Annotated in this window: 54 protein-coding genes (2 of these 54 only partly in view); 20 read left to right on the top strand and 34 right to left on the bottom strand. The window is 63.6% G+C overall.

The genetic code is table 11. The features are described from left to right. A protein-coding gene (rsmA, locus tag BGRAMDRAFT_RS06755; protein ID WP_006047944.1) for a 16S rRNA (adenine(1518)-N(6)/adenine(1519)-N(6))-dimethyltransferase RsmA crosses the window boundary here: on the top strand, positions 1-355 show its end. It extends 476 nt beyond the left edge of the window; only the last 355 of its 831 coding nucleotides appear in the window; its start codon lies beyond the left edge, outside the window; the stop codon is at positions 353-355. Between the two features lie 89 nt (positions 356-444). On the opposite strand, the gene BGRAMDRAFT_RS06750 is transcribed toward rsmA, so the two are convergent. Next, the gene (locus tag BGRAMDRAFT_RS06750) at positions 445-1,380 is read right to left on the bottom strand and encodes a DMT family transporter (protein WP_006047943.1); all 936 of its coding nucleotides are present in this window, start codon (positions 1,378-1,380) and stop codon (positions 445-447) included. A 354-nt stretch (positions 1,381-1,734) separates the two neighbouring features. On the opposite strand from BGRAMDRAFT_RS06750, the gene BGRAMDRAFT_RS06745 reads away from it, so the two are divergent. Together BGRAMDRAFT_RS06745 and gloA are read left to right on the top strand one after the other, a co-directional pair. Continuing rightward, the gene (locus tag BGRAMDRAFT_RS06745; RefSeq protein ID WP_006047942.1) at positions 1,735-2,847 is read left to right on the top strand and encodes a porin; all 1,113 of its coding nucleotides are present in this window, start codon (positions 1,735-1,737) and stop codon (positions 2,845-2,847) included. Between the two features lie 111 nt (positions 2,848-2,958). Further along, positions 2,959-3,345, top strand: coding sequence for a lactoylglutathione lyase (gene gloA, locus BGRAMDRAFT_RS06740; protein WP_006047941.1), 387 nt, complete (start codon positions 2,959-2,961; stop codon positions 3,343-3,345). A 15-nt stretch (positions 3,346-3,360) separates the two neighbouring features. Here the strand turns inward: gloA and BGRAMDRAFT_RS06735 are convergent, their stop codons facing one another. The 8 genes from BGRAMDRAFT_RS06735 to BGRAMDRAFT_RS06700 form a co-directional block, all read right to left on the bottom strand. Further along, positions 3,361-4,248, bottom strand: coding sequence for a M48 family metallopeptidase (locus BGRAMDRAFT_RS06735; RefSeq protein ID WP_006047940.1), 888 nt, complete (start codon positions 4,246-4,248; stop codon positions 3,361-3,363). Positions 4,249-4,292: 44 nt separating this feature from the next. Then, positions 4,293-5,051 (bottom strand): lysophospholipid acyltransferase family protein, encoded by a 759-nt coding sequence (locus tag BGRAMDRAFT_RS06730; protein ID WP_006047939.1) that lies wholly within the window; start codon positions 5,049-5,051, stop codon positions 4,293-4,295. A gap of 40 nt (positions 5,052-5,091) precedes the next feature. Then, positions 5,092-5,646 (bottom strand): D-glycero-beta-D-manno-heptose 1,7-bisphosphate 7-phosphatase, encoded by a 555-nt coding sequence (gene gmhB, locus BGRAMDRAFT_RS06725; protein ID WP_006047938.1) that lies wholly within the window; start codon positions 5,644-5,646, stop codon positions 5,092-5,094. A gap of 10 nt (positions 5,647-5,656) precedes the next feature. Next, positions 5,657-7,759, bottom strand: coding sequence for a glycine--tRNA ligase subunit beta (glyS, locus tag BGRAMDRAFT_RS06720; RefSeq protein ID WP_006047937.1), 2,103 nt, complete (start codon positions 7,757-7,759; stop codon positions 5,657-5,659). A 15-nt stretch (positions 7,760-7,774) separates the two neighbouring features. After that, complete coding sequence (glyQ, locus tag BGRAMDRAFT_RS06715; RefSeq protein WP_006047936.1) at positions 7,775-8,782, bottom strand: glycine--tRNA ligase subunit alpha; 1,008 nt, start codon at positions 8,780-8,782, stop codon at positions 7,775-7,777. A 146-nt stretch (positions 8,783-8,928) separates the two neighbouring features. Then, the gene (locus BGRAMDRAFT_RS06710) at positions 8,929-10,539 is read right to left on the bottom strand and encodes an FMN-binding glutamate synthase family protein (protein ID WP_006047935.1); all 1,611 of its coding nucleotides are present in this window, start codon (positions 10,537-10,539) and stop codon (positions 8,929-8,931) included. A gap of 176 nt (positions 10,540-10,715) precedes the next feature. Beyond that, positions 10,716-11,861 (bottom strand): tRNA 2-thiouridine(34) synthase MnmA, encoded by a 1,146-nt coding sequence (gene mnmA, locus BGRAMDRAFT_RS06705; RefSeq protein ID WP_006047934.1) that lies wholly within the window; start codon positions 11,859-11,861, stop codon positions 10,716-10,718. 79 nt (positions 11,862-11,940) lie between these two features. Continuing rightward, the gene (locus BGRAMDRAFT_RS06700) at positions 11,941-12,420 is read right to left on the bottom strand and encodes an NUDIX hydrolase (RefSeq protein WP_006047933.1); all 480 of its coding nucleotides are present in this window, start codon (positions 12,418-12,420) and stop codon (positions 11,941-11,943) included. Between the two features lie 307 nt (positions 12,421-12,727). On the opposite strand from BGRAMDRAFT_RS06700, the gene BGRAMDRAFT_RS06695 reads away from it, so the two are divergent. Genes BGRAMDRAFT_RS06695 through BGRAMDRAFT_RS06685 form a run of 3 tightly spaced genes read left to right on the top strand, consistent with a single transcriptional unit; the run spans position 12,728 to position 15,679 of the window. Beyond that, positions 12,728-13,870 (top strand): Re/Si-specific NAD(P)(+) transhydrogenase subunit alpha, encoded by a 1,143-nt coding sequence (locus BGRAMDRAFT_RS06695; protein ID WP_006047932.1) that lies wholly within the window; start codon positions 12,728-12,730, stop codon positions 13,868-13,870. Between the two features lie 25 nt (positions 13,871-13,895). Continuing rightward, positions 13,896-14,225, top strand: coding sequence for an NAD(P) transhydrogenase subunit alpha part 2 (locus tag BGRAMDRAFT_RS06690; protein ID WP_006047931.1), 330 nt, complete (start codon positions 13,896-13,898; stop codon positions 14,223-14,225). Continuing rightward, on the top strand, positions 14,225-15,679 hold the full coding sequence (locus BGRAMDRAFT_RS06685) for an NAD(P)(+) transhydrogenase (Re/Si-specific) subunit beta (protein WP_006047930.1): 1,455 nt from the start codon (positions 14,225-14,227) through the stop codon (positions 15,677-15,679). Before BGRAMDRAFT_RS06690 ends, BGRAMDRAFT_RS06685 begins: the two co-directional genes overlap by 1 nt. A 46-nt stretch (positions 15,680-15,725) precedes the next feature. On the opposite strand, the gene BGRAMDRAFT_RS06680 is transcribed toward BGRAMDRAFT_RS06685, so the two are convergent. The 3 genes from BGRAMDRAFT_RS06680 to BGRAMDRAFT_RS06670 all read right to left on the bottom strand — a co-directional run bounded on the left by BGRAMDRAFT_RS06680 (position 15,726) and on the right by BGRAMDRAFT_RS06670 (position 18,583). After that, the gene (locus tag BGRAMDRAFT_RS06680; protein WP_006047929.1) at positions 15,726-16,472 is read right to left on the bottom strand and encodes a helix-turn-helix transcriptional regulator; all 747 of its coding nucleotides are present in this window, start codon (positions 16,470-16,472) and stop codon (positions 15,726-15,728) included. 175 nt (positions 16,473-16,647) lie between these two features. Continuing rightward, positions 16,648-17,031, bottom strand: a complete 384-nt coding sequence (locus tag BGRAMDRAFT_RS06675; RefSeq protein WP_006047928.1) for a VOC family protein — start codon at positions 17,029-17,031, stop codon at positions 16,648-16,650. Positions 17,032-17,284: 253 nt separating this feature from the next. Further along, a complete protein-coding gene (locus tag BGRAMDRAFT_RS06670) occupies positions 17,285-18,583 on the bottom strand; it encodes a THUMP domain-containing class I SAM-dependent RNA methyltransferase (protein WP_006047927.1) in 1,299 nt (432 codons plus the stop codon). Positions 18,584-19,208: 625 nt separating this feature from the next. Between BGRAMDRAFT_RS06670 and BGRAMDRAFT_RS06665 the strand changes: the two genes are divergently transcribed. Beyond that, positions 19,209-19,682 (top strand): DUF805 domain-containing protein, encoded by a 474-nt coding sequence (locus BGRAMDRAFT_RS06665; RefSeq protein WP_232292235.1) that lies wholly within the window; start codon positions 19,209-19,211, stop codon positions 19,680-19,682. A gap of 361 nt (positions 19,683-20,043) precedes the next feature. Here the strand turns inward: BGRAMDRAFT_RS06665 and BGRAMDRAFT_RS06660 are convergent, their stop codons facing one another. Genes BGRAMDRAFT_RS06660 through BGRAMDRAFT_RS34435 form a run of 5 tightly spaced genes read right to left on the bottom strand, consistent with a single transcriptional unit; the run spans position 20,044 to position 24,088 of the window. Then, the gene (locus tag BGRAMDRAFT_RS06660; RefSeq protein ID WP_006047925.1) at positions 20,044-20,775 is read right to left on the bottom strand and encodes a PqiC family protein; all 732 of its coding nucleotides are present in this window, start codon (positions 20,773-20,775) and stop codon (positions 20,044-20,046) included. After that, positions 20,772-22,430 (bottom strand): PqiB family protein, encoded by a 1,659-nt coding sequence (locus BGRAMDRAFT_RS06655; protein ID WP_006047924.1) that lies wholly within the window; start codon positions 22,428-22,430, stop codon positions 20,772-20,774. The genes BGRAMDRAFT_RS06660 and BGRAMDRAFT_RS06655 overlap by 4 nt, the downstream gene beginning before the upstream one ends. Next, complete coding sequence (locus tag BGRAMDRAFT_RS06650; protein ID WP_006047923.1) at positions 22,423-23,073, bottom strand: paraquat-inducible protein A; 651 nt, start codon at positions 23,071-23,073, stop codon at positions 22,423-22,425. Before BGRAMDRAFT_RS06650 ends, BGRAMDRAFT_RS06655 begins: the two co-directional genes overlap by 8 nt. A gap of 8 nt (positions 23,074-23,081) precedes the next feature. After that, positions 23,082-23,873, bottom strand: coding sequence for a paraquat-inducible protein A (locus BGRAMDRAFT_RS06645; protein WP_006047922.1), 792 nt, complete (start codon positions 23,871-23,873; stop codon positions 23,082-23,084). Beyond that, positions 23,855-24,088, bottom strand: a complete 234-nt coding sequence (locus tag BGRAMDRAFT_RS34435) for a hypothetical protein (protein ID WP_132384551.1) — start codon at positions 24,086-24,088, stop codon at positions 23,855-23,857. The genes BGRAMDRAFT_RS06645 and BGRAMDRAFT_RS34435 overlap by 19 nt, the downstream gene beginning before the upstream one ends. A 199-nt stretch (positions 24,089-24,287) precedes the next feature. Here BGRAMDRAFT_RS34435 and BGRAMDRAFT_RS06640 point away from each other — a divergent pair, with 199 nt between their 5' ends. The 3 genes from BGRAMDRAFT_RS06640 to BGRAMDRAFT_RS06630 are packed head-to-tail and all read left to right on the top strand — an operon-like array spanning position 24,288 to position 26,052. Then, a complete protein-coding gene (locus BGRAMDRAFT_RS06640) occupies positions 24,288-24,848 on the top strand; it encodes a cytochrome b (protein ID WP_006047921.1) in 561 nt (186 codons plus the stop codon). 8 nt (positions 24,849-24,856) lie between these two features. Further along, positions 24,857-25,420, top strand: a complete 564-nt coding sequence (locus BGRAMDRAFT_RS06635; RefSeq protein ID WP_006047920.1) for a YceI family protein — start codon at positions 24,857-24,859, stop codon at positions 25,418-25,420. A 50-nt stretch (positions 25,421-25,470) separates the two neighbouring features. Further along, complete coding sequence (locus BGRAMDRAFT_RS06630) at positions 25,471-26,052, top strand: YceI family protein (RefSeq protein ID WP_006047919.1); 582 nt, start codon at positions 25,471-25,473, stop codon at positions 26,050-26,052. Here the strand turns inward: BGRAMDRAFT_RS06630 and BGRAMDRAFT_RS34430 are convergent. Continuing rightward, entirely contained in the window at positions 26,042-26,407 is a 366-nt protein-coding gene (locus BGRAMDRAFT_RS34430) for a hypothetical protein (protein WP_157140591.1), read from the bottom strand. The two genes, BGRAMDRAFT_RS06630 and BGRAMDRAFT_RS34430, sit on opposite strands and share 11 nt — an antisense overlap. On the opposite strand from BGRAMDRAFT_RS34430, the gene BGRAMDRAFT_RS06620 reads away from it, so the two are divergent. Beyond that, positions 26,406-27,683, top strand: coding sequence for an MFS transporter (locus BGRAMDRAFT_RS06620; protein WP_006047918.1), 1,278 nt, complete (start codon positions 26,406-26,408; stop codon positions 27,681-27,683). The two genes, BGRAMDRAFT_RS34430 and BGRAMDRAFT_RS06620, sit on opposite strands and share 2 nt — an antisense overlap. A 99-nt stretch (positions 27,684-27,782) precedes the next feature. Here BGRAMDRAFT_RS06620 and secF read toward each other — a convergent pair whose 3' ends face one another. The 5 genes from secF to queA form a co-directional block, all read right to left on the bottom strand. Continuing rightward, positions 27,783-28,733 carry a protein translocase subunit SecF gene (gene secF / locus BGRAMDRAFT_RS06615; protein WP_006047917.1) on the bottom strand — a complete coding sequence of 317 codons (951 nt, stop codon included), beginning with the start codon at positions 28,731-28,733 and terminating at the stop codon, positions 27,783-27,785. Between the two features lie 18 nt (positions 28,734-28,751). Next, positions 28,752-30,827, bottom strand: coding sequence for a protein translocase subunit SecD (gene secD, locus BGRAMDRAFT_RS06610; protein WP_006047916.1), 2,076 nt, complete (start codon positions 30,825-30,827; stop codon positions 28,752-28,754). 116 nt (positions 30,828-30,943) lie between these two features. Beyond that, positions 30,944-31,276: a preprotein translocase subunit YajC gene (gene yajC, locus BGRAMDRAFT_RS06605; RefSeq protein WP_006047915.1), complete on the bottom strand. Its 333-nt coding sequence runs from the start codon at positions 31,274-31,276 to the stop codon at positions 30,944-30,946. Positions 31,277-31,474: 198 nt separating this feature from the next. Next, on the bottom strand, positions 31,475-32,650 hold the full coding sequence (gene tgt / locus BGRAMDRAFT_RS06600) for a tRNA guanosine(34) transglycosylase Tgt (RefSeq protein WP_006047914.1): 1,176 nt from the start codon (positions 32,648-32,650) through the stop codon (positions 31,475-31,477). 110 nt (positions 32,651-32,760) lie between these two features. Then, positions 32,761-33,819 (bottom strand): tRNA preQ1(34) S-adenosylmethionine ribosyltransferase-isomerase QueA, encoded by a 1,059-nt coding sequence (queA, locus tag BGRAMDRAFT_RS06595; protein WP_006047913.1) that lies wholly within the window; start codon positions 33,817-33,819, stop codon positions 32,761-32,763. 169 nt (positions 33,820-33,988) lie between these two features. Here queA and recG point away from each other — a divergent pair, with 169 nt between their 5' ends. The 7 genes from recG to ubiA all read left to right on the top strand — a co-directional run bounded on the left by recG (position 33,989) and on the right by ubiA (position 41,172). Next, a complete protein-coding gene (recG, locus tag BGRAMDRAFT_RS06590; RefSeq protein ID WP_006047912.1) occupies positions 33,989-36,229 on the top strand; it encodes an ATP-dependent DNA helicase RecG in 2,241 nt (746 codons plus the stop codon). A gap of 133 nt (positions 36,230-36,362) precedes the next feature. Next, positions 36,363-37,322: a LysR substrate-binding domain-containing protein gene (locus tag BGRAMDRAFT_RS06585; protein ID WP_006047911.1), complete on the top strand. Its 960-nt coding sequence runs from the start codon at positions 36,363-36,365 to the stop codon at positions 37,320-37,322. Between the two features lie 165 nt (positions 37,323-37,487). After that, positions 37,488-37,625 (top strand): hypothetical protein, encoded by a 138-nt coding sequence (locus BGRAMDRAFT_RS34925; protein WP_006047910.1) that lies wholly within the window; start codon positions 37,488-37,490, stop codon positions 37,623-37,625. A 90-nt stretch (positions 37,626-37,715) separates the two neighbouring features. Next, positions 37,716-39,167: a catalase gene (locus BGRAMDRAFT_RS06580; RefSeq protein WP_006047909.1), complete on the top strand. Its 1,452-nt coding sequence runs from the start codon at positions 37,716-37,718 to the stop codon at positions 39,165-39,167. A gap of 81 nt (positions 39,168-39,248) precedes the next feature. Further along, on the top strand, positions 39,249-39,410 hold the full coding sequence (locus BGRAMDRAFT_RS34920; RefSeq protein ID WP_006047908.1) for a hypothetical protein: 162 nt from the start codon (positions 39,249-39,251) through the stop codon (positions 39,408-39,410). Between the two features lie 150 nt (positions 39,411-39,560). Further along, on the top strand, positions 39,561-40,049 hold the full coding sequence (locus BGRAMDRAFT_RS06575) for a Dps family protein (protein ID WP_006047907.1): 489 nt from the start codon (positions 39,561-39,563) through the stop codon (positions 40,047-40,049). A gap of 259 nt (positions 40,050-40,308) precedes the next feature. Further along, complete coding sequence (gene ubiA, locus BGRAMDRAFT_RS06570) at positions 40,309-41,172, top strand: 4-hydroxybenzoate octaprenyltransferase (protein ID WP_006047906.1); 864 nt, start codon at positions 40,309-40,311, stop codon at positions 41,170-41,172. A 110-nt stretch (positions 41,173-41,282) separates the two neighbouring features. Here the strand turns inward: ubiA and proC are convergent, their stop codons facing one another. From proC to BGRAMDRAFT_RS06540, 6 genes are all read right to left on the bottom strand, one after another. Beyond that, complete coding sequence (gene proC, locus BGRAMDRAFT_RS06565) at positions 41,283-42,098, bottom strand: pyrroline-5-carboxylate reductase (protein WP_006047905.1); 816 nt, start codon at positions 42,096-42,098, stop codon at positions 41,283-41,285. Between the two features lie 72 nt (positions 42,099-42,170). Continuing rightward, entirely contained in the window at positions 42,171-42,869 is a 699-nt protein-coding gene (locus tag BGRAMDRAFT_RS06560) for a YggS family pyridoxal phosphate-dependent enzyme (RefSeq protein WP_006047904.1), read from the bottom strand. Positions 42,870-42,923: 54 nt separating this feature from the next. After that, positions 42,924-44,150: a glycolate oxidase subunit GlcF gene (gene glcF / locus BGRAMDRAFT_RS06555; RefSeq protein WP_006047903.1), complete on the bottom strand. Its 1,227-nt coding sequence runs from the start codon at positions 44,148-44,150 to the stop codon at positions 42,924-42,926. Between the two features lie 7 nt (positions 44,151-44,157). Continuing rightward, a complete protein-coding gene (gene glcE / locus BGRAMDRAFT_RS06550) occupies positions 44,158-45,246 on the bottom strand; it encodes a glycolate oxidase subunit GlcE (protein WP_006047901.1) in 1,089 nt (362 codons plus the stop codon). 137 nt (positions 45,247-45,383) lie between these two features. Beyond that, positions 45,384-46,877, bottom strand: coding sequence for an FAD-linked oxidase C-terminal domain-containing protein (locus BGRAMDRAFT_RS06545; RefSeq protein WP_006047900.1), 1,494 nt, complete (start codon positions 46,875-46,877; stop codon positions 45,384-45,386). A gap of 202 nt (positions 46,878-47,079) precedes the next feature. Beyond that, a complete protein-coding gene (locus BGRAMDRAFT_RS06540) occupies positions 47,080-48,495 on the bottom strand; it encodes an FAD-binding oxidoreductase (protein WP_006047899.1) in 1,416 nt (471 codons plus the stop codon). Positions 48,496-48,993: 498 nt separating this feature from the next. Here BGRAMDRAFT_RS06540 and BGRAMDRAFT_RS06535 point away from each other — a divergent pair, with 498 nt between their 5' ends. Both BGRAMDRAFT_RS06535 and hmpA read left to right on the top strand, forming a co-directional pair. After that, positions 48,994-49,548, top strand: a complete 555-nt coding sequence (locus BGRAMDRAFT_RS06535; RefSeq protein ID WP_006047898.1) for a cob(I)yrinic acid a,c-diamide adenosyltransferase — start codon at positions 48,994-48,996, stop codon at positions 49,546-49,548. A gap of 116 nt (positions 49,549-49,664) precedes the next feature. Then, on the top strand, positions 49,665-50,870 hold the full coding sequence (gene hmpA, locus BGRAMDRAFT_RS06530; RefSeq protein ID WP_006047897.1) for an NO-inducible flavohemoprotein: 1,206 nt from the start codon (positions 49,665-49,667) through the stop codon (positions 50,868-50,870). Positions 50,871-50,950: 80 nt separating this feature from the next. Here hmpA and BGRAMDRAFT_RS06525 read toward each other — a convergent pair whose 3' ends face one another. The 5 genes from BGRAMDRAFT_RS06525 to BGRAMDRAFT_RS06505 all read right to left on the bottom strand — a co-directional run. Next, on the bottom strand, positions 50,951-51,283 hold the full coding sequence (locus BGRAMDRAFT_RS06525; protein ID WP_006047896.1) for a helix-turn-helix domain-containing protein: 333 nt from the start codon (positions 51,281-51,283) through the stop codon (positions 50,951-50,953). A gap of 3 nt (positions 51,284-51,286) precedes the next feature. Then, positions 51,287-51,625 (bottom strand): type II toxin-antitoxin system RelE/ParE family toxin, encoded by a 339-nt coding sequence (locus BGRAMDRAFT_RS06520; protein WP_006047895.1) that lies wholly within the window; start codon positions 51,623-51,625, stop codon positions 51,287-51,289. 226 nt (positions 51,626-51,851) lie between these two features. Continuing rightward, the gene (gene aroG / locus BGRAMDRAFT_RS06515) at positions 51,852-52,925 is read right to left on the bottom strand and encodes a 3-deoxy-7-phosphoheptulonate synthase AroG (RefSeq protein WP_006047894.1); all 1,074 of its coding nucleotides are present in this window, start codon (positions 52,923-52,925) and stop codon (positions 51,852-51,854) included. A 361-nt stretch (positions 52,926-53,286) separates the two neighbouring features. After that, positions 53,287-54,753 (bottom strand): metalloprotease TldD, encoded by a 1,467-nt coding sequence (gene tldD / locus BGRAMDRAFT_RS06510; RefSeq protein WP_006047893.1) that lies wholly within the window; start codon positions 54,751-54,753, stop codon positions 53,287-53,289. Positions 54,754-54,843: 90 nt separating this feature from the next. Continuing rightward, positions 54,844-55,312 carry the 3' portion of a carbon-nitrogen hydrolase family protein gene (locus BGRAMDRAFT_RS06505; RefSeq protein ID WP_083803800.1) on the bottom strand. 428 nt of this gene lie beyond the right edge of the window, so the window shows 469 of its 897 coding nt (coding positions 429-897); its start codon lies beyond the right edge, outside the window; the stop codon is at positions 54,844-54,846.

Raw genomic sequence — 55,312 nt, 5'->3', positions numbered from 1 at the left:
GCCGGGCACGAAGGCGTTCAGCCGTCTTTCGGTGATGCTGCAATATCGCTATGTGATCGACAAGCAGCTCGACGTGCCGCCCGAGGCGTTCCAGCCGCCGCCGAAAGTCGATTCCGCGATCGTGCGAATGATTCCATATGCGCCGCACGAACTCACGCCCGTGGACGAGCGCGTGCTCGGCGAGGTGGTCACCGCTGCCTTCTCGCAGCGGCGCAAGATGCTGCGCAACACGCTGGCTGCGTTCCGCGATCGCGTCGACTTCGAGGCGATCGGCTTCGACCTGCAACGCCGCGCCGAAGATGTGCCGGTCGCCGAATATGTGCGCGTCGCGCAGATCGTGGCGGCCAGGGCCTGATACGCGGCTCAGTGGCGGCCTGGCTTTGCGACGGACGCCTCGCCGCTTTTATAGCCGGCATATAGCGAGCGTATAGCGGATAGTGCGCGCTACGCTCCCGCCCGTTTCCCCGGCGCATTGACGAGCGCGATACCGGTCAGCACGACCGCCGCGGCCATCAGAAAACGCAAGCTGAACGACTCGCCGAGCAGCAGCACGCCGAAGGTCACGCCAAAGAGCGGCGTCAGAAACGAGAACACCGACAGCCGCGACGCGACATAGCGCGTGAGCAGCCAGAACCACACCAGATAGCTGACGAACGCGACTACCACCGCCTGATACGCGAGGCTCGCGACCGCGAGCGGCGTGACCGTGTCGACATGCGCCTCGCCGAGCGCCAGCGCCATCACGAGCAGGACCACGGCCGACACAGTCAGTTGATAGAAGAGCGTCTTGCTCGCGCTCGACTGCGCGAGCCGCGTGGCGCGCACCACGACGGTCGTCGCGGCCCACGCGACGCCTGCCAGCACGCCGAGCGCGTCGCCGGCCACCGCGGCCAGTGACGAGCCGCTCGCCGTGGCGCCATGCAGGAAGCCATCCGCGAAAGCCAGCGCGATGCCCGCGAACGCGACGACAATGCCGATCCATTGGATGCGCCGCATCCGCTCGCCGTCGACGAACCAATGCAGCCCGAGCGCCGTAAAGCACGGCGCGGTGTACAGAAAGACCGCCATGCGCGACGCGCTGGTCAGCGTCAGCCCGAGGAAGATGCACACGAATTCGGCGGCGAACAGGACGCCCGCCAGCAGACCTGCGGCGAGCGTGCCGTCGTCGCGAAAGAGCGGCGTGCCGCGCGAGCGAGCCCAGCCCCACACGAGCAACGCCGCGATGGTCGAGCGCAAGCCTGCCTGAAATAGCGGCGGCAACGCGGCGTTGGTGCTTTTGATGGCGACTTGCTGGAAGCCCCAGATCGCGCACAAGCCGACCATCAGCAGGACGGCGAAGCCATCGGGGGCGCGGCGCGCGGGCAGGGCGGTGGTGCTCATGGGCGATGTCGTGAGAGGAAGGCAAGACGGTTGAACGGCGCAGCACGTACCATATCAAACCCGCCGGCCCGCCCGGCCGATGCCCCCACCGCCTACGCGTGCTTCCTATAACTCGCAAGTCCTTTTGCTGATTTTGCGCAACGCCCGCGCAACACCTCGCGCAACACCTATTTCTTACCGTCGTTATTTCGCGCTAAGGTTCGACGACAGCGCCGTGAGCACTGCCTGTCAGTACGTTAGTGCGCACTGTGTCGCCGATTCCGGGCTTCTGTAGGAAGCCGACCTCGCGGACGCTGCGCCGCGTCAGCAGTCAAACTCTATCCGCGCAAAGCGGAGCCGATACGAGGAAACGACATGATGACCCTCAGCAGAGGCGCGGCCGTTGTCACGTTGATGTCGCTCGGCTGTCCGGCCGCGCACGCCCAATCGAGCGTGACGCTGTACGGCGTGGTCGACGAGAGCGTGCGCTATCTGACGCATGCCAACAAGGCCGGCGATTCGTCGCTCGGACTCGGCACCGGCGGCATGACGCAAAGCCGCTGGGGGCTCAAGGGCGTCGAGGATCTGGGCGGCGGCTGGTCGACCTTCTTCAAGCTCGAGAACCGCATCTACATCAACAGCGGGCAGAGCGACCCGACCTTGCCGTTCTTCAACGAAGCGCAGATCGGTGTGCGGTCCACTTCCTACGGCCAGGTGATTTTCGGCCGTCAGTACAACGTGATGATTGAAGGCATCACGGTAGGCGGCTACGGCAGCAATCCGTGGATTCCGTACGATTTCAGCTTTCAGCCCGAAGTGACGATGACGGGCGGCATCTGGACCAGCAACCAGGTGCAGTATCAGGCGAAGTACAACGGACTCACCTTTGCAGCGGGCTACGCGTTCGGCGGCAATGCCGGCAACTCGTACGGCAGCCAGATCGGCGCGGCGGCGGCCTATGCGCCGGCGGGAGGACCGTTCACCGTCGGCGGCGCGTATGAGGAGTCGAAAGACTCGGTCAACGGCGCGTCGGCGAAAGCGTGGACATTCGGCGGCTCGTACACGTGGGACAAGACGCGCTTTTCGCTCGGCTATATCGTCAATCGGGCCGACGCCGGTTTCTCCACGTTCGCCAACGGACCGTTTTCCGCCGCCTCGCTGACCGCGCTCAAGTACACCGACTTCTCGCGACGGCGCATGTTCATGGGCGGCATCACGCAGCAGATCGGCAACGCGTGGCATGTGGCGGCGAATGTCTGGCGGACCTTGCAGGACGGCAAAACTCCCGCGAAAGACGGCTCGGCGTGGCAATACCAGCTCGTCGCCGACTACAACCTGTCGAAGCGCACGGACGTCTACGTCGAAGGCGATTATTCGCTGTATCGCGGCGACCTGATCGGCGCGCAATTGCAGGGCGTGAATGCCGTGGGCCTCGCGCAGAAAGGCTCGCAAATCGGCTTGATGGCGGGGCTGCGGCATCAGTTCTGAAGCGTTGCGAAGCGCGTTTCACACGTCGATTGCGAGCATTGCGTCCGCTGCAACGGCGGGCGATTCCGGGTACATTGACGGTCTCGACGTCAAAGCAACAGGGAGTACACGATGCGCCTGCTTCACACCATGCTCCGGGTCGGCGACCTGGACCGTTCGATCGCGTTTTACACCGAACTGCTCGGCATGAAGTTACTGCGCCGCGACGATTATCCGGATGGCAAGTTCACGCTGGCGTTCGTCGGCTACACGGATGAGCGCGACGGCACCGTCATCGAATTGACGCATAACTGGGACACGCCGTCCTATGACCTCGGCAACGGTTTCGGCCATCTCGCCGTGGAAGTGGAAGACGCCTACGCCGCCTGCGAAAAAATCAAGGCGCAAGGCGGCACGGTCGTGCGTGAAGCGGGCCCGATGAAACACGGCACGACCGTGATCGCATTCGTGACCGATCCGGACGGCTACAAGATCGAATTCATCCAGAAGAAGAAGTAACGCGAGCCACGGGCCTTAAAGCGTCGGCAGCAATTCAGGCGGATGCGACTTGAGCGTCTGCCGCGCTTCGCGGAATTCCGGGAAGATCGATTCGACCGTTTGCCAGAAGCGCGGGCTGTGGTTCATTTCGCGCAGATGCGCGAGTTCGTGCGCAACCACGTAATCGATAATCGAAAGCGGGAAGTGAATCAGCCGCCAGTTCAGGCGAATCTTGCCGTCGCTCGAACAACTGCCCCAGCGCGTGGCCGCTGACGAAAGCGCGTACGCGCGATAGTTGACGCCCAGCTTCTCCGCGTAAATTGCAAGGCGCTCGCCGAACACACGCTTCGCTTCGCCCTGCAACCAGCCTTGCACGCGGTCCTTGATCTGCTGCGGATCGGCTTGCAAAGGCAGCGGCACTTGCAGCGCGGAATCTTCCGCGCTGAACGCGAGCGTGCCTTGCGGCGAGCCGAGCCTCACATGTACCGGCTGACCGAGATAGGGCACTTGCGCACCGTCTTTCCAGTCGACCTTCGGCAACGCGCGCTGTTCGACGCGCGTTTGCCATTCGATCAGCTTCGTGAAAATCCAGCGCTGCTTCTCGGTGATCGCGGTTTCGATATCGGCGAGCGTGACCCAGCGCGGCGCCGTGATCGTGAGGCCGGTGCTGTCGATGGCAAAGCCAATCGAGCGGCGCGCCGAACGCTTGAGCGCGTAATGCAGCGTGCGTGAGCCGATCACCAGTTTGCGCAGCTTGCTGCCGTCGGGTGCAAGCGGGACAGCGGGCTGCTGCCCGTGAGGCGTCGCGGTAGGTGCGGACGGCGAAGGAGACGACGACGTCGAACCCGGCTCGGCGAAGAGCGGGAGATCGAGTTGCCGGTTATCGAGCGCCGCGGCGGGCTGCGGCGTAGGAGACTTCTGCATCGGATTCGGCTTCGCGCAAGTACGCCTTCGAGGGCGTGGGCGCGTCAGATTGGTGCGGCGGCGGAACTGCTATCCGCCGCGCGATACGCAGTGGGATCGATGCGACGCATTTCAGCTTCGATCCACTGTTCGACGCGCGTGTTCACTTCATCGGGCGTGAGCCCCGTGGTGTCGATCGGCTTGCCGATTGACACTGTGACTATACCCGCATATTTGAGAAACGAGTTGCGAGGCCACACGCGTCCGGCGTTGTGCGCGATCGGCACGACGGGCGCGCCGGTGGCGATCGCGAAGCGCGCGCCGCCGGTCTTGTACTTGCCCTGCTTGCCGGTCGGCGTGCGCGTGCCTTCCGGAAACATGATGACCCATGCGCCTTCCGCCATGCGCGCCTTGCCTTGCCGGATGACCGACTCGAACGCGTACTTGCCTTCCTTGCGGTCGATGTGAACCATCTTCAGGAGACCGAGCGCCCAGCCGAAAAACGGCACGTACAGCAGCTCGCGCTTGAACACATAGCACAGCGGCCGCGGCATCAATGCGGGAAACGCGAGCGTCTCCCATGCCGATTGATGCTTCGACAGCAGCACGGCCGGACCGTTGGGCAGGTTCTCCATGCCTTCGAGCGTGTAGCGGATGCCGGTCAGCCAGCGAGCGACGATGACCGTGACACGGCACCAGCCCGCTGCCATCCAGTAGCGCTTGTCGGCGCGCATGAACGGAAACGCGATGAAGCACGCGGTCGCGTAGGGCACCGTGAATACGACGAAGTAGATCAGCAGCAGCAAGGAACGAATGAAGCGCATCGGCGTGGTCTGTGAGGGTTGGGGACGCGCGACGTGCGCGTCACTCTTGAGCGTCGGCGAGGAAGTCGAGCACGAACGCGCGCAGATCGTCGTGGACCGTGGTGCCTTCCGGCAGTCCGCCGGCCGCGAGCGTTTTGCGGCCCTTGCCAGTCAGCACCAGATGAACCGGATGGCCGAGCGACGCGCCCGCTTGCAGATCGCGCATCGCGTCGCCGACTACCGGCGTGTTCTCGGGGGCGACCTCGAAACGCTCGTTGATCATCTTCAGCATGCCGGCTTTCGGCTTGCGGCATTCGCAGTGATCTTCCGCCGTGTGCGGGCAGAAGAACACAGCGTCGATACGCCCGCCGACCGAAGCCGCCATGCGATGCATCTTCAGATGCATCGCGTTGAGCGCGTTCATGTCGAACAGACCACGGCCGATGCCCGACTGGTTCGTCGCGATCGCCACGCGATAGCCCGCCTGGCTCAGACGCGCGATGGCTTCGAGCGAGCCCGGCAGCGCGACCCACTCGTCCGGCGACTTGATGAACGCGTCGGAATCGACGTTGATCACGCCGTCGCGGTCGAGAATGACTACTTTCTTGGTCGGCATGGCGTGCGGCTCAGGCGGCGAGCCGGGAAATGTCCGCGACGCAATTCATCTGCTGATGCAGCGCGCCGAGCAGGGCCAGGCGGTTTGCACGCAGCGACGGATCTTCCGCGTTGACCATCACGTCGTTAAAGAAAGTGTCGACCGGTTCGCGCAGTGCGGCGAGCGCAGTCAGCGCGCCCGTGTAGTCGCGTGCGGCGAGTTGCGACTGCACGCGCGGCGCAACCTGTTCGAGCTGTGCATGCAGCGCTTTTTCCGCCGCTTCCACTAACAACGCTGGCTGCACGCCGCCGCTCGCGCTAGCGTTTTCCGACTTCTTCAGAATGTTCGAGATGCGCTTGTTGGCTGCCGCGAGCGATGCCGCTTCGGGCAACGCCGCAAATTCTCGCACGGCATCGAGACGCGCGACGATGTCGTCGAGGCGCGTCGGATTGAGCGCGAGCACCGCGTCGATTTCGCCCGGCGCGTGGCCGCGTTCGCGCAGCAAACCGCGCAGACGATCCATGCTGAAGTCGTAAATGGCTTGCGTCGAATCGGCGACGTTCGGCACCGCGGCGAACTGCGCGTAAGCGGTGCGCAGCAGTTCGACGAAGTCCACGGCCAGTTGCTTTTCGACCAGGATGCGCAGCACGCCGAGCGCATGACGGCGCAGCGCGAACGGGTCTTTTTCGCCGGTGGGTTGCAGGCCGATGCCCCAGATGCCGACGAGCGTTTCGAGCTTGTCGGCGAGCGCGACGACCGTACCGGTCGCTGTGCCCGGCAACGCGTCGCCCGAAAAACGCGGCTGATAGTGTTCCGAGCACGCGAGCGCGACTTCTTCCGGCTCGCCGTCGTGGCGCGCGTAGTACGTGCCCATCGTGCCTTGCAGCTCGGGGAATTCGCCGACCATGTCGGTGATCAAATCCGCCTTCGCGAGACGCGCGGCACGTTTGGCGAGCGCGACGTCGGCGCCGATCAACGCGGCGATCGCGCCGGCCAGCGCTTCGACACGCTCCATGCGTTGCAGCGCCGAGCCGAGCTTGTTGTGATACACGACGTTCGCGAGCAACGGCACGCGATCGGCGAGCGGCTTCTTCTTGTCCTGCTCGAAGAAGAACTTCGCGTCGGCAAGACGCGGACGCACCACACGTTCATTGCCTTCGATAATGTCGCCCGGCGTGGCCGTTTCAATGTTCGACACGATCAGGAAGCGCGAACGCAGCTTGCCGTTTGCATCGGTCAGCGCGAAGTATTTCTGATTCGTCTGCATCGTGAGGATCAGACATTCCTGCGGCACTTGCAGGAACTCGTCCTCGAAACGGCATGCGTAGACCACCGGCCATTCGACCAGCGACGTCACTTCATCGAGCAGCGATTCGGGCATCACGACCTGGTCGCCGTCAGCGTGCGCGAGCAGATGCGTGCGGATCGTTTCCTTGCGATCAGCGAAGTTCGGGACCACGCGGCCTTTGTGCATCAGCGTGTCCGCGTAGGAATCGGCGTGCTGGATCTGCACGAAACCTTCGGACAGGAAGCGATGGCCGAGCGTAGTGTCGTCGGCGTCGATGCCGAGCGCACTGACCGGCACCACCTGGTCGCCATGCAGCGCGGTCAGGCGATGCGCCGGACGCACGAACTGCACGTTCGAGCCGTCGGGACGCTGATACGTCATCACCTTCGGAATGGGCAGCTTGCTGAGCGTTTCGTCGAGCGCGGCTTGCAAGCCTTCCGCGAGCGTCGCACCCGGCGCGGCATAGCGCAGGAAGAAGGCTTCGGCCTTGCCGTCTTGCGCGCGTTCGAGGTCGCTGATGGAAAAATCGGGGAAGCCGAGCGCGGCCAGTTTCTTCGCGAGCGGCGCGGTGGGCTGGCCGTCTTTATCGAGCGCGACGGAAACCGGCAGCACTTTTTCGCGAACGTGTTTTTCCGGCGCGACCGTGCGCACGTTTTTCACCGTGACCGCGAGGCGGCGCGGCGTCGCGTAACGTTCGAACGACAGTTGGCCTTCGATCAGATCGCGCCCGGCGAGGCGTTCCGCGATGCCTTCGGCAAAAGCGTCGCCGAGACGGGCGAGCGCCTTGGGCGGCAGTTCCTCGGTCAGCAGTTCGACCAGCAGGGTAGCTTGATGGGATTGAGTCATTTCTTGATGTTCTCGTCAGTCCTGGTCGATCTTGCGTTCGACTTTCAGCGGCGGCGCCCACGCCGGCATGGCGGCGTCCTGCTCGTCGGTCGTGAGGCCGGGCACGCCGTGCACCGGATTGCCGAGCATCGGGAAGCCGAGCTTCTCGCGCGAATCGTAATAAGCCTGCGCGACAAGACGCGACAGCGCGCGAATCCGGCCGATGTAGGCCGCGCGCTCCGTGACCGAAATCGCGCCGCGCGCGTCGAGCAGGTTGAACGTGTGGCCGGCCTTCAGCACGAGTTCATAGGCGGGCAATGCGATCTGCGCTTCGATCATGCGCTTCGCTTCCGCCTCGTAGCTGTTGAAGAACGTGAACAGCAGATCGACGTTCGCGTGCTCGAAGTTGTACGTGGACTGTTCGACTTCGTTCTGGTGGTACACGTCGCCGTAGGTCAGGCGCCGCGTTTCCGGGCCGTTCGGGCCTTGCTCTTCCCACTCGGTCCAGATGAGGTCGTAGACGTTCTCGACCTTTTGCAGATACATCGCGAGACGCTCGAGGCCGTAGGTGATTTCGCCGAGCACCGGCTTGCAATCCAGACCGCCGACCTGCTGGAAGTACGTGAACTGCGTCACTTCCATGCCGTTCAGCCACACTTCCCAGCCGAGGCCCCAGGCGCCGAGCGTGGGATTTTCCCAGTCGTCTTCGACAAAGCGCACGTCGTTCTGCTTCAGATCGAAGCCGAGCGCTTCGAGCGAGCCGAGATACAGATCGAGGATATTTTCCGGCGCCGGCTTCAGCACGACCTGGTATTGGTAGTAATGCTGCAGACGGTTCGGATTCTCGCCATAGCGGCCGTCTTTCGGGCGGCGCGACGGCTGCACGTACGCGGCGCGCCACGGCTCAGGGCCGATCGCGCGCAGGAAGGTGTGGACGTGCGAGGTGCCCGCGCCGACTTCCATGTCGATCGGCTGGAGCAACGCGCAACCCTGCTTATCCCAATAGGACTGCAGTGTCAGGATGATTTGCTGAAACGTGAGCATGAAGTGCCTTTCGGGCATGGGGCCGCGCCGCGGGCGCGTGAGCGCGCGGGGCGGCCGTGGAGCGAAGTGCTAAACCGGAGATTTTAACGGAAAGGCGGGGGGGTGTCCGTTTTGGGAGGGGGAGCGGCTCTCGTCAGCGGAGGCCTTCACGCCACCGCCAACTCCACCTTCGGCGAAAACGAATCGCTTTGCGCAACCGGCCACCATTTCTCATACAACGAGTAACGATAATTCCCGTTGAGAAGATCGTTCGGCTCGAGATACTTCAGAAGCTCGGACATCAACTGCACCTCATGCGACGACACACGTCGCACGATGTGATGCGCGCGCAGTTCCGCAGGATGCTTCAAACCCGCAGCCTGAACGATCTCCTTCAGCGCATGCAGCGTGTTGTGATGGAAGCTGAAGACGCGGTCGGCCTTGTCCGGCACGACGAGCGCGCGCTGGCGCACCGGGTCTTGCGTCGCGACGCCGGTCGGGCAGCGTCCGGTGTGGCACGTCTGCGCCTGAATGCAGCCGACCGCGAACATGAAGCCGCGCGCCGCGTTGACCCAGTCCGCGCCGATCGCGAGCGTCTTCGTGATGTCGAACGCGGTGATCATCTTGCCGCTCGCGCCGATGCGAATCCGCTGCCGCAAGCCGATGCCGACCAGCGTGTTGTGCACGAGCAGCAAGCCTTCCTGCAACGGCACGCCGACGTGATCGGTGAACTCGAGCGGCGCCGCGCCGGTGCCGCCCTCGGCGCCGTCCACGACGATGAAGTCCGGCAGAATGCCCGTCTCGAGCATCGCCTTCGCAATGCCGAAAAATTCCCACGGATGGCCGATGCACAGCTTGAAGCCGGTCGGCTTGCCGCCCGACAGTGTGCGCAGCCGGTCGACGAATTCGAGCAGCCCACGCGGCGTCGAAAACTCCGAATGCGTGGCCGGCGAAATGCAATCGCGGCCCATCGGCACGCCGCGCGTTTCTGCGATCTCCGGCGTGATCTTCGCGGCGGGCAGCACGCCGCCGTGACCGGGCTTCGCGCCTTGCGACAGCTTCACCTCGATCATTTTCACCTGCGGCTCGGCGGCCTGCTTCGCGAATTTGTCGGCGCTGAACGTGCCGTCGTCGTTTCGGCAGCCGAAGTAACCCGACGCGATTTCCCAGATGATGTCGCCGCCATGCTCGCGGTGATACTTCGACATCGAGCCTTCGCCGGTGTCGTGCGCGAAGTTGCCTTTCTTCGCTCCCAGGTTCAGCGCCATGATCGCGTTCGCCGACAGCGAGCCGAAGCTCATCGCCGAGACGTTGAAGATCGACATCGAATAAGGCTGTGCGCGATCGGCGCCGACCACGATGCGAAAGTCGTGGCTATCGAGCGTGGTCGGCGCGAGCGAGTGGCTGATCCATTCGTGCGCGACGGCCTTCACGTCGAGTTCGGTGCCGTAGGGCCGGCTGTCGACGTCGTTCTTCGCGCGCTGATAGACGATGCTGCGTTGAGCGCGCGAGAACGGCTTTTCGTCGGTATCGTTTTCGACGAAATACTGGCGGATTTCCGGCCGGATGAACTCGAACAGAAAACGGAAATGGCCCCACAGCGGATAGTTGCGCAGAATCGCGTGCCGTTGTTGCGTCAGATCGAAAATGCCGAGCGCGACGAGCGCGAGCGGCACGACGATCCACAACCACGAAACGTGTTGCGTCGCGGCGAGCGCCGTGGACAAACCGAGGAGCGCGATGGCGCTCCACATGGCCAGATAACGTCGAGAAAACATGAGGACTCCGGTGCAGTGAATCGTCACGGAGGGATTGCCGGGCGCGGAGCACAGGCAGATCCACCGTGGGAAAAACGAGCGACTGCCTGTCGGGAAGACGTGAGCGGGTCGTTGGTGAGGTTTAAACGTCGTGCAAAGGCTTGCTGAGTTGAAGTCGGCGAGCGAAACGCAGCAAGCTAGCGCGCGCTCAGCAGTGCCGCCTTTTGCGGCTCGCGCACGGCCGGCTGCCCGGTCGCCGCGTGTTCGATGATGCCGCCGCCGAGGCACACGTCGCCATCGTAAAGCACGGCCGATTGCCCCGGTGTGACAGCCCATTGGGCGTCGTCGAAGGTGAGTTCGAACAGACCTTCGCGCTGATTCGCGCGGCTGAACGTGCAGCGCGCGTCCGCCTGCCGGTAGCGGGTCTTCGCGCCGCACGCGAAGCCTTCCGCCGGCGGCTCGCCCGCGACCCAGCTCGTGTTGCCCGCGCTCAGCGTATGGCTCAACAGCCACGGATGATCGTGCCCTTGCGCGACATACAGCGTGTTCGAAGGAATGTCCTTGCCCGCGACGAACCACGGCTCGCCGCTGCCGTCCTTGCTGCCGCCGAGGCCGATGCCCTTGCGCTGCCCGAACGTATAGAAGGCGAGGCCGATGTGCTCGCCGACCACTTTGCCGTCGGTGGTTTTCATCGGGCCGGGTTGGGTCGGCAGATAGCGGTTCAGAAAATCGCGAAACGGCCGCTCGCCGATAAAGCAGATGCCCGTCGAATCTTTCTTCTTCGCGTTGGGCAGCGCGATCTGCTCGGCGATTTCGCGCACTTTCGTTTTCGGAATTTCGCCGAGCGGAAACAGCGTTTTCGACAACTGCGCCTGATTCAGCCGATGCAGAAAGTACGATTGATCTTTCGTATGGTCGAACGCTTTCAGCAGCTCGAAGCGGCCATTGTTTTCGCGCACGCGCGCATAGTGGCCGGTCGCGATGGTTTCAGCGCCGAGCGACATCGCGTGATCGAGAAACGCCTTGAACTTGATTTCGGCGTTGCACAGCACGTCCGGATTCGGCGTGCGGCCCGCCGAATATTCGCGCAGGAATTCGGCGAACACGCGGTCCTTGTATTCGGCCGCGAAGTTGACCGCTTCGACGTCGATGCCGATCAGGTCCGCCACCGACACCACGTCGATCCAGTCCTGGCGCGTCGAGCAGTATTCGCTGTCGTCGTCGTCTTCCCAGTTCTTCATGAAGAGGCCGACCACGTCGTAGCCCTGTTCCTTCAGCAGCCACGCGGTGACCGACGAATCGACGCCGCCCGACATGCCTACTACGACTTTCTGCTTGCTCATAAGATGCTCACTGGGTACTGCGTGACTTCATGGATCGTGGAGATGGCCGCTTGTGGCGGCTTGTGACCGCTCGTGACGGCTACCTCTTTGGCCCGACCGAATGCGTATGCACGAAATCGAGCGGGAAACGCCGGCCTGCCAGGTAATCGTCGATACATTGCATGACGAGCGGCGTGCGGTGCCTTTCGGGGCAGGCGCGCAGTTCGTCGGCGCTCATCCACAAGGTTCGAACGATGTCGGGATCGAGCGCGCGCTCTGCTTCCGGTTCGCCGCCGGCGCCGCAATACGTGAAGCGCAAATAGGTGACGCCACCGTTGTCCGGCCGTTCGAAATGCGTCATGTACATGCCGACGAGCGCCTCGGGCGTGAACGGATGCGCGGTTTCCTCGAGCGTTTCGCGGATCACCGCTTCCAGCAGCGTTTCGCCGGCTTCCAGATGGCCGGCCGGCTGGTTCAGGCGCAGCCCGGCGGCCGTATGTTCCTCGACCACGAGAAAGCGCCCGTCACGCTCGACGATGGCCGCGACGGTCACATGCGGCAGCCAGGTTTCCGGTTTCATGGGTGCGCATTTTACCGTTTATGGCCGCTCACTGCCGGGATGCGGGCGGGACGCGGCCGGGTAGTTGCCGGTTCATTGCGGCGGCCGGCGGTGACCGGTGACATGCGGCCGGCTGCGGCGACTTGCCGCATGCGACTGCCGCCGCCCGCACGCCTCGGAGCCCCGTATCCGCGCGCACCCCCGGATTGTCCCCGATTTCTGCCGCCCCCCATGTTTCGGGTAAAGTGAGGCGTTAGCCGTTGCACTTGCAAGCCGGCGTGCCTCGTCGGCCGATCTGTCGTCAAACAGTAAGTCGAGGAGGAACACGATGCACATCGGAGTGCCAGCCGAGACGCGCGCGCACGAAACCCGCGTCGCCGCGACGCCCGAGACCGTCAAGAAGTACGTGGCGCAGGGCCATCGGGTCACCATCCAGAGCGGCGCCGGGGCCGGCGCGAGCTTTCCCGACGACGCTCTCGCGGCAGCCGGCGCGGAAATCGTCGATGCGGCCACCGCTTTTGGCGCCGACCTCGTCCTCAAAGTCCAGTCTCCCACCGAAGCCGAACTGCCGCTGCTCAAACGCGGCGCGACGCTCGTCGGCATGCTCGATCCGTTCAACGCGGAGAACGCGCAGCAACTCGCCGCGGCGGGCGTCACCGCCTTCGCGCTCGAAGCCGCGCCGCGCACCACGCGCGCGCAAAGCCTCGACGTGCTGTCGTCGCAGGCGAACATCGCCGGATACAAGGCGGTGCTGCTCGCCGCGACGCTTTATCCGCGCTTCATGCCGATGCTGATGACCGCCGCGGGCACGGTGAAAGCCGCGCGCGTGCTGATTCTGGGCGCGGGCGTGGCGGGCTTGCAGGCGATCGCGACCGCCAAGCGCCTGGGCGCCGTGATCGAGGCATCCGACGTGCGTCCCGCCGTGAAAGAACAGATCGAATCGCTCGGCGCGAAGTTTCTCGACGTTCCCTACGAAACCGATGAAGAGCGCGAAGCCGCGCAAGGCGTCGGCGGCTATGCGCGGCCGATGCCGCCTTCGTGGCTGCAACGCCAGTCGGCACTCGTTCACGAGCGCGCGAAGCAGGCCGACGTGGTGATCTCCACCGCCCTGATTCCGGGCCGCGCGGCGCCGACGCTGCTCTCCGTCGAGACCGTGCAGGCGATGAAACCGGGCTCGGTGCTGGTCGATCTGGCAGCGGGCCGCGGCGCGGACTATGAAGGCCGCCGCGGCGGCAACTGCCCGCTCACCGAAGCCGACAAAGTGATCGTCAGGCACGGCGTGACGATTGTCGGCTACACGAATCTCGCCTCGATGGTGCCCGCGGACGCGTCCTCGCTCTACGCGCGCAACCTGCTCGACTTCCTCAAGCTGATCGTGACGAAGGAAGGCGCGCTCAACATCGACCTCGCCGACGACATCGTCGCGGCCACGCTGCTCACCCGCGACGGCGAAGTCGCGCGCAAGGCATAACGCGAATTCACCTGGAGAAACGGCGATGGAAGTGCTCAACCACACCGTCATCAACCTGATTATTTTCGTGCTGGCGATTTACGTCGGCTACCACGTCGTCTGGAACGTCACGCCCGCGCTGCACACGCCGCTGATGGCCGTGACCAACGCGATTTCCGCGATCGTGATTGTCGGCGCAATGCTCGCGACCGGCCTTACGCTCGGCACGCCGGGCAAGTTCTTCGGCACGCTCGCCGTTGCGCTGGCGGCGGTCAACGTGTTCGGCGGCTTCCTCGTCACGCGGCGAATGCTCGAGATGTTCCGCAAGAAAGAGCCGAAAAAGCTCATCGCCGATAAGAGCAAGGAGAACGCGTAATGAGTCTGAACGTCGTCACGCTGCTTTATCTGGTTGCGTCGGTCTGTTTCATTCAGGCGCTCAAGGGGCTGTCGAATCCGAAGACGGCGCGCATCGGCAATACGTTCGGCATGGTCGGGATGGCGATTGCGATTCTCACGACCATCGCGCTGATCGCAAAGCAGGCGAATGCACTGGGCTCGAATCTCGCGCTCGGGCTCGGCTTGCTGTTCGCCGCGCTGATTGTCGGCGGTGCGATTGGCGCGTTCGTCGCCGCGCGCGTCGAGATGACCAAGATGCCGGAACTCGTCGCGGCGATGCACTCGCTGATCGGTCTCGCGGCGGTGTGCATCGCGTATGCGGTGGTGTCGGAGCCGGCGGCATTCGGATTGATCGATCCGGAGAATCCGGTGCCGGGCTTTCTGCCTTATGGCAATCGCGTCGAGTTGTTCATCGGCACGTTCGTCGGCGCAATTACGTTTAGCGGCTCGGTTATTGCGTTCGGCAAGCTGTCGGGCAAGTACAAGTTCCGGTTATTTCAGGGCGCGCCGGTCGTCTATGCGGGTCAGCATCTGATCAACCTGATGCTCGCGATTGCGATGCTCGGCTTCGGCGTGATCTTCTTTTTCACGCAGTCGTGGCTGCCGTTCATCATCATGACGCTGATCGCGTTCGTGCTCGGCGTGCTGATCATCATTCCGATCGGCGGCGCGGACATGCCGGTCGTCGTGTCCATGCTCAATTCGTATTCGGGCTGGGCGGCGGCGGGCATCGGCTTCTCGCTGAACAATCCGATGCTGATCATCGCGGGCTCTTTGGTGGGCTCGTCGGGCGCGATTCTGTCGTACATCATGTGCCGCGCGATGAACCGCTCGTTCTTCAACGTGATTCTCGGCGGCTTCGGCAACGAGCCGGGCGCGGCTGCGGCGGGCGGATCGGCTGAGCAGCGTCCGGTGAAATCGGGTTCTGCCGATGACGCGTCGTTCATGCTCGGCAACGCCGAAACCGTGGTGATCGTGCCGGGTTATGGCCTTGCCGTCGCGCGCGCGCAGCATGCATTGAAGGAGCTGACCGACAAGCTCGTCGAGAAGGGCATCGAGGTGAAGTACGCGATTCACCCGGTCGCGGGACGCATGCCGGGTCACATGAACGTGCTGCTCGCCGAAGCGGAAGTGCCGTACGACATGGTGTTCGAAATGGACGACATCAACGGCGAGTTCGGTCAGGTCGACGTGGTGCTCGTGCTCGGCGCCAACGACGTCGTGAACCCGGCCGCGAAGAACGATCCGAAGTCGCCGATTGCGGGTATGCCGATCATCGAGGCTTATAAAGCGCGCACGGTGATCGTCAACAAGCGTTCGATGGCGGCGGGTTACGCGGGGCTCGACAACGATCTGTTCTACATGGACAAGACGATGATGGTGTTCGGCGACGCAAAGAAAGTGATCGAGGATATGGTCAAGGCGGTCGAATAACACGCGATAAATTGCGCGGCGCGCGAAGGTCTGCGCCGCGCAATGCTCACTTCTGTTTCGGTTTGGCGTTCACATGCCGCAGCAGGTCCGCGAGCCGTCGGCCTTCCTGATCGGGATACGGCTCGCGCACTTCGAGTTGCTGGATCTTCTCGAGCCCGAAGTTGCGGAAATCGCCGCGCAATTCACACCACGCGCCAAGCGTCCAGCGCGCGCCCCAATAGGCGAGTGCGAGCGGCCACACGCGCCGCTCCGTCGCCGCGCCGTTGGCATCCGTGTACGCAAAACTCACCACGTGTCGTGCGTCGATCGCGCGGTGCAGCGTGTCGAGCTGCGTCGAAAAATCGCTTTTGATATGGAACGACGGCGCGAAGATCGCGAGCCTTTCAAGGGACGCGCGCTTGTCTGCGGGCATCGCCGAAGCAATCTTGGCCAATGCGCCGCGCGCTCCGCTCGCGAAGCCGGCGCCGCCCCACGATTCGAGCATGCGCGCGCCGGCGGCGAGCGCCGCGAGTTCATCGGCGGTGAAGGTGAGCGGCGGAAGGCTCGCGCTGCGGCTCAGCCGGTAGCCGATGCCGGCCTCGCCTTCGATCGGCACGCCGGATAGCTGCAGATCGCGCACGTCGCGATAGACGGTGCGCAGCGAGATGTTGAGCCAGTCGGCGAGTTGCTGCGCCGTGGTCAAACGCCGGCCGCGCAGCAATTCGGCGATCTGGAACAGACGGTCGGCGCGGCGCGTCATCGTGGGCGTCTTGTAGAAGAGGACAGGGACAGTCCCGCGATGATAGCGCCGCATGCCGCGCTCCGGTCAGCGTTCGGGTTGGCGTTGAGTTCAGCGTTGAGTCGAGCGCTTGGGTGTGCGTTCGGCGAGCGTTTGAGTGAATGCTCAGGTGAGCGTTCGGACGACGGGCTCGATGCGTGTGTCGCCCGCACGGGCGTTACCCGTTCGATGGCCGCTGTCCGCAGCGCGGTTAGCCGTTGGTGCGCGAATGCAGGCCGAGGCGATTGCCTTCGCTGTCGATGAAAAACGCGATATAACCGATGTCCTGCGGCAGCTTGATGACCGGTCCATCGGTCTTGCCGCCGGCTTCTTCGATGCGGGCGAGCGCGGCGTCGACGGTCGGCTGCGCGTTCAGGTAGACGAGCACGCCGTCACCGTTCGGGGTCATCGACGGGCTGTGGACGATCGCGCCGCCCGTCGCCGGTTCTTCGTAGCCGAACACGGCGATGGGCTGGCCGCCGATTTCCTGGCGGTTCAGCTTCACGTCGAGCGCGGCTTCATAAAAGCGCACGGCGCGGTCGAAATCGACGGACGGGATTTCGAACCATGCAACAACTTTGGACGATGCGGACATGACACTCTCCTGTGGATGGCGGTAAGCCGGATAAATCGCCGGATGGCGTGAGGAGGAGTGTGCGGGGGTGCTGCTGACAGCGTGGTGTCAGTAGGGTGGGGCGGTGGGTTAGATCGTGTGAACGTGCGGACGTGCGGATGGGCGAGGCGAAAAAACCGCGGCACTGTGTGTGGCCGCGGTTTGTTTCTGGCTGCGTTTGCTTGGCGCTTGTTGTTTGTCGCTTGCCGCTTGTCTTAACCGGCCTTAACCGGCCTTAACCGGCAGGCGTATCGCCTTGCGGCCGCTGACGCACGCTGCCCGCGATCAGATCGAAGCGGAACAGCCGGCATTCGAGCGCTCCGTTAAAGAGCGGTGTCTTCGTCGATTCGCGCAGGCGCAACTGGCCCGGCAGCTTGCGATCCGACGTCAGGATGAATGCGTGCCAGCCGGTGAAGCGCTGCTTGAGCGCGTCGCCGAGCGACTGGAAGAACTCGCTGTCGGGCGCTTCTTCCTGGGCGCGGCGAAAGCTGTCGTCCTCGCGGTTGTCGCGACTGCGTCCTTCACGTCCTTCGCGGATTTCGCCGCGCGCGTTGCGTCCGCGCACTTCGATCCGCTCACCATACGGCGGATTGGCGACGAGAATGCCCGGCGCCGAAGTCGGCGGCGTCATGCCGCGCGCGTCGACCTGTTTGAGCGGAATGGTCGGCAAGCCGGCGCGCTGGAAATTCGCGCGCGCCTTGTCGAGCATGTCGCCGGAAATATCGCTGCCGAAAATCTGCAGGTCGGCGCGCGAGCTGCGGGCGGCGTGTTTGGCGTCGAGCGCGGCGGCCTTCAGCGTCTGCCAGGTTTTGCTGTCGTACTGCTTGAGCTTTTCGAAGCCGAAGCGGCGTTCGGCGCCGGGCGCGATGTCGAGCGCGACCTGCGCGGCTTCGGCGAGGAACGTGCCGCTGCCGCACATCGGGTCGTATAGCGGCGTGCCGGCGCTCCAGCCCGTCAGCCGCAGAATGCCCGCCGCGAGATTTTCGCGCAGCGGCGCCGCGCCCTTGTCCAGGCGCCAGCCGCGCTTGAAGAGCGGGTCGCCGGAGGTGTCGAGGTAAAGCGTGCAGTCGGTCGCGGTGAGAAACGCGAACACGCGCACGTCGGGCGTCGCGGTGTCGATGTTCGGGCGCGCGCCGCTGACTTCGCGCAGACGGTCGCAGATCGCGTCCTTCACGCGCAGCGTGGTGAATTCGAGGCTGCGCAGCGGCGACTTGATCGCGGTGACGTCGACGCGCAGCGTTTCGTTCGCAGAGAACCATTGCTCCCAGCGTTGTTCGACGGCGAGTGCGTAGATGTCCTGCTCGCTGCGATACGGACGATGCGCGATTTTCAGCAGCACGCGGCTCGCGAGGCGCGAATGCAGATTGGCCGCCATGCCGGCTGCCCAGCCGCCGCGAAAATGCACGCCGCCGGGGACTTGCGAGCCGGGCGCGAACGGCGCGCCGTGCAGATGCTTCGCGGCGATCTCGGCGAGTTCGGAGGCGAGCGCGGCTTCGAGACCGCGCGGGCAGGGGAGGAAGAAATCGAAGGACATGGAGGGGCTAGCCGGTGGGCTGTGGGTAAGGGGGTATTGTACGCGGTGGGGTGCGGGGGGTGCTTTTTGGCCCTTTGGCCTTTTCTTGTTTTTTGTCGGTGGTCTATTTGTGTTGCACCTGGCTTGCTTTGGCCTTTCCTTGTTTTCTCGGTGGTCTATCGGCGTTGCCCCTGTGCGGGGCGGCACTTACTTTCTTTGCCGCCGCAAAGAAAGTAAGCAAAGAAAGCGGGCTTACACCGGTGGCTTATAAGTGGGTCCCACTGGCTCGCTTTGGCCTTTCCTTGATTTCGCGGTGGTCTATCGGCGTTGCCCCTGTGCGGGGCGGCACTCACTTTCTTTGCCGCCGCAAAGAAAGTAAGCAAAGAAAGCGGGCCTACACCGCCAGCTTATAGATGGCTCCCCCAGTTCTGAGGGGGCAGTGGTGCGCCTGACATCCGTGCCCTCGCACATTCGACGCCCGTGACAAGGCAGTCATGCTTCCCGACTTGCACTGCGTGCTCGCCGGAAGGGTTCGCTTCGCGGTGCCGTTGCCGCTTCGCGCACGACCGGAAATCGCGCCTGTTGTCTTGCGAAATGTCCCGCGCCTATCCCGTTCTCGCCGGCGTAGTCTTGTATTGGGTGCCACGTGGAAGTCTGGTCAGAGCTGCACAGCCGTCGCAACCGGCGCTGCACACGTTTCCACGGTCTTAATGGCATCTATCGCGTGGCGTCCGTCACGGCGCGCGGTTTTTTCGGTCGTTTCTATCAGAAAGAGAAAAACATGAAATGGTATCTGCTAGTGCTTTCGAAGTACGTTGAATTCAGTGGACGAGCGCGTCGCAAGGAATACTGGATGTTCCTACTGTTCAACGTAATCATCGGGATTGCCTACGGAGTCGTGCTGGTCATCCTCGATCTGGAGGAGTCCAGGTTCTGGCGCAACCTTTATCCCTTGCTGGTGTTCCTTCCGGGCCTGGCGGCGCTGGTTCGTCGCATGCACGATTCCAACCGAAGCGGTTGGTGGGCCCTTTGCCCCGTCGCCAACCTGGTGTTTGCCTGCTTCGAGGGAACGCGAGGCCAAAACCGCTTCGGCCCCGACCCAAAGCAACCAATGCAATGAGCGAGCGCTGACCCTTCAATAGAGCGAAGAGCGAAGAGCGAAGAGCGAAAAGCCAAACAGACACCACAGCGAACCCTTCCGACGAGCACGAGTGCGAGTCGGGAAGCATGACTGCCTTGTCACTAACGTCGAATGTGCGAGGGCACGGATGTAAGGCGCACCACTGCCCACTCCGAGCAAGGGGCTCCACTTATAAGCTAGCGGTGTGAGCCCGCTTTCTTTGCTTACTTTCTTTGCGGCGGCAAAGAAAGTAAGTGCCGCCCCGCACAGGGGCAACACAAATAGACCACAACGAATTCAAGGAAAGGCAAAAAAGAAAGCAAAAAACCAAAAGCACAAAAACCAAAAGCACAAAAACCAATCACCGCGCAGCCACACCCGCATCCAAAGCAGGACACCCCGGCACACTACCGCGAGCACTCGCCTTCCCCCCCTGCGAAGCAGAAGCAGAACCCGCAGCAGCAGCCATAGCCTGCAACGCAGCAGCCACCTGCGCCGAAACACGCATCAAAGCCCGCCGATGCCCATCAACAAGCGCATCATACCCACCACCGACAGGCTCACTAACAACACTCCTGCAAGTCATCACAGCAGTACTGCGCACCGCCCGCACACTCCACACCGCATCGATCAGCGCATGCGACCCAGGCCACGACTCAAACCGCTGCACATTCATGCTCACGCGATACACCGGCGTCGCATCGGAATAAGCCGTCCCGTACACATCAATCGTATTGAGTTGCTGAGTGAGACTGGTCGACAACGCGCGGCGCAGTTCATCGCCGGGCAGCGACGCCCAGCGATCTTCTTCCAGCACCTTGACCTGCGTCGGTCCCGTCTGCACGACGAGCTGAGTCTTCGCGACTTGCGGCGGCACATCGATAGGCGCGACTTCGATCAGCCACGCGGGCGCCGCCGACGTCCGTGAGCCTGAAGCCGCAGCGGACGCAGCGCCATTCGCATCGCCCAACGTATAAAACCGGCTACTCGGCGACGCACACGCCGCGACCGCCAGCACCGCAGCGAGCGCGCCGGCACGAACAGCGCTGCGCGCCACTACGCGCGACAAACGGGGGAGTCGAACGAACATCATGGCTTGTCTCCTGCTTTACCGCGCAACAACGATTCCGGGTGGCGCTCGAGATAATCCGACAGCGCATTCAGCGACTGCAACGTGCGCGTCAATTCCTGCAACGCCTGATGCACATCCGACTGCAACGGCGAGTCCTGCTGCAACGTCGCCTCGGCCGAGCCGAACGTCTGTTTCGCGGCGGCCAGCGTGTCGCGGGCTTGCGGCACGACTTCCGTGTCCAGTCGCTTGAAGAGCTGGTCGGCATTCTTCAGCGCGCTGTTCAGGTTGTTGCCGATCTGATCGAACGGCACCTTGTCGAGCTTCTTCGCGATGTCGGCGACCTGCAATTGCAGCTCGTCGAGCGTGTTCGGAATGGTCGGCAATTCGAGCGGGTCGCTGGCTACGTCGACGGTGGCCGGCGGCGCCTTCGGGAAAATATCAAGCGCGACGTACAACTGGCTCGTGATCAGATTGCCCGTGCGCAACTGGCCGCGCAGTCCGTGCTTGACGAGTTGTTGCAGCAGCGTCTGCCCGGCGAGGCTGCCTGGCGTCGGCGCGGTCTCGCGGAAGCGCTTGCCGAGGCGGTCAGGGTAGATGTTCATCGTCACCGGCATCGTGAAGCTGCGCGTCTTCGGATCGTAGTCGATGCCGATGTTGGTCACCTGACCGAGCACGATGCCGCGGAAATCGACCGGCGCGCCGACCGACAGACCGCGCAGAGACTGGTTGAAGTTCATCACGACGCGCAGCGGCACGCCGTCCGGCTCGCGCATCGCGTCGCCTTCGTCGGAACCGAGGCGGAACGTCATGTTGTTCGGCGCCTGCGCGCCCACGCCCTGACCCGGCGGCGACTGGAACGACAAGCCGCCGACGATCACCGTCGCGAGCGACTGCGTGTTCAGCTTGAAGCCGCTCGAATCGAGTCGCAGATCGACGCCGCTCGCATGCCACCAGCGCGAATTGGTGCCGACGTACTGGTCGAACGGCGCGGACACGAACACCTGCATGGTCACGCCGGTGCCGTCCTTGTCGAGCGAAAAGCCGACCACCTGGCCGACCTGCACGCGGCGATAAAAAATCGGCGAGCCGATGTCGATGGAGCCCAGCGAATCGCCATGCAGAATGAACTGATGACCCTTCTGGTCGCCGGTAATCGGCGGCGGCGTCTCGAGGCCGACGAAGTTCTTCTCGCTGTCCGGCGAATGACCGGCGTCCGCGCCGATATAGGCGCCGGAGAGCAGTGTGGTGAGGCCCGACACGCCGCTCGCGCCCACGCGCGGCCGCACGACCCAGAAGCGCGAATCCTTGACCGCGAAGTCTTCGCCTTCCTTCGTCAACTGCACCTGCACGAGCACGTGCGAAAGATCCTTCGACAACGTGATCGACTTGACCGCGCCGACGTCGACGTCCTTGTACTTGACCTTGGTCTTGCCAGGCTCGAGCCCTTCCGCGCTGATGAAACTGATCGTGATGGTCGGGCCTTTTTCCGTCACCGACTTGATGACGAGCGCAATGCCGATAAGCGCGGCAATCAGAGGGATCACCCAGACGAGCGACGGCAGCCAGCGGCTACGCGGCTCGATCTCGGGGTCGGGCAATTGGGGCGGCAGCTTCGGTCCGTTCGAATCGTTGCGCGGCGCATCGGAGGCGGGCGTCGGTCCTGGCGGGCTAGTCATGTTCGAGGTCCTGAGGTTTTTGGGTACTGCCGTCCACGTGGTCCCAGATGAGCCGTGGATCGAATTGCATGGAGGCCATCATCGTCAGGATCACTACCGAGCCGAACGCAATCGCGCCAGGGCCGGCCGTGATCACGGCAAGCGATTTGAAACGCACGAGCGCCACGGTCAACGTGACGACGAACACGTCGAGCATCGACCAGCGGCCGATCCGCTCGACCATCCGATAGAGCGTCGTGCGCTGCTCCGGCCGCCAGCGCGAGCGTCGCTGCGCGGTGACGGTGAGCAGCACGAGCACGCTCAGCTTCAGCATCGGCACCATGATGCTGGCGATAAACACGATCACCGCGAGCGGCCAGTCGCCGGAGGTCCAGAAATAAACGACGCCGCTCATGATGGTGTCGTCTTCGGAACCGAGCAGCGACGACGTGTGCATGACCGGCAACAAATTTGCCGGAATATACAGCAAGGCCGCGGCGATCAGCAGCGCCCAGGTTCGCATCAGGCTGTCGGGATTGCGCGAGTGCAGATGCGCGCCGCAGCGCCCGCAGTGCTGCGGCGTGACCGAGCGGATGCGCGGCTCGACGCGTCCGCACGCATGGCAGGCCACGAGCCCCGCGCGTTTTGCGGTGACGTATTTCATCGCGCGGGTCATCCTCGATTGGAGGCCGGCGGGGCGCCGGGAGTTGTGCCGCGGCCTGGGTCGCTGCGTGTGTCGCGGCTCGAGTCGGCTTCGTCGCCGGCTTGCAGCAGCGGCGGCGCGGGCGGGCCGGCCATCGAGCCGAGCGCGGCTGCCGCGCTGTCGGCCGACGTGCGCGGCAGCGGCCGCTGGCCGCGCGCGCCGAGTTCGTCGGCGAGATCCCACAGAATGCGCGGATCGAACGTGACGACCACGGCGAACATCAGCGTCAGCGCGCCGAACGCGAAGAGCGCCGCTTCCGGAATCACGCGCGCGAGACTGACCATCTTCACGATCGTGATGAGCACGCCGAGCATGAACACTTCGATCATGCCCCAGGGCCGCACGAACTGGATCGCGCGCAACACGCGGTTAAAGCCTCCCGGCACATAGCCGGCGCGCAGCGGTACCAGCACGTAGAGCAGCGCGACGAGTTCGGTGAGCGGAAAGAGAATCGTCGAGCAGAACACCATGACGGCGACGATCTGCATGTTCTCGTTCCACAGCGCGACGAGCGCACCGAACAGCGTGGTCTGCGAGGTAATGCCATTAGTCTCCAGCTCGACGATGGGGAAGCCCTGCGCGATCAGGAACGTGATCAGCGCGGCGAGCGTCATGGCGCTGATGCCGTCGAGCTTGCGCGATACGCCCGCGTAGAGCGTGGCGCCGCAGCGCGGACAGCGGGCGACTTTGCGCCCGACAAGCCGTGGCTTGCGGAACAGCGTATCGCATTCATGGCACGCGATCAGGTTGTCATGTTCCATGCGGCAGCGGGCCAACGATATGTAAGTGAGCGTGCAATGCCGGTCGCAATTTCGGTGGCAATACTGGTTGCAATGCGGGTCGCAATGTAGCCGATTCGGCGGGTCTGTAAAAATTCGTGGAGCAATAGTACCAAAAGGCATTGCCGCGCCGCGCCGGTGAGCGCGAAACGCTTGGCGCGCAACGGTTCTGACAGCGTCCGTCCCCAATTGTTCAACCGGCTGATCCGGGAACGTGAAGGCGTCCTTCGGTCAATTTCGCTTTGCCGCAGCCAGCTTTTTGCGCTTCGGGTAGCATGGCGGCCTGGTGCGTCTCGAAGGCCGCGGCGCCCGGCACTTTGGCGATGGACTTTACATCGGCGGGGAATAGCCGGGGGTGCCGCGCCGTTAACCTCTCTTAGCAAGCGTTGACCTGTCATGGCACACAATCCTTCATTCGGCGGCCGGGAGTCGTACACGCGGACCGCCATTGCGATTCATTGGCTGATCGCGCTGCTGATCGTTTGCGGCTTCGCGCTCGGCTGGGTGATGACCGACATTCCCGGTTTCACGCCGACCAAGCTGCGCTATTTTTCGTGGCATAAGTGGATCGGCGTGACCGTGTTCGCGCTCGCTGTCGTGCGCATTCTGTGGCGCGCCACTCACGGCGCGCCGGCGATGCCGCGCCGCATGCCCGCCTGGCAGCGGGGCGCCGCCCATCTCGTGCATCTGCTGCTGTATGCGTTGATGATTGCAATTCCCGTCTCCGGTTATCTGTATAGCTCGGCGGCGAACGTGCCGGTCGTCTATCTCGGTCTGATCCCGCTGCCGCGGCTGATCGCGCCGGACCCGCATCTGAAGGAACTGCTCAAGAACGTCCACATCGTGTTGAATTACACGTTGCTGACGCTGGTCGCGATGCACGTCGCGGCGGCGCTCAAGCATCAGTGGCTGGACCGCGACGGGCTGCTGTCGCGCATGATTCCCTTCCTCAAATAAGGACCACCATGAAGGTCTCGTTTTATCGCTACATGCTGGCGGCGTTTGCCGCAGCCTCGCTGACCGCGGCCGGCGGCGCGCTGGCCCAGGTCGACACCGCGAAGAGTTCGGTGACGGCTACCTCGAAGCAGATGAACGTGCCGGTCGAAGGCAAGTTCGGCAAATTCACCGCGCAGGTCAAGTTCGATCCGGCCAAGCCCGCCGAGGGCAGCGCGCAACTGAACATCGACGTGGCGAGCTACGATCTCGGCGACGAGAGCTATAACGATCAGGTCCGCGGCAAGGAATGGTTCGACGCGAAGACCTATCCGAGCGCGACCTTCGTTTCGAGCGCGATTGCGCCGGCCGGCGGCAATCAGTACAAGGTGACGGGCAAGCTGACCATCAAGGGCAAATCGCAGACGGTCGTGGTGCCCGTTACCGTGACGCAGCAGGGCGCGACGCAGGCGTTCGACGGCTCGTTGCCGATCAAGCGTTCGCAGTTCGACATCGGCACGGGCGAGTGGAAAGACACGTCCGTGGTTGCCGACGACGTCGTCATCAAGTTTCATATCGTAGCCGCACGCAAGTGACTTGCGCTGCGCGTTGAGCGCAGCCGTTCTTACCTGACTGGGAGCATGAATTGAAGACATCCACGTTGATCGCCGCCGGTGCATTGGCCTCCTGCGTTTCGCTTGGCGCATTCGCCGCCGCCGACACCTATCAGCTCGACCCGACTCACACCTATCCGAGTTTCGAGGCGGACCACTTCGGCGGCCTGTCGGTGTGGCGCGGCAAGTTCACGAAAAGCTCGGGCACGGTTACGCTCGACCGCGCGGCCAAGACCGGCACGGTCGAAGTGAACGTCGATGCGGCGTCGATTTCCACCGGCAACGGCAAGCTGGACGATCACCTGAAGACGGCGGAGTTCTTCGACGTCGCTAAGTTTCCCGCTGCGACGTACAAGGGCACCGACATCAAGTTCGACGGCGACAAGCCGTCGGAAGTGGTCGGCAGCCTGACGCTGCACGGCGTGACGAAGCCGCTGAATCTGAAGGTGGAGTCGTTCAAGTGCATGCAGCACCCGGTGCTCAAGCGCGAAGTGTGCGGCGTCGAGGCGAGCGCGCAATTCAATCGCGCGGATTACGGCATGGATTTCGGCAGCAAGTACGGCTTTAGCATGGAGACGAAGCTGCATATCCAGGCTGAAGGCATCAAGCAATAAGCGCTGGTGAGGGCGCAGCGGGCGCCTGCCCGCTTGCGGTAGCGTTTGCGGTCGCGTTTGAGATGATGCCGCCGTTGCGGCGCATCAAAAAGCAAACCGTCCGTTTTACCGCGCGTTTTACCGCTGTTCCGGCCGCTTCGTCGCTTTCGCGACGAAGCGGCTTTTTCATGGCGTCGCAGGAAATCGAAGGCGATCGAGGCGTTATCTCCGGCCGGTTCGACATTTCGCACTCGCGCCGCTTTAATTTTTCGGGTACATAGAGCGCTGGCACCGCATTGGTTGTGCGCGCATCCAATGCGGCGAGATCGGGCGTCGGCTCGCATCCATAATATTCGCGCGAACTGGAGATCTGCATGAACGCAACGACTGCAGCAAGCCTTGCGGGAAGCCGGCGAAATTCGTGGCGGGCGGTGATCGCCGCGTCCATCGGCAACGCGCTGGAATGGTTCGATCTCGTGGTCTACGGCTTTTTTGCCGTGGTGATCGCGAAGCTGTTTTTTCCGGCCGGCAACGACACCGTGTCGCTGCTGCTCACGCTCGGCACATTCGGCGTGTCGTTCTTCATGCGGCCGCTCGGGGCCATCGTGATCGGTGCGTACGCCGACCGCGCCGGACGCAAGGCGGCGCTCACGCTGTCCATCCTGCTGATGATGGGCGGCACGCTGATCATCGCGATTTTGCCGACGTACCGAAGCATCGGCATCGCGGCGCCGGTGATTCTCGTCATCGCGCGTTTGATGCAGGGCTTCTCGGCCGGCGGCGAATTCGGCAGCGCGACGGCGTTTCTCGCGGAGCATGTGCCGGCGCGGCGCGGCTTTTTCGCAAGCTGGCAGGTCGCGAGCCAGGGGCTCACGACGCTGCTCGCGGCCGGTTTCGGCGTCGTGCTGACGGGCAATCTGACGCCGAAGCAGATGGCGGCCTGGGGGTGGCGCGTGCCGTTTTTCTTCGGGCTGCTGATCGGACCGGTTGCCTGGTACATTCGCACGAAGCTCGACGAGACGCCCGAGTTTCTCGCCGCGGAAACCACCACGACGCCGCTGCGCGATACCTTCACGAGCCAGAAGCTGCGGCTCCTGATCGCAATCGGCGCGGTCGTGCTCGGCACGGTGTCGACTTACCTCGTGCTGTTCATGCCCACCTTCGGCGTGAAGCAACTGGGGCTCGCGCCATCGGTTGCGTTTTCGGCGATCGCGCTGACCGGCCTGATCCAGATGGTGTTTGCGCCGCTCGTTGGGCATCTGTCGGACCGGCACGGACGCACGACGATCATGCTGATCTCCGGCGTGCTGCTGCTCGTGCTGATCTATCCGGCGTTCGTCTATCTGGTCGCACATCCTACGTTCGGCACGCTGATCGCGCTGCAAATCCTGCTCGGTTTCCTGATGACCGGCTATTTCGCGGCGCTGCCGGGCTTGCTGTCGGAGATGTTTCCGGTGCAAACGCGCACGACCGGCATGTCGCTCGCCTATAACATCGCGGTCACGGTGTTCGGCGGCTTCGGGCCGTTCATCATCGCGTGGCTGATCAGCTTTACCGGTTCGAAGGCCGCGCCGAGTTATTACCTGATTTTCGCCGCGCTGTTGAGCCTGGCGTCGCTGGTGGCGGCGCGACGGAAGTTGGGGTTCCGGTAGGCTCGTAAGCGGACATCGCGCGGTAAACGCAAAAGGCCGGTTCGTCGATGAACCGGCCTTTTGCTTTACAACGATGCACTGCGCGTTAGTTAAACGCCATCACACCTGCGCACCCGCATTCGGATCGTTCGGATCAACGCGTTCTTTCTTGTCCTTCACCAGATCCTCGCGCTTCACGCCGAACCACATTGCGAGCGCCGCCGCGACGAACACCGACGAGTAGATACCGAACAGAATACCGACCGTCAGCGCCAGCGCGAAGTAGTGCAGCGTCGGGCCGCCGAACAGGAACATCGACAGCACCATCATCTGCGTACAGCCGTGCGTGATGACGGTTCGCGACATCGTGCTCGTAATCGCGTGGTTGATGACTTCGATCACCGTCATCTTGCGTTCGCGGCGGAAGGTCTCGCGAATCCGGTCGAAGATAACCACCGATTCGTTCACCGAATAACCCAGCACCGCGAGCACGGCCGCCAGCACCGACAGCGAGAACTCCCACTGGAAGAACGCGAAGAAGCCGAGAATGATCACGACGTCGTGCAAGTTGGCGATCACGCCGGCCACCGCGTACTTCCATTCGAAGCGGAACGACAGATAGATCACGATACCCACGACCACGCAGGCGAGCGCCAGCAGACCGTCGGTGGCGAGTTCCTTGCCGACCTGCGGGCCGACGAACTCGACGCGCTGCAACTGCACCTGCGGCGTATCGGTCTTGAGCGCGCTCATCACCTGGTCGCTCTGCTGCGCGGACGTCAGCCCTTGCTTGAGCGGCAAACGGATCAGCACGTCGCGCGAGGTGCCGAAGTTCTGCACTTGCGCGTCGCCATAGCCGAGCTTGTTCAGCGTGCCGCGCACCGGGTCGAGCGGCGCCGCGCCCGGATACTGCACTTCGATGACCGTACCGCCGGTGAACTCCACCGACAGATGCAGCCCGCGATGCACGAGAAAGAACACGGCGGCGAGGAATGTCAGCAGCGAAATGGCGTTGAAGATCAACGCACGCTGCATGAACGGAATGTCTTTGCGAAAGCGGAAAAATTCCATGGTCTTGTTCTCCGGGACTCAGCGGGATGAACCCGGTTTCTGCGACGAGCTCGGCGTGCCCGGCGCGTTGCGGCGACGCACGGTCGGCTTGCCCGCGCGCGACTGCGCGGCGGCGGCCGGCGCTTTCTGCTTCGCGGCGGCGGCTGCGCTTGCCGCGCGCATGGCTTGCGCGGTGTCGGTTGCGGCGTCGTCTGCGGTCAGGTCATTACCGAGGTAAGCACCCGAGCCCGCAGCCGCGGTTTCCGGACGCCACACCTGGCCGATGGCCAGCGACTTCAGCTTCTTCTTGCCGCCGTACCAGAGGTTCACGATACCGCGCGAGAAGAACACCGCCGAGAACATCGACGTGAGAATGCCGATACAGTGCACGATTGCAAAACCGCGCACCGGGCCGGAGCCGAAGGCGAGCAGCGCGACACCGGCGATCAGCGTGGTGACGTTCGAGTCGAGAATCGTCGCCCACGCATGCGCGTAGCCGTTCTGGATCGCCAGTTGCGGCGGCGCGCCGTTGCGCAGTTCTTCACGCACGCGTTCGTTGATCAGCACGTTGGCGTCGATCGCCATACCGAGCGCGAGCGCGATAGCCGCGATACCCGGCAGCGTGAGCGTGGCCTGCAACATCGACAGCACGGCGACCAGCAGCAGCAGGTTCACGGACAGGCCGATCATCGAGATCACGCCGAACAGCATGTAGTACGCGATCATGAAGACGGCGATCGCCGCGAAGCCCCACACCACCGAGTGGAAGCCCTTCTTGATGTTGTCGGCGCCGAGGCTCGGGCCGATGGTGCGTTCCTCGATGATGTCCATTGGCGCGGCCAGCGAACCGGCGCGCAGCAGCAGCGCGAGGTCGGCGGCGCCTTGCGGCGTGGCCTGGCCGGTGATCTGGAAGCGGTCGCCCAGTTCCGACTGGATGGTCGCCACCGTCAGCACTTCGCCCTTGCCCTTTTCGAACAGCACCATCGCCATCGGCTTGCCGATGTTGTCGCGCGACACACTGCGCACCGCGCGGCCGCCCGCCGAGTCGAGGCGAATGTTGACGGACGGACGCTGATGCTCGTCGAAGCCCGCCGACGCGTCGATAATCCGGTCGCCCGTGAAGATGATCTGCTTTCTCAGCAGCACCGGCGTCTGGTTGCCTTGCGTGAACAGTTCGTCGCCTGGCGGCACCGGATCGGACGGATTCGGATGCGTGTTGACCGGATCGGCGAGGCGCGCTTCGAGCGTCGCCGTGCGGCCGATGATGTCCTTCGCCTTCGCCGTGTCCTGCACGCCCGGCAGTTCGACCACGATCCGGTCGGTGCCTTGCTGCTGGATCACAGGCTCGGCCACGCCGAGTTCGTTCACGCGGTTATGCAGTGTGGTGATGTTCTGCTTGAGCGCGGCGTCCTGCACGGCTTTCTGCACCGTCGGCGTGAACGTGCCGACAAGTTGCACAGAGCCGTCCGGACTGTTTTGCGACGCCCATTGCAACTCGCCGATGCCGCGGCCCAGTTGTTTCGCGGCCGCATCCGCCGTCGCCTGGTCGGCGAAATTGATCACCACCGTCTGGTTGACGCGGTTCACGCCGCCGTCGCGGATATTGTTGTCGCGCAGGAGCGTGCGGGCGTCGGACGCGTCGGAGTCGAGCTTCTTGTTCAGCGCGCCCGCCATGTCCACTTGCAGCAGGAAGTGCACACCGCCGCGCAAATCCAGACCGAGATACATGGGCAGCGCGTGCAACGCGGTCAGCCAGCGCGGCGACGCGCTTTGCAGGTTCAGCGCCACGATGAACTGCGGGTCGTTCGGATCGGTGTTCAGCGACTTTTGCAGCAGGTCTTTCACGCGCAGTTGCATGTCGGTGTCGACAAGGCGCACGCGGATGTTCGCGTTGGCCGACGTGTTGTCGAACGTGACGTCTTCCGGCTTGATCTGATTGGCTGCGAGCGCGGCTTCGACTGCCGACAGCGTGGTCGAGTCGAGCTTGACCGTTGCCTTGCCGCTCGACACCTGCACCGCCGGCGCTTCGCCGAACAGATTGGGCAGCGTGTACACGAGGCCGATGACCAAAGCCACCAGCATCACGGCATATTTCCAGAGGGGGTAACGATTCATGAGTGGTCCAACGGAAGGTTGGCTTGAAAGCGATGCGCCCGGCGATGAGCGCGGGCGATCCGGTCAGGTATGCGTGGATCGCCGGCGAGGCCGCGCCGGACGCGAGAGAGCAGGCCTTACAGCGACTTGATCGTGCCCTTCGGGAGAATCGTCGTGACCGACGCTTTCTGCACGGTGATTTCCGTGCCTTCCGAGATTTCGACGCCGACGTAAGCCTCGCCCACCTTGGTGACCTTGCCGACGATGCCGCCATTCGTCACCACTTCGTCGCCCTTGGCCATGGCGGCGAGCATGTTGCGGTGTTCCTTCTGGCGCTTCATTTGCGGGCGAATCATGATGAAGTACAGCACGCCGAACATGAGGATCAGCGGCAGGAAGCTCATCAGGTTTGATTCGATGCCACCACCTGTGGCCGTGCCTTGGGCGAAGGCATTGGAAATGAACGACACGTTGGTCTCTCCGTTATAGATCAATTCAATCAAAAAAATCAGCCGGTTATTCTACCACCGGCATTGCGCGCGTCGGCGCGGCGTTTCGGCTTTGCGATCAACCGCTTAAAGCCGATTTTTGCCGTCCGCGAAAGTGGATTGTAAGGTTTTTCGCTCGCTGTCTGATGATTCTTGTCCGCAATCAGATTACGTTCGCCGTCATGGCGCGTCGTCGATGCCGCGCGCGCGGTTCTCGTGAAAGCGCTTGCGGAACGGCTCGAACATTTTCGCGTCGATTGCATCGCGCATTTCCTGCATGAGTTCCAGGTAGTAGTGCAGGTTGTGGATCGTATTCAACTGCGCGCCGAGAATTTCCCCCACACGATGCAGATGATGCAGATAGCCGCGAGTGAAATTTCTGCATGTATAGCAACCGCATTGCTCGTCGAGCGGACGCAGCGAATTCTTGTGCGCGGCATTGCGAATCTTGATGTCGCCAAAGCGCGTAAAGAGCCAGCCGTTGCGCGCGTTGCGGGTCGGCATCACGCAGTCGAACATGTCGACGCCGGCCGCGACGCCCGCGACCAGATCTTCCGGCGTGCCGACGCCCATCAGATAGTGCGGCTTGTTGGCCGGCAGCTTCGGGCCGATGTGATTCAGCACGCGCATCATGTCTTCTTTCGGCTCGCCGACCGACAGACCGCCGATCGCGAGACCGTGAAAATCCTTCTCCGCGAGACCCGCGAGCGACTCGTCGCGCAGGTCTTCGAACATGCCGCCCTGCACGATGCCGAACAGCGCGTTCGGATTGCCCAGGCGCCGGAATTCGTCGATGGAACGCTGCGCCCAGCGCATCGACATGCGCATGGAATCCGCGGCTTCCTTGTGCGAGGTCGGCACGTTGTTGGTCGCGTACGGCGTGCATTCGTCGAACTGCATCACGATGTCCGAGTTCAGCACCTTCTGGATCTGCATCGACACTTCCGGCGACAGAAACAGCTTGTCCCCGTTGATCGGCGAAGCGAACGTCACGCCGTCTTCAGTGATCTTGCGCAGGTCGCCGAGCGAGAACACCTGGAAGCCGCCCGAGTCCGTCAGGATCGGCTTTTTCCAGCCCATGAAGCCGTGCAGGCCGCCGTGCGCGCCGATGGTTTCGAGCCCAGGCCGCAGCCAGAGGTGAAACGTATTGCCGAGGATGATCTGCGCGTGCATTTCCTCGAGTTCGCGCGGCTGCACCGCCTTCACCGTGCCGTAGGTGCCGACCGGCATGAAGATCGGCGTTTCGACCACGCCGTGATTCAGCGTGACGCGGCCGCGCCGCGCCTGGCCGTCGGTGCCGAGCAGTTCGAACTTGAGGCCGTCCGCGGGCTGTTGCGTTTGATGACCGATGGTCATTGAAATGACTCCTGTGCTACCGGAAAACAGTCCGGCGCGATAAGAAAACGCCGCCGCGAGTGTTCGCAGCGGCTTCAGGGAACGACGAAAGCAAGAAGCGCCGGGTTAGCTCAACCGTCGCGCCGCGTCAGAAGCATCGCGTCGCCGTAGCTGAAAAAACGATAGCGCTGTTCGATTGCATGACGATAAGCGGCGCGGATCGTCTCCACGCCGGCGAACGCCGACACCAGCATCAGCAACGTCGACTTCGGCAAATGAAAATTCGTCACCAGCCGGTCGACCACGCGGAAGCGGTAGCCCGGCGTGATGAAGATATCGGTTTCCGTGCTCGTCGCCGCAAGCGGGCGGCCTGCGGCTTCGGCGTCGCGCGCGGCGGCTTCGAGCGCGCGCATCGACGTCGTGCCCACCGCGATCACGCGGTTGCCGCGCGCCTTGGTCGCGGCGATCTTGTCGGCGAGCGATTGCGGCAGGTGATACCACTCGCTATGCATCTTGTGCTCGGCGAGATTCTCGACGCGCACCGGCTGGAACGTGCCCGCGCCGACGTGCAGCGTCAGCGTCGCGCGCTCCACGCCGTGCGCGTCGAGCCGCGCGAACAGCGCGTCGTCGAAATGCAGGCCCGCCGTGGGCGCCGCGACCGCGCCGGGATTTTGCGCGTAGACGGTCTGATAACGGGCTTCGTCGATCGAGTCGGGGTCGTGCTCGATGTACGGCGGCAGCGGCAGCCGCCCGAACTGCTCGATCAGCGTCAGGCAGTCGGCGGGAAAATGCAGCGTGTAGAACGGCTCGACGCGCTCGCCGACGGTGACGTCGAACGCATCGGCAAGACGGATCGTGGTGCCCGGCTGCGGGCTTTTGCTCGCGCGGATTTGCGCGAGCGCCGTGCGCTCGCCGGTCAGGCGTTCGACCAGCACCTCGATCTTCCCGCCGCTGGCCTTCTGGCCGAGGAAGCGCGCCTTCAGGACTTTGGTATCGTTGAAGACCAGCAGATCGCCGGGCGCAATGCAGTCGGGCAATTCGGCGAAGCGGCGGTCGATGAGGCGCGCGGCGCGATCGGCGTCGGCCGCGTTGTCCACCTGAAGCAGCCGGCTCGCGCTGCGCTCGGGCAGCGCGACTTGCGCGATCAGCTCGGGCGGCAGATCGAAATCGAAATCGGAAAGCGTAAACATGCGAACGACTGGAAGCGAATGGAAACTGAATTGAGCCGAAGCCTGAGCCGGGCGGCTATGATTGCGGGACGCCGCGGCGGCCCGCGAGCCCGCGCGCTTGCGCAGCCCGCGAACAGCCGCGCGGCCTTCGATACTTTTGACAGCCGATATTGTACTTGCGAAGCAGCCCATGCCTTTGTCCGACCGCCGATTGCCTTCCGCTACCGATGATGCGAGCGCCGAGCCGGCACCCGGCGTCGCGCGCGGCGGCGCGGCGGCGCAAGGCAAACGGACGGCGCGAACGGGCTCTGCCAAAGCCGCCGAGAAATCGGCAGCCAAATCGGCAGCCAGGCCCGCAGCCAAAGCTGCCGACAAGCCCGTCGACAAACTCGCCAAGCTAGGCCTCACGCGCGACATCGACCTCGTGCTGCATCTGCCGATGCGCTACGAGGACGAAACCTCCCTCACGCCGATCGGCCATCTGCTGCCGGGCGGCATCGCGCAAACCGAGGGCGTCGTGTTCGACAACGAGATCGCCTATCGGCCGCGCCGCCAGTTGCTCGTCAAACTGCGCGACGACGCCGGCGACGAACTCGTGCTGCGTTTTCTCAACTTCTACGGCTCGCAGGTCAAGCAGATGGCGATCGGCGCACGGCTGCGCGTGCGCGGCGACGTGCGCGGCGGCTTTTTCGGCATGGAGATGGTGCATCCGGCCGTGCGCGTCGTCGATGAAGACACGCCGCTGCCGCAAGCGCTCACGCCGGTTTATCCGAGCACCGCGGGCGTGACGCAGGCGTATTTGCGCAAGTCCATCGACAACGCGTTGTCGCGCACGTCGCTGCCCGAACTGTTGCCCGAGGCCGTCGCGCGTCAATGGTTGCAGCCGCTTGGCGTGCCCTCGCTGATGGACGCGGTGCGCACGCTGCATCATCCGGACGCGCAATCGGACGAAACGGCGTTGATCGACGGCACGCATCCGGCGTGGGTGCGCATCAAGTTCGAGGAACTGCTCGCGCAGCAGATGTCGCTCAAGCGCGCGCACGACGAGCGCCGCACGCGCGCCGCGCCGGCCATGCCGCGCCGCAAGCTCGGCGACGAATCCGCGCTGGTCGCGCGTTTGCTCAAAGCGCTGCCGTTTTCGCTGACGAAGGCGCAGGAGCGCGTCGGCGGCGAGATTGCGCTCGACCTCACGCAGCCGCATCCGATGCAGCGGCTCTTGCAAGGCGACGTCGGCAGCGGCAAGACGATTGTCGCCGCGCTCGCGGCCGCGCAGGCAATCGACGCCGGTTATCAGGCCGCGCTAATGGCGCCCACCGAAATCCTCGCGGAGCAGCACGCGCGCAAGCTGCGCGGCTGGCTCGAGCCGCTCGGCGTGAGCGTCGCGTGGCTCGCGGGCAGTCTGAAGGCGAAGGAAAAGCGCGCGGCGATCGAAGCGGCCGCGCTCGGCACCGCGCAACTCGTGATCGGCACGCACGCGATCATTCAGGACACGGTGGAGTTCGCGCGGCTCGGGCTCGTGATCGTCGACGAACAGCATCGCTTCGGCGTCGCGCAGCGGCTCGCGTTGCGCGCGAAGGCGCAGAACGCCGCCGACGGCGCGCGCGATTTTCAGCCGCATCAACTGATGATGTCGGCCACGCCGATTCCGCGCACGCTCGCCATGACGTATTACGCGGATCTCGACGTCTCGACCATCGACGAATTGCCGCCCGGACGCACGCCGATTCTCACCAAGCTCGTGTCCGACGCGCGCCGCGAAGAAGTGATCGGCCGCGTGCGCGAAGCGGCGCTCACCGGGCGGCAGGTCTACTGGGTGTGTCCGCTGATCGAGGAAAGCGAGACGCTGCAATTGCAGACCGCCGTCGAGACATACGAAACCCTCGTCGCGGCGTTGCCCGAATTGAAGGTGGGCCTCGTGCACGGGCGTCTCGCGCCGGCTGAAAAAGCCGCGGTGATGGATGCCTTCACGCGCAACGAAGTGCAATTGCTGGTCGCGACCACGGTGATCGAAGTGGGCGTCGACGTGCCGAACGCGTCGCTGATGGTGATCGAGCACGCCGAGCGCTTCGGCCTCGCGCAATTGCACCAGTTGCGCGGACGCGTGGGGCGCGGCAGCGCGGCGTCGGTGTGCGTGCTGCTCTACACCGGCCCGCTGTCGATGACCGCCCGCGCGCGCCTGCAAACCATGCGAGAGACGACCGACGGCTTCGAAATCGCGCGCCGCGACCTGGAGATTCGCGGCCCCGGCGAGTTTCTCGGCGCGCGGCAATCGGGCGCGGCGATGCTGCGGTTCGCCGACCTGCAAAACGATCAATGGCTGATCGAGCCCGCGCGCGAAGCGGCCGCGGCGCTGCTCGAGCAATATCCGGAAGTGGTCGCCCAGCATCTGGCGCGCTGGCTCGGCGCGCGCGAACAGTATCTGAAGGCTTGAACACGCTGCTGTTGGCGGCGCCGCGGCATGGCGTATTTCGCCGATATTGAAAACCGGCGAACCCGGTTGGCGAACCGACCCTATGGGTGTATAACTAGAACCTATCGAATCCACCGCACTGATTGGTCCCCCAATGACGCTCACCGAATTGAAGTACATCGTCGCCGTTGCCCGCGAGCGGCACTTTGGCCGGGCCGCCGAAGCGTGTTTCGTCAGCCAGCCGACGTTGTCCGTCGCTATCAAGAAGCTCGAGGACGAGCTCAACGTGCAGATTTTCGAGCGCGGCACGAGCGAAGTCAGTGTCACGCCGATCGGCGAGCAGATCGTCACGCAAGCTCAGCGGGTGCTGGAACAGACGCTCGCCATCAAGGAAATCGCCAAGCAGGGCAAAGACCCGCTTGTCGGGCCGCTGCGCCTTGGCGTGATCTATACGATCGGGCCGTACCTGCTGCCCACGCTCGTCAAGCAGATGATCAAGCGCGTGCCGCAAATGCCGTTGATGCTGCAGGAAAACTACACGCTCAAGCTGATCGAACTGCTGAAGCAGGGCGAGATCGACGTCGCGATCATGGCGCTGCCGTTCCCGGAAACCGGCCTGATGCTGCGTCCGCTCTACGACGAGCCGTTTGTCGTCGCGCTGCCGTCCGGTCACGCGTGGGAAAACCGTCCGAAAATCGACGCCGACGATCTCAAGCAGGAAACCATGCTGCTGCTCGGCAGCGGTCACTGCTTCCGTGACCACGTGCTCGGCGTGTGTCCGGAACTGATGCGTTTCTCGCAGAACGCCGACGGCATCCAGAAGACGTTCGAGGGGTCCTCGCTGGAAACGATCCGCCATATGGTGGCGAGCGGCGTGGGCATTACCGTGCTGCCGCGCATGTCGGTGCATGAGGTGAAGCCGCACGCGGGCGGCATCGACTCGGGCCTGCTGTCCTATGTCGCGTTCGGCGAGCCGGTGCCCGATCGCCGCGTCGTGCTCGCGTGGCGCAAAAGTTTTACGCGGATGCCCGCCATCGACGCGATCTGCGACGCCATCAACGCCTGCGACTTGCCGGGCGTGAAGAAGCTGGATTTGCCGGTTGCGGTGAACTGACGCGCGTTGAGCGCGGAAGCAACAGCAGCCGCAGCCGCAGGCGGGGCCCAACTCGCGCCCGCCTTGCGCCTATGACATAGATTAAATTTATAAAACACACGATTTCGATAGTCTTGATATAGTCTTCCTCATACATCGCCCGATGACAAAAACCCGGAGGACATCATGACGCAATCGAACGTGCCGCAAACTCAGACCTTCGCCGCTGAACCGGCCAGCGCCAATGCCGGCTTGGCGGCGGCCATGCTCGGCATGCGCACGGCCGCGTTTTCGTTGCTGGTCGACCGCGCTTTGTCGGCGTAGTCCGCTAATTGTTCGTCTAAGCTTTCGGCATTGCCTTGCCGCGCTTCTCCCCCCAATCCGTTTTGAACGAAAACCATCCAGGAGTCCCGCATGTCCGAACAGAAGCTCACCAATGCCGCCGGCGCGCCCGTCGCCGATAACCAGAATTCGATGACGGCCGGCGTGCGCGGCCCGGTCGTCCTGCAAGACGTATGGCTGCTCGAAAAGCTCGCGCACTTCGATCGCGAGGTGATTCCCGAGCGCCGCGTTCACGCGAAAGGCTCCGGTGCATTCGGCACGCTGAAGGTCACGCACGACATCTCGCGCTACACGAAGGCGAAAGTGTTCGCGCAAGTCGGCAAGGAAACGCCGTTGTTCATGCGCTTTTCGACGGTGGCGGGCGAGCGCGGCGCGGCCGACGCCGAGCGCGACGTGCGCGGCTTCTCGATCAAGTTCTATACGGACGAAGGCAACTGGGACGTGGTGGGCAACAACACGCCGGTGTTTTTCATCCGCGATCCGCTGAAGTTTCCGGACTTCATTCACACGCAAAAGCGTGATCCGTACACGAACCTGCGCAACAACATTGCCGCGTGGGATTTCTGGACGCGCCATCCGGAGTCGATGCATCAGGTCACGATCCTGATGAGCGATCGCGGCATTCCGAAGAACTACCGTCAGATGCACGGCTTCGGTTCGCACACGTACTCGTTCATCAACGCGAACAACGAGCGTTTCTGGGTCAAATTCCACTTCAAGTCGCAGCAAGGCATTGAAAATTTCACCGATGCGGAAGCGTCGCAAGTCGTCGCGCAAGACCGCGAAAGCGCGCAGCGCGATCTGATTGGCAGCATCGACGAAGGCAATTTCCCGAAGTGGCGCTTCGCGATTCAGGTGATGCCGGAGGCGGAAGCCGCGGCGTATCGCTTCAATCCGTTCGACATCACGAAAGTGTGGTCGCAGAAAGACTATCCGCTGATCGACGTCGGCACGATCGAGTTGAACCGCAACGCGGCCAACTATTTCGCGGACGTCGAGCAGGCTGCGTTCACGCCGGCCAACGTGGTGCCCGGCATCGGCTTCTCGCCGGACCGTCTGTTGCAAGGCCGTTTGTTCTCGTATGGCGACACGCAGCGCTATCGCCTCGGCATCAATCACCATCAGATTCCGGTGAACGCGTCGCGCGTTGCGAACCCGCATTCGTTCCATCGCGACGGCGCGATGCGCACGGACGGCAACCTGGGTGGCAACGTGAACTACGAGCCGAATCGCTTCGGTGACTTCGCTCAGGATGCGAATGCGTTGGAGCCGGCGCTGGCCGCGGGTGCGGTGGATCGCTACGACCATCGCGCGGATGACGACTACTACACGCAGCCGGGCATGCTGTTCGCGCTCTTCGATGCAGCGCAGCGCCAACGTTTGTTCGGCAACATCGCGCGGCATATCAACGGTGTGCCGCAGGACATCGTCGCGCGTGCGGTCGAGCATTTCCGCCGCATCGATCCCGCCTATGCCGAAGGCGTGATCGCCGCGATGGCCGAACTCGCGGAAGGCAAGAAGTAACGCAGTGTGTAAAGCGGGGCGTGCGTGCATGTTGCTTGCGCGTGTGCCCCGCGAGTATCGATACGAACTGGGAGCACGCTCATGATCGAGTTGATGAAAGCCACCGCCGGCAGATCGCCGGCCATGCATCGCGCGCAACAGCAGCAGGTGCTGAACTTGCGCAGAGCCGTGGGCTTCGCCATCGTGACGAGCGGATTCGCGGTGATCGCGGCGCAAATGCTGCAACACGCGTTTGGCGGCTGAGCGGCGCAGCGTAGCGGCGACACCTCACACGAACATTTCGCCGTTCTAAGATAAACTGTCGAACGCTCGTTTTTGCCGGGCCTGCTGCCGGCAGGCCGCTCGCACGCGTTACTTCGTCACCGGTTCGTATCACTCTTCGAAGGAGTCATCATGGCCAAAAAAGAAGCTGTACAGCACGTCAATATCGGGATCAGCGACAAGGACCGCAAGAAGATCGCGGAAGGTCTGTCGCGTCTGCTCGCGGACACCTACACGCTGTACCTGAAGACCCACAACTTCCACTGGAATGTGACGGGTCCGATGTTCAACACGCTGCATCTGATGTTCGAAACGCAATACAACGAACTGGCGCTCGCCGTCGATTCGATCGCTGAACGGATTCGCGCGCTGGGCGTGCATGCGCCGGGCAGCTATAAAGATTTTGCGAAGCTGTCGTCGATTCCCGAAGCGGACGGCGTGCCTGCCGCTGAAGAGATGATCCGTCAGCTGGTGGAAGGGCAGGAAGCCGTGGTGCGCACCGCGCGCGCGATTTTCCCGTCGACGGAAGCCGCCAACGACGAGCCGACCGCCGACCTGCTGACACAGCGCATGCAAACGCATGAAAAGACCGCGTGGATGCTGCGCTCGATGCTGGCTTGATGGCTTGAGTCGGTGCCGGTTGCGGTTGCTGCTCGCGTTCGTTTCGCAGAAGCCGAATGGCCGGATGTAACGTGGCACGATGCAAAGCCTCCCTTCGCGGGAGGCTTTGTTTTTTGCGCGCCGCTTTTGAGAACGCTGTGGGGGGTCGCGATTGCCATCTGCTTTCGTCGGTAGCAGTTCGCACCGACGCGCCACGCTGCCCGCATCCCGTAAAATAACGGCACCGTTCCCGCACTTCGCCGCATTCAACGAGTCCGCCATGTTCGCCCGACTTCCCCTGTATCTGCGCCTCCTGCGCATGGACAAGCCTATTGGCAGTCTGCTGCTGCTGTGGCCGACGCTCAACGCGCTGTGGATCGCGTCCGACGGTCATCCGTCCTGGCCGCTCCTCGTCATCTTCACGGTGGGCACGATATTGATGCGCTCGGCGGGCTGCGCGATCAACGACTACGCGGATCGCGATTTCGACCGCTATGTAAAGCGCACCGAGAATCGTCCGATCACGTCGGGCAAGATCAAGGCGTGGGAAGCGGTGGCGCTCGCGGCCGGGCTGTCGTTGCTGGCCTTTCTGCTGATTCTGCCGCTGAACACGCTGACGAAGGAATTGTCGGTGGCGGCGCTGTTCGTCGCGGGCTCGTATCCGTTCACGAAGCGTTTCTTCGCGATTCCGCAGGCGTATCTCGGCATTGCGTTCGGCTTCGGCATTCCGATGGCGTTCGCGGCCGTGCAGAATCAGGTGCCGATGCTCGCGTGGGTCATGCTGCTCGCCAACGTGTTCTGGTCGGTCGCGTACGACACCGAATATGCGATGGTCGATCGCGACGACGACATCCGGATCGGCATTCGCACGTCGGCGCTCACGTTCGGCCGCTTCGACGTGGCGGCGATCATGCTCTGCTATGCGGCCACGCTCGGCATCTATGTCGGCATCGGCGTGATGCTCGGTTTTGGCGTGCTGTACTGGTTGGGCTGGGCGGCTGCGGCGGGCTGCGCGATCTATCACTACACGCTGATCCGCCACCGCGAACGGATGCCGTGCTTCAAGGCGTTCCTGCACAACAACTGGCTCGGCGGCGCGTTGTTCGTCGGCATTGCCGCGCATTATGCGGTGGCTTCGTTTTAGTTTTTAGCGCGGCGTGGGTGGACGGTTGGCCTCGTGTCGTGAGGCGCCGGCTTTATTGAATAAAGACTCCGCGCCTCACGGCTTGTCACGTTTCAGCGGGCAATAACCGCTCACTGCTTGCCGAACTCATCGCCCATTTCTTTCGCGCGCGCATCGGCGGCAAGCGCGCCGCGCACGATGGCTTCCTTGATGCCGCTCGCGTCGAACGACGCAAGCGCCGCGGCGGTCGTGCCGCCTTTCGACGTCACGCGCTCACGCAACACGGCCGGCGGCTCGTCGGAATTCGCGGCCAGTTGCGCGGCGCCCGTGAAAGTCGCGACGGCGAGCGCGCGGCCTTGTGCTTCGTCCATGCCGAGTTGGCGCGCGGCTTCCTGCAATGCTTCGATGAAGTAAAAGACGTAGGCCGGCCCGCTGCCCGAAATCGCGGTGACGGCGTCGATCTTCGCTTCGTCGTCGAACCATACCGTTTCGCCCACCGCGCCCAGCACCTGCGATGCCAGCGCGCGGCCCGCATCGTCGACGCTCGCGGTCGCGGTCAAGCCGGCGACGCCCATGCCGATCAACGCCGGCGTGTTCGGCATGACCCGCACGATGCGCGTATGGCCGTTCAGCCAGCGCGACATGTCATCCATGCGAATGCCGGCGACGATGCTGATCGCGAGTTGCGACGTCTTCAGATGCGGCGCGAGCGCCTCGGCGACGCTCTTCAGGATCTGCGGTTTCACCGCGAGCACGACGGCGTCATAGGTGCCGAGCGCGGCGTCCGCGGCCGCGCCGGTCTTGATGCCGAACTGCGCTTCGTTGCGCTTGCGCGCGTCTTCGTTGGGATCGATCGCGTAGAGATCGGCGGGCGCGACACCGCGCTTGATGAGGCCGCCGATCAACGCCGCAGCCATGTTGCCGCCGCCGATAAAAGCAATTTTCATGATGTTCCGCGAAGGTTGGATTGAGCTTGTGAAACCGCGTGTGCGCCCGTTAATGCAACGTTAATCGCAACGCTAGTGCGAATAATCGCGCGCGCCGAAGATGGCCGTGCCCACGCGCACGATGGTCGCGCCTTCGAGCACGGCGGCCTCGAGGTCGCTCGACATACCCATGGAAAGCGTATCGAGTTCGAGCCCCTCGCCGACGAGACGCTCGAACAGTTCGCGCAAGCGGCGATGCGGCACGCGTTGGTCGTCGATACTGCCGGCCGGCTCGGGTATCGCCATCAGGCCGCGCAACCTGAGCCGCGGCAGCGCGGCGATGTCTTTCGCGACTTGCACGGCTTCGTCGACGCCGACGCCGCTTTTCGACGCCTCGCCGCTAATGTTGACCTGCAAGCACACGTTCAGCGGCGGCAGCGTTTCCGGCCGCTGCTCGGAAAGCCGTTGCGCGATCTTCAGGCGATCCACCGAATGCACCCAGTCGAACTGTTCGGCCACCGGCCGCGTCTTGTTCGACTGCAACGGGCCGATGAAATGCCATTCGAGCGTGCTGCGCAAATCGGCGAGCACTTCGATTTTCGTGAGCGCTTCCTGCACGTAGTTTTCGCCGAATGCGCGTTGACCGGCGGCATGGGCCGCGCGCACGTCTTCGGCGGGAAAGGTCTTGGAGACGGCAAGCAACGCGATGGAACGCGCGTCGCGTCCCGCCACGTGCGCGGCGAGGGCGATGCGTTGCTGCACCGCTTCGAGGTTATGAATCAGATCGGGCATGGAACGAACCGGAGCGGACCAAAGGTCGATGGGTCGATGAAGTCGATGCCCCGATTATACGGACAGCATGTGCTCGACCAGTTCGATCCAGTGCGCAACCGGCGTCGACGTGCCGCTTTGCAGATGTGAAATACAGCCCACGTTCGCCGACACGATCACCTGCGGTTCCTGCGCATGCAGCCGCTCGAGCTTCTGATCGCGCAACGCATACGAGAGCTTCGGCTGCGTCAGCGAATAGGTGCCTGCGGAGCCGCAGCACAGGTGACTGTCGGCCGGCAGACGCACTTCCAGACCGAGCCTCGTCAGCAGATGCTCGACCGTGCCGCGCACTTTTTGCCCGTGCTGCAACGTGCACGGCGGATGAAACGCGACCGTATGGATCGCACGGCGGCGCGTGACGGCCACGAGTTCTTCCTCGAAATCCGGCAGAATTTCGGCGATGTCGCGCGTCAATTCGACGATGCGGCGCGCTTTTTCCGCATACGCCGGATCGTCGCGCAGCAGGTGCGCGTATTCCTTCACCGTCGCGCCGCAACCCGACGCGTTCATCACGATCGCCTCGACGCCCTGTTCGACATGCGGCCACCATGCGTCGATGTTGGCGCGCATGTCGTCGAGCGCCTCGTCGTTGTAGCCGAGGTGCAGCCGGATCGCGCCGCAGCAGCCGGCGTCCGGCGCGACCACGGTTTCGATGCCGAGCGCATCGAGCACGCGCGCGGTGGCGGTATTCACGTTGGGCATCATCGACGGTTGCACGCAGCCGGCCAGCATCAGCATCTTGCGTGCATGCGTCGCGCTCGGCCATGTCAGCGGACGCTGCCGCGCGGGCACCTTGTCGCGCAGTTTTCTTGGCAACAGCGCACGAAAATGCTGGCCGACGCGCATGGTCGGCGTGAACAGCGCGCTGTTCGGCACGAAGCTCGCGAGCAGCCGGCGCGTGAGACGCTGGCCGAGCGGGCGCGTCACTTTTTCCTCGGTGATCTTGCGGCCGATTTCGACCAGCTTGCCGTACTGCACGCCGGACGGGCAGGTGGTTTCGCAATTGCGGCACGTCAGGCAGCGGTCGAGGTGAACCTGCGTGCTGCGCGTCACCTCCGCGCCTTCCACCATTTGCTTGATCAGATAGATGCGGCCGCGCGGGCCGTCGAGTTCATCGCCGAGCAGTTGATAGGTCGGGCACGTGGCCGTGCAGAAGCCGCAGTGCACGCAGTTGCGCAGAATGGCGTCGGCTTCGTCGCCGTCGGGCGTATTGCGAATGAAGTCCGCGAGATTGGTTTGCATCGCGCGCTCAGAAGTCGGGGTAGAGACGGCCGCGATTGAAAATGCGGGCCGGGTCGAAAGCGGTTTTCAGGCCGCGATGGATTTTCATCAGCGGCGCGGGAAGCGGTGTGAAGACGCCCGCGCCGCGGTCGTAGCCGAGGCCGGTGCGGAAGATCGTCGCGTGGCCGCCGGCCTGCTTCGCGCTGATGCGCACCGTTTGCGCGTCGGTGTCCGTGATCCACCAGCGCTGCGCGCCGCCCCATTCCATCAGTTGCGCGCCGGGCAGTTGCAGCGGCTCGGTGATGGAAGGCAACGCGAGCCGCCACAGCGCGGCCTTCGGCGGAATCGCGGCGAAGAACGAGTCGGTCTGCTCGCGCAAGCCGGCCCAGAAGCGTTCGGCTTCCACCGCATCGACGACTTCGCCGCCCAGCGACGAGCGCGCCGATTTAACCGCGCTCTCCGCGCCCGCGAGACGCACGGCGAGCGTGCCGTGGCGCCAGGCGCTCGCGGTAATCGGCAACGGCCGGCCACCCCATTCGTTGAGCTTGCGTACGGCGTCGGTGCCGTTCATGTCGAACTTGAGCGTTGCTTCGGCCTGCGGCTGCGGCAGCACTTTGACCGACAATTCGAGGATCAGCCCGAGCGTGCCGAGCGAGCCCGCCATCAAGCGCGAGACGTCGTAGCCGGCGACGTTTTTCACGACCTGGCCGCCGAAGTGCAGCGTTTGGCCCTGGCCGTTCATGATGACCGCGCCGAGCACGAAGTCGCGCGCCGCGCCGGCCGACGGGCGGCGTGGACCCGCAATGCCCGCGGCCACGCAGCCGCCGAAGGTGGCCTGCGGCCCGAAGTGCGGCGGCTCGAACGCAAGCATCTGATTGTGTTCGGCGAGCGCCGCTTCGATCTCGACGAGCGGCGTGCCGGCGCGCGCGGTGATGACCAGCTCCGCCGGGTCGTACGCGACGATGCCGCGATAAGCGCGCGTGTCGAGGATCTCGCCTTCCAGCGTCTGACCGTACCAGTCTTTCGTGCCGCCGCCGCGCACGCGTAACGCGCGTCCCTCGGCGCTGGCGGAACGCACGCGCTCCGACCACATGGCGACGATGTCGTCCTCTTCCATGATGCCCTGCTTCGTTATGTTTCGAACGATTGTACCGGGCGGGGCCGCGCTGACAACCCGGAGCGGACCCCTATCGGGTAATCAGGGTGACATGACGCGAAACCCCGCCGCGACGGGCTATGCGCGATGCGTGGATGCTAGAAGCGCGGCAACTCGGGATGCGGCAGCAGACCGCCGCGCACGTGCATCTTGCCGTATTCGGCGCAGCGCGCGCGAGTGGGGATGCCCTTGTCCGGGTTCAGCAGGCCGGGCGGATCGAAGGCCCGTTTGACCGCGTGAAACGCATCGCGCTCCTCGGGCGAAAACTGCACGCACATCGAATTGATTTTCTCGATGCCGACGCCATGCTCGCCCGTCACCGTGCCGCCCAGTTCGACGCACGCTTCGAGAATATCGGAGCCGAACGCTTCCGCGCGGTGCCACTCGTCCTTGTCGTTGCCGTTGAAGAGAATCAGCGGATGCATGTTGCCGTCGCCCGCATGAAACACGTTGATGCAGCGCAGCCGGTACTTCTTCTCCATCTCCTCAATGCGCGACAGCAGCGGCCCGATACTGCGGCGCGGCACGGTGCCGTCCATGCAGTAGTAATCCGGCGAGATGCGGCCGGCGGCCGGAAACGCGTTCTTGCGGCCGGACCAGAAGCGCAGCCGCTCGTTTTCCGTGCGCGAGATCGCGATGCGCGTTGCGCCGTGCTCGCGCAGCACCGCCGTCATGCGCACGATTTCGTCGGCGACTTCTTCGGGTGTGCCGTCGGATTCGCATAGCAGAATCGCCGCCGCGTCGAGGTCGTAGCCCGCGTGGACGAATTCTTCGACGGCGCGCGTGGCGGGTTTGTCCATCATTTCGAGCCCCGCCGGAATGATGCCCGCGGCGATGATGCCGGCGACCGCATCGCCGCCTTTCACGACGTCGTCGAAACTGGCCATGATGACCTGCGCCGTTTGCGGTTTCGGAATCAGCTTGACGGTGACTTCCGTGACGATCGCGAACATGCCTTCGCTGCCGATCAGCACGGCGAGCAGATCGAGGCCGGGCGCGTCGGGTCCGAGCGAACCGAATTCGACGATCTCGCCTTCCATCGTCACCGCGCGCACGCGCAGCACGTTGTGCACGGTGAGGCCGTACTTGAGGCAATGCACGCCGCCCGAATTTTCGGAGACGTTGCCGCCGATCGTGCAGGCAATCTGCGACGACGGGTCCGGCGCGTAGTACAAGCCGTACGGCGCGGCGGCTTCGGAGATCGACAGATTGCGCACGCCGGGCTGCACCGTGGCGGTCCGCGCGTACGAGTCGACTTCGATGATCTTTTTGAAGCGCGCGAGCGACACGACGACGCCGTGACGAATCGGCATCGCGCCGCCGGACAGGCCGGTTCCCGCGCCGCGCGGCACGATCGGCACGCCAAGGCGATGGCAGATCTGCACGATGCGCTGGACTTGCGACTCGGTCTCCGGCAACGCGACGGCAAGCGGCAGCCGACGATATGCGGCGAGGCCGTCGCAGTCGTAGGCGACCGTATCTTCGTCGCGATAGAGCAGACAGTGGTTCGGCAGGACCGCCATCAGCGCCTGCACGACTTCGCGCTGGCGCTGGGCGAGAACTTCTGCCGACAGTTCGGCGGGTGCGTTCATGTGCGTCGTCTCCTCTTGTCTTTCGCCGCGCGCGCTTTCAGGCACTTCCGGGCGCTTCCCGCGCGCTTGTATTGCGGCGACTGTTGCGGCCGGCGGGGTGGTCCGCGCTCATGCCGCGTTTGCTACCGTTGCTACCGGTGCTGCTACTCATATTGCGCCTGAATTGCGCTGGCTTGCGCTCGCCTGTGTGTCTGCCGACGCGTCAAGCCGCCCAGCTAAAGATCTTGCCGGGGTTCATCAGATTGTGCGGATCGAGTGCGTGCTTGATGGAGCGCATCGTGTCGATCGCGACATCGCCGTGTTCCTCAAGCAGAAAATTCATCTTGTGCAGACCGACGCCGTGCTCGCCGGTGCACGTGCCGTCCATGCGTAACGCGCGCTGCACGATGCGATGATTCAGACGTTCGGCCTCGACCAGTTCCTCCGGCTTGTTCGGATCGATCAGGATCGCGACGTGGAAATTTCCGTCACCGACATGGCCGACGATTGGGCAGGGCAGCGGCGACGTCTTCAGGTCCTGCTCTGTTTCGACGACGCATTCCGCGAGGCGCGAAATCGGCACGCAGACGTCGGTCGTGACGGCGCGGCAACCCGGCTTTAATTGCAGCATCGCGAAATACGCGTTGTGACGCGCGTTCCACAGACGGCTGCGGTCTTCCGGCCGCGTCGCCCATTCGAAGCCTTCGCCGCCGTTCTGCGCGGCCAGTTCCTGCACGAGTTCGGCTTGTTCCTTCACGCCGGCCTCGGTGCCGTGGAACTCGAAGAACAACGTGGGCGCCTCGCGCAGCGTCAGATTCGAATGCCGGTTAATCGAGCGGATCGCGAGCGCGTCGACGAATTCGACGCGGGCGATCGGCACGCCCATCTGAATCGTTTCGATGACGGCGCGCACTGCATCGCCCATCGACGGAAATGCGCAGACGGCCGCGGAAACCGCTTCCGGCTGCGGATAAAGGCGCACGGTGATTTCGGTGATGACGCCGAGCGTGCCTTCCGAGCCGACGAAAAGACGCGTGAGGTCGTAACCCGCGGACGACTTGCGTGCTCGCGTGCCGGTTTTGATGACGCGGCCATCGGCGAGCACGACGGTCAAGCCGAGCACGTTCTCGCGCATCGTGCCGTAGCGAACCGCGTTCGTGCCGGACGCCCGCGTGGCCGACATGCCGCCGATGCTGGCGTCCGCGCCTGGATCGATCGGAAAAAAGAGGCCGGTGTCGCGCAGCGCCTCGTTGAGCTGTTTGCGCGAGATGCCGGGCTCGACGGTGACCGTCAGATCTTCCGCGTTGATCGACAGGACGCGGTTCATTTCCGACAGATCGATGGACACGCCGCCTTGCACGGCGAGCAGATGTCCTTCAAGCGACGAGCCGTTGCCGTACGGAATGATCGGCACGTCGTACTGGCCGCAGAGCTTGACGATGGTTTGCACGTCTTCGGTGTTGCGCGCGAACACGACGGCGTCGGGCAATTGCGGGTCGAACGGCGATTCATCGCGGCCATGATGTTCGCGCACGGCCTGGGCGACCGACACACGTTCGCCGAAGGCGTCGGTGAGGGCGCTGAGCAATTCGGGGGAAAATGGCCGGCGCAGCGCGGCCGGCGGAACACCATAATTCACGCATGTCTCCTGTGTCGACTGGAGTTAGCGCTTCAGCGCTTACTCCAGTCCCATGCTAGCGGTCGACTGGAGTTAGCGCTTCAGCGCTTAGTCCGGTCCCATGCTAGCGGTCGACTGGAGTTAGCGCTTCAGCGCTTAGTCCGGTCCCATGCTAGCGGTCGACTGGAGTTAGCGCTTCAGCGCTTACCCCAGTCCATCGACCACGGTTATCAATCATTGTCAGCCGAAGCGATTCTGCAGCAACCGTTTCATTTTACGCCGATCGTTTGCAGGCCGGCTCGAGTCCTTGCAGGCCGCTGATGATCACTGCGGCCCGGACCTCGCTCCTATAATGGCCACGGCCGCCCGATGCGCGCAATATGTCCGATGCGATAGCTGCGCCGCGACTAACCCAGCCGCCGCCAAGCATGATCAACGCCCACCGGCCAACGTATCGGCCGAGGCATCAGCGACTCCGCCACACCACCCGCATCCCGACCGACCAACCAGAGGATCACCATGGGTAACCGCCTAACCAAAATCGCCACCCGCACCGGCGACGACGGCACCACCGGCCTCGGCGACGGCCGGCGCGTACGCAAGAGCAGCGCCCGCATCGAGGCAATCGGCGACGTCGACGAACTCAACTCCAATCTCGGCGTGCTGCTGTGCGAAAACCTGCCCGAGAACGTGCGCGCGGCATTGGTGGCGATCCAGCACGACCTGTTCGACCTCGGCGGCGAGCTCTGCATTCCTGGCCACACGATGATCACCGACCGCCACCTCGCACAACTCGACGGCTGGCTCGCCGACTACAACGCCGCATTGCCGCCGCTCAAGGAGTTCATCCTGCCGGCCGGCTCGCGGGCGGCGTCGCTTGCTCACGTCTGCCGCACGGTTTGCCGCCGCGCCGAACGGGCGATTGTCGCGCTCGGCGAAGAAGAGACGATCAACGCGGCGCCGCGCCAGTATGTGAACCGCCTGTCGGATTTGCTCTTCGTGCTCGCTCGCGTGCTCAATCGCGCTGACGGCGGCACCGACGTCCTCTGGCAGCACGACCGCGGTCACGGCTAGGCAGCAGACGCGATTCTGTAGGCATCAACGCCAGGGCAATTCAGCCTGCGACAATCTGTCTGGGCGAGGGCGCTCTATAAGATGTATCGTATGCGCATCTTTAAGGAGAAGTACAAATGACCGCTCTTACCGCCGACCAGATTGCCCGCGTCAAAGCCACGGTTCCCGTGCTCGCCGAACATGGCACGACCATCACCAAGCATTTCTACAAGCGCATGTTCGCGCATCACCCGGAACTGAAGAATCTCTTCAACCAGACGCATCAGCAAAGCGGCAATCAGCCCGAGACGCTCGCTCGCGCCGTGTACGCGTACGCAGCCAACATCGACAATCTCGGCGCGCTCGGCCCGGCCGTCTCGCGAATCGCCAACAAGCACGCGAGCCTGAACATTCGGCCCGAGCACTATCCGATTGTCGGCCGCCATCTGCTGGGTGCGATCGTCGACGTACTCGGCGACGCGGTCGATCAGCCGACGCTCGACGCGTGGCAGGTCGCGTATGGCCAACTCGCGAACATTTTCGTCGGCACCGAGGCGAAGCTGTACGAAGGCGCGGCATGGAGCGGCTTCCGCCCGTTCAAGGTGGCGCGCAAGCAGGTGGAAAGCGACGAGATCACGTCCTTCTATCTGACGCCCGCCGACGGCACCGCAGCCTGTGAGTTCGAACCCGGCCAATACGTGAGCGTCACGCGCTTTGTCGACAAGCTGGGCGTCGACCAGCCGCGGCAGTACAGCTTGTCGGATGCGCCGCATGGCAAGTGGCTGCGCATTTCGGTCAAGCGTGAAGACGGCCGCGAGGATGCCGCGCCGGGTCACGTGTCGAACCTGCTGCATGCGGGCGTGGAGGAGGGCACGATCGTGCACGTGAGCGCGCCGATGGGCGACTTCACCCTCGATCGCAAGAAGACCACGCCGGTCGTGCTGATGAGCGGCGGCGTGGGCGTCACACCGATGACGTCCATGCTGTCGACATTGCTCGCCGACGGCAGCGAGCGGAGCGTCACTTTCGTCCACGCATGCCGCAACGGCCGCGTGCATGCGTTCCGCGAGTGGCTCGACGAAACCGCTGCGTCGCATGCGAACGTGAAGCGTGTCGTGTTCTACGAAGCCGTTGATGCAAGCGACCGGCAGGGCATCGATTACGATTTCGAAGGCCGTCTCGACGTGACAAAAATCGCGGATCGCGTCATCGCGCTGGATGCCGACTACTACATTTGCGGCCCGGTGCCCTTCATGCGCGCGCAGCGCGACGCGCTGGTTGCATTGGGCGTGGAGCCGGCGTGCATTCACACGGAAGTGTTCGGTTCAGGCGCGGTCGAGTAAGCCGGTCGATGTAGCAGGTCAGGCAAAGCGCGCGCGCTCGCTGCCAGCAGCTAGCTGCGCGAATCCGCCACCCTCGCGCGCTATCCCACCGCCATCGTGACCGGCTTGCCAATCCGGCTCAACATTTCGACGAGCGTGTCGATGGTGAACTTGGTGGTTTTCTTGTTCACCACGTCCGAGACCCGCGGGCGCGAGACCATGAGAATTTCCGCGGCCTCCGCTTGCTTCAGATGATGCTGCTCGATCCACGTGGACAATTCCGTCATGAGCTGCTCCTTGAGCAGCCTCGTGTCGTTGATCTGCTTTTGCGACGCCGCGTGCAGGCGCTTCGCCTCGTCGGCGGAAAAGCCGAGTTCGAGAAACACGTTTGCGCCGGGCTTTGTCACGTGACGAATTTTGGTGTCGATCGTCATTTGTTAAGGTTTCCTATCGTTAATGATGGCGCGATACCGCGTTTCGGCAATCAGTTTGTCGTGCGGCGCGAGCTTCTGGGTTTTCTTCTGCATGCAATGAAGCACGTAAAGCGCTTCTGCAAACTTCGTGACGTACATCACGCGATAAATGCCGTTCTCTTCCCGGATGCGAATTTCGCGCGTTCCAGGACCCACCGAGTCGAACGGTTTCCAGTCGTCGGGGTCGAGACGCGCATGGATCTTGCCGATCTGAAACCCGGCTTGCCGACGTGCCTCTTCTGGAAAGGCGAGCAAATCGCGATAGCTGGAGCCTAGCCAGCGAACTTCTTTTTCCAGCGTCATAACCGCCTTCCATGTACAAAATATTATACGCAAATTCCCGCCTGGTCAAGTCATTCGCGACCCGGCGATGAACTGCTACGGTACATAGACGGCGGCATCTCCACCATTCGTCCGTTCGGCCAACGAAATAAAAAAACCCGGCTGTGAACTGCACGAGCCGGGTTTCTTAACGCTGCAAACCGCATTCTTGCGATGCGGTCAAACGGTAAAACCACAAAACAAAAAATCAGTTGCCGCTTCCGCGCGCCACGCGCCGCTGTTTGACCGCGTCGGCGAGACCTTCCAGCACGGCGACGCTTTCGTCCCAGCCAATGCATGCATCGGTGATGCTCTGACCGTACGTGAGCGCGCAGCCCTCCTGCAAGTCCTGGCGGCCCGCCACCAGATGCGACTCCACCATCACGCCGACAATTCGTTCGTCGCCCGAAGCAATCTGCCGGCCGATGTCCGCGCACACCGGAATCTGGTTCTCGTGCTTCTTCGAACTGTTCGCGTGGCTTGCGTCGATCATCAGGCGCGCCGCGAGTCCGGCCTTGCCGATGTCCGAGCACGCCGCGTTCACGCTCGCAGCATCGTAGTTCGGCGTCTTGCCGCCGCGCAGGATGATGTGACAGTCCTCGTTGCCCGCCGTCGATACGATCGCCGAGTGCCCGCCCTTCGTGACCGACAGGAAATGGTGCGGCTGCGACGCGGCCTTGATTGCGTCGACGGCGATCTTGACGTTGCCGTCGGTGCCGTTCTTGAAGCCGACCGGGCACGACAGTCCCGACGCGAGTTCGCGGTGCACTTGCGACTCGGTGGTCCGCGCGCCGATCGCGCCCCACGAGATCAGATCGGCGATGTATTGCGGGCTGATCATGTCGAGGTATTCGGTGCCGGCCGGCAGACCCAGTTCGTTGATGCGCAACAGCAGCTCGCGCGCGGTGCGCAAACCCTCGTTGATCTTGAAGCTGTTGTCCATGTGCGGGTCGTTGATGAGGCCTTTCCAGCCCACCGTCGTGCGCGGCTTTTCGAAATACACGCGCATCACGACTTCGAGTTCGCCCGCAAAGCGCTTGCGCTGTTCGACGAGACGCCCCGCGTATTCCATTGCCGCTTTGGTGTCGTGAATCGAGCACGGTCCGACGATCACGATCAGGCGGTCGTCCATGCCATGCAGGATCCGATGCATGGCGGTGCGCGAACTGTAGATAAGGTCGGACACTGCTTCGTCGCAGGCAAATTCGCGGATCAGGTGCGCCGGGGGCGTGAGCTCTTTCAATTCTCGAATGCGGACATCGTCGGTGTTGTGCGGGGGCATGTTGTTCTCCTGAATCGGTTCGTAGCGTGTTCACGCGGGCGGCGCGTGCAAGGCAAAGTGTTCAAAGGCTGAATGAGCAAAGACTGAAGGCGAAAAAAAACCGCCAGACTCGCTGGCGGTTTTTCGGGAATTCTCGGTGTTCTGCGTGCACTAACACCCCTCTCGATCCGCCAGCGGTCTGAGATACCAAAAAAAGTAAAAGTAAAACTTGGCGGACATGGCGAAATGGAGGCGCTGGTCAAAAAAGGGTGATTGACTTTATAACCCGGGGAAGCTCGGCTGGCAAGCTATGCGGTCTAAAAATGCGGAAAAGCCGCACGATCCAGCGTTTCCACGCATGAATCGTGCGGCCGGAGCCTCGTCAGGCCGTACCGCCCACCGTCATCCGGTCGATGCGCAGCGTCGGCTGGCCGACGCCCACCGGCACGCTCTGGCCTTCCTTGCCGCACACGCCGACGCCCGAATCGAGCTTCATGTCGTTGCCGATCATGCTGACGTATTTGAGCGATTCCGGGCCGCTGCCGATCAGCGTCGCGCCCTTGACCGGGTACGTGATCTTGCCGTCCTCGATCATGTACGCCTCGGACGCCGAGAACACGAACTTGCCGTTGGTGATGTCGACCTGGCCGCCGCCGAAGTTCACCGCATACAAGCCGTTCTTCACCGACTGAATGATCTCCTGCGGGTCCTTGTCGCCGTTGAGCATGTACGTGTTCGTCATGCGCGGCATCGGCAGCGCGGCATACGATTCACGACGCGCGTTGCCCGTGACCGGCATCTTCATCAGGCGCGCGTTGAGCGTGTCCTGAATGTAACCCTTGAGAATGCCGTCCTCGATCAGCGTCGTGCACTGCGTCGGATTGCCTTCGTCGTCGATATTGAGCGAGCCGCGGCGATTCGGCAGCGTGCCGTCGTCGACCACCGTCACGCCCTTCGCCGCGACCTGCTCGCCGATGCGTCCCGCGAATGCCGACGAGCCCTTGCGGTTGAAGTCGCCCTCGAGCCCGTGGCCGATCGCCTCGTGCAGCAGCACGCCCGGCCAGCCCGGCCCGAGCACGACCGTCATCGCGCCGGCCGGAGCGGGGCGCGCTTCGAGATTCACGAGCGCCGCGTGCACGGCGTCGTCGACGTAACGCGACAGCACTTCGTCGGTGAAATAGCTGTAGTCGAAGCGGCCGCCGCCGCCGCCGCTGCCGATTTCGCGGCGGCCGTTCTGCTCGGCGATCACCGTGACCGAGACGCGCACGAGCGGCCGGATGTCGGCCGCGAAGCCGCCGTCGCTGCGCGCGACCAGCACCACGTCGTATTCGCCGGCGAGGCCCGCCATCACTTGCTGGATGCGCCGGTCGCGGCCGCGCGCCATGTGTTCGATGCGCTCGAGCAGCTTCACCTTGGCGGTGGCGTCGAGCGAATGCAGCGGATCGGCGGGCAGATACAGATCGCGCCCGGCGATGCCTGTCAGCGACGACGCCACCTTGATCTTCTGCTTGCCGCCGCCCGCCTTGGCGATGGCGCGCGTGGCGATCGCCGCCTGGCGGATCGCCTCGGGCGACAGATCGTCGGAATACGCGAAAGCCGTGCGGTCGCCCGACACGGCGCGCACGCCGACGCCCTGGTCGATGCTGAAGCTGCCCGACTTCACGATGCCTTCCTCAAGGCTCCACGCTTCGCTGCGCGTGGCCTGGAAGTACAGGTCCGCGTAATCGACGCGATGCGTGAAGATCTCGGCGAGCGTGCGGGTGAGCAGCGATTCGTCGAGACCATAGGGCGTCAGGAGGATGTCCTTGGCGGTGGCGAGATTGCGGATACCAGGTTCGATGATGTTCATGCGAAGTATGTTCTGCTCGATACGAAGGATTCGGTTAGCGCCACGCTCACTATATGAGTGACGGACGCCGCAGTTTCAATGTCACGTGTTCTAGCTCAGCGCCCGATGACGCCATGCGGGCAGACTCTGCCGCACCTCGTCGATGCGCGTGCGTTCGAGCGTCCCCGCGACCACGCCGGCGCCTTCGTCGCGCACCGCGACGACTTCGCCCCACGGATCGATCAGCATGCTGTGGCCCCACGTGCGGCGGCCATTCTCATGCTTGCCGCCTTGCGCCGCGGCCAGCACGTAGCACTGGTTTTCGACGGCGCGCGCGCGCAGCAGCATTTCCCAATGCGCGCGGCCCGTCGTGTAAGTAAACGCCGACGGCACCACCATCAGCGCGCAATCGCCCATGCGCCGGTAGAGCTCGGGGAAGCGCAGATCGTAGCAGACCGACAAACCGACGCGGCCGAACGGCGACTCGAAGGTGCGGACTTCGCCGCCGGGGCAAATGGTGCGCGCCTCGTCGAACGATTCCTCGCCCTTTTCGAAGTTGAACAGATGGATCTTGTCGTAG

This window comes from Paraburkholderia graminis C4D1M (assembly GCF_000172415.1).
Taxonomy (GTDB): Bacteria; Pseudomonadota; Gammaproteobacteria; order Burkholderiales; family Burkholderiaceae; genus Paraburkholderia; species Paraburkholderia graminis.
Note: the sequence above shows the minus strand (reverse complement) of the source record. Positions and strands in the feature narration are given on the sequence as shown.

What these genes read in the sequence shown, in the direction of transcription:
- BGRAMDRAFT_RS06750 (WP_006047943.1), bottom strand. Translation starts at nt 1,380, where the DNA reads ATGAGCACCACCGCCCTGCCCGCGCGCCGCGCCCCCGATGGCTTCGCC.
- BGRAMDRAFT_RS06745 (WP_006047942.1), top strand. Translation starts at nt 1,735, where the DNA reads ATGATGACCCTCAGCAGAGGCGCGGCCGTTGTCACGTTGATGTCGCTC.
- gloA (WP_006047941.1), top strand. Translation starts at nt 2,959, where the DNA reads ATGCGCCTGCTTCACACCATGCTCCGGGTCGGCGACCTGGACCGTTCG.
- BGRAMDRAFT_RS06735 (WP_006047940.1), bottom strand. Translation starts at nt 4,248, where the DNA reads ATGCAGAAGTCTCCTACGCCGCAGCCCGCCGCGGCGCTCGATAACCGG.
- BGRAMDRAFT_RS06730 (WP_006047939.1), bottom strand. Translation starts at nt 5,051, where the DNA reads ATGCGCTTCATTCGTTCCTTGCTGCTGCTGATCTACTTCGTCGTATTC.
- gmhB (WP_006047938.1), bottom strand. Translation starts at nt 5,646, where the DNA reads ATGCCGACCAAGAAAGTAGTCATTCTCGACCGCGACGGCGTGATCAAC.
- glyS (WP_006047937.1), bottom strand. Translation starts at nt 7,759, where the DNA reads ATGACTCAATCCCATCAAGCTACCCTGCTGGTCGAACTGCTGACCGAG.
- glyQ (WP_006047936.1), bottom strand. Translation starts at nt 8,782, where the DNA reads ATGCTCACGTTTCAGCAAATCATCCTGACACTGCAGTCCTATTGGGAT.
- BGRAMDRAFT_RS06710 (WP_006047935.1), bottom strand. Translation starts at nt 10,539, where the DNA reads ATGTTTTCTCGACGTTATCTGGCCATGTGGAGCGCCATCGCGCTCCTC.
- mnmA (WP_006047934.1), bottom strand. Translation starts at nt 11,861, where the DNA reads ATGAGCAAGCAGAAAGTCGTAGTAGGCATGTCGGGCGGCGTCGATTCG.
- BGRAMDRAFT_RS06700 (WP_006047933.1), bottom strand. Translation starts at nt 12,420, where the DNA reads ATGAAACCGGAAACCTGGCTGCCGCATGTGACCGTCGCGGCCATCGTC.
- BGRAMDRAFT_RS06695 (WP_006047932.1), top strand. Translation starts at nt 12,728, where the DNA reads ATGCACATCGGAGTGCCAGCCGAGACGCGCGCGCACGAAACCCGCGTC.
- BGRAMDRAFT_RS06690 (WP_006047931.1), top strand. Translation starts at nt 13,896, where the DNA reads ATGGAAGTGCTCAACCACACCGTCATCAACCTGATTATTTTCGTGCTG.
- BGRAMDRAFT_RS06685 (WP_006047930.1), top strand. Translation starts at nt 14,225, where the DNA reads ATGAGTCTGAACGTCGTCACGCTGCTTTATCTGGTTGCGTCGGTCTGT.
- BGRAMDRAFT_RS06680 (WP_006047929.1), bottom strand. Translation starts at nt 16,472, where the DNA reads ATGCGGCGCTATCATCGCGGGACTGTCCCTGTCCTCTTCTACAAGACG.
- BGRAMDRAFT_RS06675 (WP_006047928.1), bottom strand. Translation starts at nt 17,031, where the DNA reads ATGTCCGCATCGTCCAAAGTTGTTGCATGGTTCGAAATCCCGTCCGTC.
- BGRAMDRAFT_RS06670 (WP_006047927.1), bottom strand. Translation starts at nt 18,583, where the DNA reads ATGTCCTTCGATTTCTTCCTCCCCTGCCCGCGCGGTCTCGAAGCCGCG.
- BGRAMDRAFT_RS06660 (WP_006047925.1), bottom strand. Translation starts at nt 20,775, where the DNA reads ATGATGTTCGTTCGACTCCCCCGTTTGTCGCGCGTAGTGGCGCGCAGC.
- BGRAMDRAFT_RS06655 (WP_006047924.1), bottom strand. Translation starts at nt 22,430, where the DNA reads ATGACTAGCCCGCCAGGACCGACGCCCGCCTCCGATGCGCCGCGCAAC.
- BGRAMDRAFT_RS06650 (WP_006047923.1), bottom strand. Translation starts at nt 23,073, where the DNA reads ATGAAATACGTCACCGCAAAACGCGCGGGGCTCGTGGCCTGCCATGCG.
- BGRAMDRAFT_RS06645 (WP_006047922.1), bottom strand. Translation starts at nt 23,873, where the DNA reads ATGGAACATGACAACCTGATCGCGTGCCATGAATGCGATACGCTGTTC.
- BGRAMDRAFT_RS06640 (WP_006047921.1), top strand. Translation starts at nt 24,288, where the DNA reads ATGGCACACAATCCTTCATTCGGCGGCCGGGAGTCGTACACGCGGACC.
- BGRAMDRAFT_RS06635 (WP_006047920.1), top strand. Translation starts at nt 24,857, where the DNA reads ATGAAGGTCTCGTTTTATCGCTACATGCTGGCGGCGTTTGCCGCAGCC.
- BGRAMDRAFT_RS06620 (WP_006047918.1), top strand. Translation starts at nt 26,406, where the DNA reads ATGAACGCAACGACTGCAGCAAGCCTTGCGGGAAGCCGGCGAAATTCG.
- BGRAMDRAFT_RS34430 (WP_157140591.1), bottom strand. Translation starts at nt 26,407, where the DNA reads ATGCAGATCTCCAGTTCGCGCGAATATTATGGATGCGAGCCGACGCCC.
- secF (WP_006047917.1), bottom strand. Translation starts at nt 28,733, where the DNA reads ATGGAATTTTTCCGCTTTCGCAAAGACATTCCGTTCATGCAGCGTGCG.
- secD (WP_006047916.1), bottom strand. Translation starts at nt 30,827, where the DNA reads ATGAATCGTTACCCCCTCTGGAAATATGCCGTGATGCTGGTGGCTTTG.
- tgt (WP_006047914.1), bottom strand. Translation starts at nt 32,650, where the DNA reads ATGACCATCGGTCATCAAACGCAACAGCCCGCGGACGGCCTCAAGTTC.
- queA (WP_006047913.1), bottom strand. Translation starts at nt 33,819, where the DNA reads ATGTTTACGCTTTCCGATTTCGATTTCGATCTGCCGCCCGAGCTGATC.
- recG (WP_006047912.1), top strand. Translation starts at nt 33,989, where the DNA reads ATGCCTTTGTCCGACCGCCGATTGCCTTCCGCTACCGATGATGCGAGC.
- BGRAMDRAFT_RS06585 (WP_006047911.1), top strand. Translation starts at nt 36,363, where the DNA reads ATGACGCTCACCGAATTGAAGTACATCGTCGCCGTTGCCCGCGAGCGG.
- BGRAMDRAFT_RS34925 (WP_006047910.1), top strand. Translation starts at nt 37,488, where the DNA reads ATGACGCAATCGAACGTGCCGCAAACTCAGACCTTCGCCGCTGAACCG.
- BGRAMDRAFT_RS06580 (WP_006047909.1), top strand. Translation starts at nt 37,716, where the DNA reads ATGTCCGAACAGAAGCTCACCAATGCCGCCGGCGCGCCCGTCGCCGAT.
- BGRAMDRAFT_RS34920 (WP_006047908.1), top strand. Translation starts at nt 39,249, where the DNA reads ATGATCGAGTTGATGAAAGCCACCGCCGGCAGATCGCCGGCCATGCAT.
- BGRAMDRAFT_RS06575 (WP_006047907.1), top strand. Translation starts at nt 39,561, where the DNA reads ATGGCCAAAAAAGAAGCTGTACAGCACGTCAATATCGGGATCAGCGAC.
- ubiA (WP_006047906.1), top strand. Translation starts at nt 40,309, where the DNA reads ATGTTCGCCCGACTTCCCCTGTATCTGCGCCTCCTGCGCATGGACAAG.
- proC (WP_006047905.1), bottom strand. Translation starts at nt 42,098, where the DNA reads ATGAAAATTGCTTTTATCGGCGGCGGCAACATGGCTGCGGCGTTGATC.
- BGRAMDRAFT_RS06560 (WP_006047904.1), bottom strand. Translation starts at nt 42,869, where the DNA reads ATGCCCGATCTGATTCATAACCTCGAAGCGGTGCAGCAACGCATCGCC.
- glcF (WP_006047903.1), bottom strand. Translation starts at nt 44,150, where the DNA reads ATGCAAACCAATCTCGCGGACTTCATTCGCAATACGCCCGACGGCGAC.
- glcE (WP_006047901.1), bottom strand. Translation starts at nt 45,246, where the DNA reads ATGGAAGAGGACGACATCGTCGCCATGTGGTCGGAGCGCGTGCGTTCC.
- BGRAMDRAFT_RS06545 (WP_006047900.1), bottom strand. Translation starts at nt 46,877, where the DNA reads ATGAACGCACCCGCCGAACTGTCGGCAGAAGTTCTCGCCCAGCGCCAG.
- BGRAMDRAFT_RS06535 (WP_006047898.1), top strand. Translation starts at nt 48,994, where the DNA reads ATGGGTAACCGCCTAACCAAAATCGCCACCCGCACCGGCGACGACGGC.
- hmpA (WP_006047897.1), top strand. Translation starts at nt 49,665, where the DNA reads ATGACCGCTCTTACCGCCGACCAGATTGCCCGCGTCAAAGCCACGGTT.
- BGRAMDRAFT_RS06525 (WP_006047896.1), bottom strand. Translation starts at nt 51,283, where the DNA reads ATGACGATCGACACCAAAATTCGTCACGTGACAAAGCCCGGCGCAAAC.
- BGRAMDRAFT_RS06520 (WP_006047895.1), bottom strand. Translation starts at nt 51,625, where the DNA reads ATGACGCTGGAAAAAGAAGTTCGCTGGCTAGGCTCCAGCTATCGCGAT.
- aroG (WP_006047894.1), bottom strand. Translation starts at nt 52,925, where the DNA reads ATGCCCCCGCACAACACCGACGATGTCCGCATTCGAGAATTGAAAGAG.
- tldD (WP_006047893.1), bottom strand. Translation starts at nt 54,753, where the DNA reads ATGAACATCATCGAACCTGGTATCCGCAATCTCGCCACCGCCAAGGAC.